The 55,206-nt window shown below is 65.6% G+C and carries 54 protein-coding genes and 1 pseudogene (1 of these 55 only partly in view); 25 read left to right on the top strand and 30 right to left on the bottom strand.

The features are described from left to right. Together UNPF46_RS21765 and UNPF46_RS21760 are read left to right on the top strand one after the other, a co-directional pair. A protein-coding gene (locus tag UNPF46_RS21765; RefSeq protein WP_283811679.1) for a thiamine pyrophosphate-requiring protein crosses the window boundary here: on the top strand, positions 1-1,032 show its 3' portion. Its footprint begins 639 nt before the window's first position; the window shows 1,032 of its 1,671 coding nt (coding positions 640-1,671); its start codon lies off the left edge, out of view; it ends in the stop codon at positions 1,030-1,032. Between the two features lie 86 nt (positions 1,033-1,118). Beyond that, positions 1,119-3,599, top strand: coding sequence for a GAF domain-containing sensor histidine kinase (locus UNPF46_RS21760; RefSeq protein WP_181770046.1), 2,481 nt, complete (start codon positions 1,119-1,121; stop codon positions 3,597-3,599). Positions 3,600-3,603: 4 nt separating this feature from the next. Here the strand turns inward: UNPF46_RS21760 and UNPF46_RS21755 are convergent, their stop codons facing one another. Further along, a complete protein-coding gene (locus UNPF46_RS21755; RefSeq protein ID WP_142251372.1) occupies positions 3,604-5,187 on the bottom strand; it encodes an MDR family MFS transporter in 1,584 nt (527 codons plus the stop codon). A gap of 165 nt (positions 5,188-5,352) precedes the next feature. After that, the gene (locus tag UNPF46_RS21750; RefSeq protein ID WP_142251371.1) at positions 5,353-5,868 is read right to left on the bottom strand and encodes a YcgN family cysteine cluster protein; all 516 of its coding nucleotides are present in this window, start codon (positions 5,866-5,868) and stop codon (positions 5,353-5,355) included. A gap of 294 nt (positions 5,869-6,162) precedes the next feature. Between UNPF46_RS21750 and UNPF46_RS21745 the strand changes: the two genes are divergently transcribed. Genes UNPF46_RS21745 through UNPF46_RS21735 form a run of 3 tightly spaced genes read left to right on the top strand, consistent with a single transcriptional unit; the run spans position 6,163 to position 9,617 of the window. Then, positions 6,163-8,448 carry a transglycosylase domain-containing protein gene (locus UNPF46_RS21745; RefSeq protein WP_100177662.1) on the top strand — a complete coding sequence of 762 codons (2,286 nt, stop codon included), beginning with the start codon at positions 6,163-6,165 and terminating at the stop codon, positions 8,446-8,448. A gap of 9 nt (positions 8,449-8,457) precedes the next feature. Continuing rightward, entirely contained in the window at positions 8,458-9,036 is a 579-nt protein-coding gene (locus UNPF46_RS21740; protein WP_100177663.1) for a DUF1214 domain-containing protein, read from the top strand. After that, a complete protein-coding gene (locus UNPF46_RS21735) occupies positions 9,033-9,617 on the top strand; it encodes a DUF1254 domain-containing protein (RefSeq protein WP_142251370.1) in 585 nt (194 codons plus the stop codon). Before UNPF46_RS21740 ends, UNPF46_RS21735 begins: the two co-directional genes overlap by 4 nt. A gap of 217 nt (positions 9,618-9,834) precedes the next feature. Here UNPF46_RS21735 and glnQ read toward each other — a convergent pair. The 5 genes and pseudogenes from glnQ to UNPF46_RS21710 all read right to left on the bottom strand — a co-directional run. Further along, positions 9,835-9,915, bottom strand: a pseudogene (gene glnQ, locus UNPF46_RS21730) (glutamine ABC transporter ATP-binding protein GlnQ); the annotation flags it as partial. A 19-nt stretch (positions 9,916-9,934) separates the two neighbouring features. Beyond that, positions 9,935-10,846 (bottom strand): phosphatase PAP2 family protein, encoded by a 912-nt coding sequence (locus UNPF46_RS21725; RefSeq protein ID WP_181770045.1) that lies wholly within the window; start codon positions 10,844-10,846, stop codon positions 9,935-9,937. Between the two features lie 274 nt (positions 10,847-11,120). Further along, entirely contained in the window at positions 11,121-11,399 is a 279-nt protein-coding gene (locus UNPF46_RS21720; RefSeq protein ID WP_181770044.1) for a hypothetical protein, read from the bottom strand. 101 nt (positions 11,400-11,500) lie between these two features. Next, the gene (locus UNPF46_RS21715; protein WP_100177667.1) at positions 11,501-11,926 is read right to left on the bottom strand and encodes a hypothetical protein; all 426 of its coding nucleotides are present in this window, start codon (positions 11,924-11,926) and stop codon (positions 11,501-11,503) included. A 242-nt stretch (positions 11,927-12,168) separates the two neighbouring features. Further along, positions 12,169-12,879, bottom strand: coding sequence for a sulfite exporter TauE/SafE family protein (locus UNPF46_RS21710; protein ID WP_142251367.1), 711 nt, complete (start codon positions 12,877-12,879; stop codon positions 12,169-12,171). A gap of 275 nt (positions 12,880-13,154) precedes the next feature. Here UNPF46_RS21710 and UNPF46_RS21705 point away from each other — a divergent pair, with 275 nt between their 5' ends. Both UNPF46_RS21705 and UNPF46_RS21700 read left to right on the top strand, forming a co-directional pair. Beyond that, the gene (locus UNPF46_RS21705; protein ID WP_142251366.1) at positions 13,155-13,538 is read left to right on the top strand and encodes a DUF2946 family protein; all 384 of its coding nucleotides are present in this window, start codon (positions 13,155-13,157) and stop codon (positions 13,536-13,538) included. 177 nt (positions 13,539-13,715) lie between these two features. Further along, the gene (locus tag UNPF46_RS21700) at positions 13,716-16,007 is read left to right on the top strand and encodes a TonB-dependent receptor (protein ID WP_142251365.1); all 2,292 of its coding nucleotides are present in this window, start codon (positions 13,716-13,718) and stop codon (positions 16,005-16,007) included. 25 nt (positions 16,008-16,032) lie between these two features. Here UNPF46_RS21700 and UNPF46_RS21695 read toward each other — a convergent pair whose 3' ends face one another. From UNPF46_RS21695 to UNPF46_RS21680, 4 genes are read right to left on the bottom strand one after another with little or no spacing between them, the layout of a single operon-like run. Next, positions 16,033-17,220, bottom strand: a complete 1,188-nt coding sequence (locus tag UNPF46_RS21695; RefSeq protein ID WP_142251364.1) for an MFS transporter — start codon at positions 17,218-17,220, stop codon at positions 16,033-16,035. 55 nt (positions 17,221-17,275) lie between these two features. Further along, positions 17,276-18,463, bottom strand: a complete 1,188-nt coding sequence (locus UNPF46_RS21690; protein ID WP_142251363.1) for an MFS transporter — start codon at positions 18,461-18,463, stop codon at positions 17,276-17,278. Then, a complete protein-coding gene (locus tag UNPF46_RS21685) occupies positions 18,463-19,821 on the bottom strand; it encodes an NAD(P)-binding domain-containing protein (RefSeq protein WP_142251362.1) in 1,359 nt (452 codons plus the stop codon). The genes UNPF46_RS21690 and UNPF46_RS21685 overlap by 1 nt, the downstream gene beginning before the upstream one ends. A gap of 49 nt (positions 19,822-19,870) precedes the next feature. Further along, positions 19,871-20,188 (bottom strand): ArsR/SmtB family transcription factor, encoded by a 318-nt coding sequence (locus UNPF46_RS21680; RefSeq protein ID WP_100177674.1) that lies wholly within the window; start codon positions 20,186-20,188, stop codon positions 19,871-19,873. A 125-nt stretch (positions 20,189-20,313) separates the two neighbouring features. Here UNPF46_RS21680 and UNPF46_RS21675 point away from each other — a divergent pair, with 125 nt between their 5' ends. The 5 genes from UNPF46_RS21675 (at position 20,314) to UNPF46_RS21655 (ending at position 23,207) form a co-directional block, all read left to right on the top strand. Then, positions 20,314-20,676, top strand: coding sequence for an ArsR/SmtB family transcription factor (locus tag UNPF46_RS21675; protein ID WP_142251361.1), 363 nt, complete (start codon positions 20,314-20,316; stop codon positions 20,674-20,676). Continuing rightward, positions 20,669-21,196: an arsenate reductase ArsC gene (locus tag UNPF46_RS21670; protein ID WP_142251360.1), complete on the top strand. Its 528-nt coding sequence runs from the start codon at positions 20,669-20,671 to the stop codon at positions 21,194-21,196. Before UNPF46_RS21675 ends, UNPF46_RS21670 begins: the two co-directional genes overlap by 8 nt. Before the next feature lie 2 nt (positions 21,197-21,198). Continuing rightward, the gene (arsB, locus tag UNPF46_RS21665; RefSeq protein ID WP_142251359.1) at positions 21,199-22,254 is read left to right on the top strand and encodes an ACR3 family arsenite efflux transporter; all 1,056 of its coding nucleotides are present in this window, start codon (positions 21,199-21,201) and stop codon (positions 22,252-22,254) included. A gap of 17 nt (positions 22,255-22,271) precedes the next feature. Then, positions 22,272-22,673, top strand: coding sequence for an arsenate reductase (glutaredoxin) (arsC, locus tag UNPF46_RS21660; RefSeq protein WP_142251358.1), 402 nt, complete (start codon positions 22,272-22,274; stop codon positions 22,671-22,673). A 126-nt stretch (positions 22,674-22,799) separates the two neighbouring features. After that, entirely contained in the window at positions 22,800-23,207 is a 408-nt protein-coding gene (locus UNPF46_RS21655) for a GFA family protein (protein ID WP_142251357.1), read from the top strand. A 121-nt stretch (positions 23,208-23,328) separates the two neighbouring features. Here the strand turns inward: UNPF46_RS21655 and UNPF46_RS21650 are convergent, their stop codons facing one another. After that, positions 23,329-25,737 (bottom strand): 3-keto-alpha-glucoside-1,2-lyase-like domain-containing protein, encoded by a 2,409-nt coding sequence (locus tag UNPF46_RS21650; RefSeq protein WP_142251356.1) that lies wholly within the window; start codon positions 25,735-25,737, stop codon positions 23,329-23,331. Between the two features lie 353 nt (positions 25,738-26,090). Here UNPF46_RS21650 and UNPF46_RS38640 point away from each other — a divergent pair, with 353 nt between their 5' ends. Beyond that, positions 26,091-26,405: a YjiS-like domain-containing protein gene (locus UNPF46_RS38640; protein WP_142251355.1), complete on the top strand. Its 315-nt coding sequence runs from the start codon at positions 26,091-26,093 to the stop codon at positions 26,403-26,405. Between the two features lie 11 nt (positions 26,406-26,416). Here UNPF46_RS38640 and UNPF46_RS21640 read toward each other — a convergent pair whose 3' ends face one another. Both UNPF46_RS21640 and UNPF46_RS21635 read right to left on the bottom strand, forming a co-directional pair. Then, positions 26,417-27,304, bottom strand: a complete 888-nt coding sequence (locus UNPF46_RS21640) for a DUF1259 domain-containing protein (RefSeq protein ID WP_142251354.1) — start codon at positions 27,302-27,304, stop codon at positions 26,417-26,419. A gap of 44 nt (positions 27,305-27,348) precedes the next feature. Beyond that, entirely contained in the window at positions 27,349-27,582 is a 234-nt protein-coding gene (locus UNPF46_RS21635; protein ID WP_142251353.1) for a hypothetical protein, read from the bottom strand. A 475-nt stretch (positions 27,583-28,057) separates the two neighbouring features. Between UNPF46_RS21635 and UNPF46_RS21630 the strand changes: the two genes are divergently transcribed. From UNPF46_RS21630 to UNPF46_RS21620, 3 genes are read left to right on the top strand one after another with little or no spacing between them, the layout of a single operon-like run. Next, on the top strand, positions 28,058-29,092 hold the full coding sequence (locus tag UNPF46_RS21630; RefSeq protein ID WP_142251352.1) for a Cj0069 family protein: 1,035 nt from the start codon (positions 28,058-28,060) through the stop codon (positions 29,090-29,092). A gap of 3 nt (positions 29,093-29,095) precedes the next feature. Next, entirely contained in the window at positions 29,096-29,692 is a 597-nt protein-coding gene (locus UNPF46_RS21625; protein ID WP_142251351.1) for an ABC transporter ATP-binding protein, read from the top strand. After that, positions 29,689-30,495: an ABC transporter permease gene (locus tag UNPF46_RS21620; RefSeq protein WP_142251350.1), complete on the top strand. Its 807-nt coding sequence runs from the start codon at positions 29,689-29,691 to the stop codon at positions 30,493-30,495. The genes UNPF46_RS21625 and UNPF46_RS21620 overlap by 4 nt, the downstream gene beginning before the upstream one ends. Positions 30,496-30,530: 35 nt before the next feature. On the opposite strand, the gene UNPF46_RS21615 is transcribed toward UNPF46_RS21620, so the two are convergent. The 7 genes from UNPF46_RS21615 to UNPF46_RS21585 form a co-directional block, all read right to left on the bottom strand. Continuing rightward, positions 30,531-33,719, bottom strand: coding sequence for an efflux RND transporter permease subunit (locus UNPF46_RS21615; protein WP_142251349.1), 3,189 nt, complete (start codon positions 33,717-33,719; stop codon positions 30,531-30,533). Beyond that, positions 33,716-35,134 (bottom strand): efflux RND transporter periplasmic adaptor subunit, encoded by a 1,419-nt coding sequence (locus UNPF46_RS21610; RefSeq protein WP_142251348.1) that lies wholly within the window; start codon positions 35,132-35,134, stop codon positions 33,716-33,718. The genes UNPF46_RS21615 and UNPF46_RS21610 overlap by 4 nt, the downstream gene beginning before the upstream one ends. 79 nt (positions 35,135-35,213) lie before the next feature. Then, positions 35,214-35,606, bottom strand: a complete 393-nt coding sequence (locus UNPF46_RS21605) for a FixH family protein (protein ID WP_142251347.1) — start codon at positions 35,604-35,606, stop codon at positions 35,214-35,216. Positions 35,607-35,708: 102 nt separating this feature from the next. Next, positions 35,709-36,074, bottom strand: coding sequence for a hypothetical protein (locus tag UNPF46_RS21600; protein ID WP_100177683.1), 366 nt, complete (start codon positions 36,072-36,074; stop codon positions 35,709-35,711). A gap of 117 nt (positions 36,075-36,191) precedes the next feature. Beyond that, positions 36,192-37,169 (bottom strand): tripartite tricarboxylate transporter substrate binding protein, encoded by a 978-nt coding sequence (locus UNPF46_RS21595; protein WP_142251346.1) that lies wholly within the window; start codon positions 37,167-37,169, stop codon positions 36,192-36,194. A 129-nt stretch (positions 37,170-37,298) separates the two neighbouring features. Beyond that, the gene (locus UNPF46_RS21590) at positions 37,299-38,204 is read right to left on the bottom strand and encodes a VOC family protein (RefSeq protein ID WP_142251345.1); all 906 of its coding nucleotides are present in this window, start codon (positions 38,202-38,204) and stop codon (positions 37,299-37,301) included. 16 nt (positions 38,205-38,220) lie between these two features. Beyond that, the gene (locus UNPF46_RS21585; protein ID WP_246668710.1) at positions 38,221-39,252 is read right to left on the bottom strand and encodes a zinc-dependent alcohol dehydrogenase family protein; all 1,032 of its coding nucleotides are present in this window, start codon (positions 39,250-39,252) and stop codon (positions 38,221-38,223) included. Between the two features lie 71 nt (positions 39,253-39,323). Here UNPF46_RS21585 and UNPF46_RS21580 point away from each other — a divergent pair, with 71 nt between their 5' ends. The 3 genes from UNPF46_RS21580 to UNPF46_RS21570 all read left to right on the top strand — a co-directional run bounded on the left by UNPF46_RS21580 (position 39,324) and on the right by UNPF46_RS21570 (position 41,568). After that, positions 39,324-40,025 carry a GntR family transcriptional regulator gene (locus UNPF46_RS21580; RefSeq protein WP_100177687.1) on the top strand — a complete coding sequence of 234 codons (702 nt, stop codon included), beginning with the start codon at positions 39,324-39,326 and terminating at the stop codon, positions 40,023-40,025. 92 nt (positions 40,026-40,117) lie between these two features. Then, positions 40,118-40,981, top strand: coding sequence for a fumarylacetoacetate hydrolase family protein (locus UNPF46_RS21575; RefSeq protein ID WP_142251344.1), 864 nt, complete (start codon positions 40,118-40,120; stop codon positions 40,979-40,981). Positions 40,982-40,989: 8 nt separating this feature from the next. Continuing rightward, a complete protein-coding gene (locus UNPF46_RS21570) occupies positions 40,990-41,568 on the top strand; it encodes an amino acid synthesis family protein (RefSeq protein ID WP_142251343.1) in 579 nt (192 codons plus the stop codon). Positions 41,569-41,578: 10 nt separating this feature from the next. On the opposite strand, the gene UNPF46_RS21565 is transcribed toward UNPF46_RS21570, so the two are convergent. Beyond that, positions 41,579-42,406: an MBL fold metallo-hydrolase gene (locus UNPF46_RS21565; RefSeq protein WP_142251342.1), complete on the bottom strand. Its 828-nt coding sequence runs from the start codon at positions 42,404-42,406 to the stop codon at positions 41,579-41,581. 94 nt (positions 42,407-42,500) lie between these two features. Here UNPF46_RS21565 and UNPF46_RS21560 point away from each other — a divergent pair, with 94 nt between their 5' ends. Further along, positions 42,501-43,373 (top strand): LysR family transcriptional regulator, encoded by an 873-nt coding sequence (locus UNPF46_RS21560; protein WP_142251341.1) that lies wholly within the window; start codon positions 42,501-42,503, stop codon positions 43,371-43,373. On the opposite strand, the gene UNPF46_RS21555 is transcribed toward UNPF46_RS21560, so the two are convergent. Together UNPF46_RS21555 and UNPF46_RS21550 are read right to left on the bottom strand one after the other, a co-directional pair. Then, positions 43,357-44,118: a hypothetical protein gene (locus UNPF46_RS21555; RefSeq protein WP_100177692.1), complete on the bottom strand. Its 762-nt coding sequence runs from the start codon at positions 44,116-44,118 to the stop codon at positions 43,357-43,359. The two genes, UNPF46_RS21560 and UNPF46_RS21555, sit on opposite strands and share 17 nt — an antisense overlap. Before the next feature lie 16 nt (positions 44,119-44,134). Continuing rightward, complete coding sequence (locus UNPF46_RS21550) at positions 44,135-44,323, bottom strand: hypothetical protein (RefSeq protein WP_100177693.1); 189 nt, start codon at positions 44,321-44,323, stop codon at positions 44,135-44,137. A gap of 253 nt (positions 44,324-44,576) precedes the next feature. Between UNPF46_RS21550 and UNPF46_RS21545 the strand changes: the two genes are divergently transcribed. Beyond that, positions 44,577-45,554 (top strand): DUF2336 domain-containing protein, encoded by a 978-nt coding sequence (locus tag UNPF46_RS21545; protein WP_142251340.1) that lies wholly within the window; start codon positions 44,577-44,579, stop codon positions 45,552-45,554. 170 nt (positions 45,555-45,724) lie between these two features. On the opposite strand, the gene UNPF46_RS21535 is transcribed toward UNPF46_RS21545, so the two are convergent. From UNPF46_RS21535 to UNPF46_RS21520, 4 genes are all read right to left on the bottom strand, one after another. Continuing rightward, entirely contained in the window at positions 45,725-46,069 is a 345-nt protein-coding gene (locus UNPF46_RS21535) for a DUF1491 family protein (protein ID WP_142251339.1), read from the bottom strand. A gap of 53 nt (positions 46,070-46,122) precedes the next feature. Beyond that, positions 46,123-46,332, bottom strand: a complete 210-nt coding sequence (locus tag UNPF46_RS21530) for a hypothetical protein (RefSeq protein ID WP_174718972.1) — start codon at positions 46,330-46,332, stop codon at positions 46,123-46,125. A 155-nt stretch (positions 46,333-46,487) separates the two neighbouring features. After that, a complete protein-coding gene (locus UNPF46_RS21525) occupies positions 46,488-47,192 on the bottom strand; it encodes a peptidoglycan-binding domain-containing protein (RefSeq protein WP_100177697.1) in 705 nt (234 codons plus the stop codon). Continuing rightward, the gene (locus UNPF46_RS21520; RefSeq protein ID WP_181770043.1) at positions 47,185-49,041 is read right to left on the bottom strand and encodes a sensor histidine kinase; all 1,857 of its coding nucleotides are present in this window, start codon (positions 49,039-49,041) and stop codon (positions 47,185-47,187) included. Before UNPF46_RS21520 ends, UNPF46_RS21525 begins: the two co-directional genes overlap by 8 nt. Positions 49,042-49,451: 410 nt before the next feature. On the opposite strand from UNPF46_RS21520, the gene UNPF46_RS21515 reads away from it, so the two are divergent. Both UNPF46_RS21515 and UNPF46_RS21510 read left to right on the top strand, forming a co-directional pair. Beyond that, a complete protein-coding gene (locus UNPF46_RS21515; RefSeq protein WP_100177699.1) occupies positions 49,452-49,886 on the top strand; it encodes a DUF5330 domain-containing protein in 435 nt (144 codons plus the stop codon). Positions 49,887-49,955: 69 nt separating this feature from the next. Then, positions 49,956-50,384 (top strand): SufE family protein, encoded by a 429-nt coding sequence (locus UNPF46_RS21510; protein ID WP_100177700.1) that lies wholly within the window; start codon positions 49,956-49,958, stop codon positions 50,382-50,384. Between the two features lie 153 nt (positions 50,385-50,537). Here UNPF46_RS21510 and UNPF46_RS21505 read toward each other — a convergent pair whose 3' ends face one another. Both UNPF46_RS21505 and UNPF46_RS21500 read right to left on the bottom strand, forming a co-directional pair. Further along, positions 50,538-50,957, bottom strand: coding sequence for a Ros/MucR family transcriptional regulator (locus UNPF46_RS21505; RefSeq protein ID WP_097662924.1), 420 nt, complete (start codon positions 50,955-50,957; stop codon positions 50,538-50,540). A 146-nt stretch (positions 50,958-51,103) separates the two neighbouring features. Beyond that, positions 51,104-51,988: a DUF308 domain-containing protein gene (locus tag UNPF46_RS21500; protein ID WP_181770048.1), complete on the bottom strand. Its 885-nt coding sequence runs from the start codon at positions 51,986-51,988 to the stop codon at positions 51,104-51,106. A 309-nt stretch (positions 51,989-52,297) separates the two neighbouring features. Here UNPF46_RS21500 and UNPF46_RS21495 point away from each other — a divergent pair, with 309 nt between their 5' ends. Both UNPF46_RS21495 and UNPF46_RS21490 read left to right on the top strand, forming a co-directional pair. Then, positions 52,298-53,947 (top strand): glycosyltransferase family 39 protein, encoded by a 1,650-nt coding sequence (locus UNPF46_RS21495; RefSeq protein WP_142251336.1) that lies wholly within the window; start codon positions 52,298-52,300, stop codon positions 53,945-53,947. Between the two features lie 178 nt (positions 53,948-54,125). Then, a complete protein-coding gene (locus UNPF46_RS21490) occupies positions 54,126-54,905 on the top strand; it encodes a class II aldolase/adducin family protein (protein ID WP_142251335.1) in 780 nt (259 codons plus the stop codon). Positions 54,906-55,206 lie beyond the last annotated feature (301 nt).

Genomic DNA, 55,206 nt, shown 5'->3' with positions numbered 1-55,206 from the left:
GGCCAGGGCGTGCATTACGCGCAGGCCTGGCCGCAGTTGAAGCGGCTCGCGGAGCGGCTGGCGATTCCCGTCACCACCAGCCTCGGCGGAAAATCCGCGTTCCCGGAAACCCATCCGCTCTCGCTCGGCTCCGGCGGCCTTGCGGTGCCGCGCGCGGTGCCGAAATTCCTTACTGATGCCGACGTCATCTTCGGCATCGGCTGCTCGTTCACGGAAACGAACTTCGGCATCGCGATGCCGAAGGGCAAGACCATCATCCATTCCACGCTCGATCCCAATCATCTCAACAAGGACGTAGAAGCCAAGATCGGCCTCGTCGGCGATGCCGGCCTGGTGCTCGATGCGCTGCTGGAGGAGATCGGCAAGACCGTCACTGCGGATCGCGATGCCTCGGCGGTCGCTGCCGAGATCGCCGCCTCGCACAAGGAATGGCTGGCGAAATGGATGCCGAAGCTCACCAGCAACGACGCGCCGCTCAGCCCCTATCGCGTGCTGTGGGACCTGCAGCACACCGTCGACATCGACAACACCATCATCACGCATGATGCCGGCAGTCCGCGCGACCAGCTTTCGCCGTTCTGGAGGTCGACACAACCCCTCACCTATCTCGGCTGGGGCAAGACCACGCAACTCGGCTACGGCCTTGGGCTCGCGATGGGCGCCAAGCTCGCAAAGCCCGACAAGCTCTGCATCAATGTCTGGGGCGATGCGGCGATCGGCTTCACCGGCATGGATTTCGAGACCGCGGTGCGCGAGCGCATCCCGATCATGTCGATCCTGCTGAACAATTTCTCGATGGCGATCGAATTGAAGGTGATGCCGATCTCGACGGAGAAATATCGTTCCACCGATATTTCCGGCGACTACGCCGCCATGGCGCGCGCCTTCGGCGGCTATGGCGAACGGGTGGAGAGACCCGAAGACATCATCCCCGCGATCAGGCGCGGCATCCAGAAGACAAGGGAAGGCATCCCGGTGCTGCTGGAGTTCATCACCAGCAAGGAGACGGAAGTGTCGCGGCCGGGCACATGAGGCAAGTCGGGCGCTGGCTCCGGCCGCAGGGGATGTGATAATCCGGCCTGGTGCTGCGTCTGTCGTGGCATCGAGCCGGATTGCGAATGACCACCCCTCCGAAGACTATCGCCGATGAGCTCGCAGCCGAGAATGCGCGGCTGCGCAGCGAGCTCGCGATTGCGCGGGACCGCCAAAGCGCCAGCGCCGAGATCCTGCGTACCATCGCGGCCTCGCCCTCCGATGCCCGGCCGGTATTCGAGGCAATTGCGTCAAGTTCCAGGCGCCTGCTCGGCGGCTTCTCCGCCACCGTGCTCCGGTTCATCGGCGATGAGCTGCATCTCGTCGCCTACACGCCGACCAGCCCCGAGGCTGACGAAGGGCTCAAGGCCTCGTTCCCGCGCAAGATCTCGGAGTTTCCGACCTTTGCCCTGGTGCGCGGCGGCGAGACGATCCAGTTTCCCGACAGCGAGGCCGCTGACGTCCCGCAGCTGAACCGCGAGCTGGCGCGGCTGCGCGGCTTCCGCAGCGTGCTGTTCATGCCGCTGATGAACCGCGGCACGCCGGTCGGCATGATCAGCGTCACGCGCGCCGAGCCGGGCGCGTTCGCGGCCGATCTCGTCGAGCTGCTGCAGACCTTTGCCGACCAGGCCGTGATCGCGATCGAGAATGCACGCCTGTTCAACGAGACGAAAGAGACGCTGGAACGCCAGACCGCAACCGCCGACATCCTCAAGGTGATGGCGGCCTCGCCCTCCGACGTGCAGCCGGTGTTCGACGCCATCGCCGCCAACGCCAACCGGCTGATCGGCGGCTTCTCCACGGCGGTGCTGCGCTATGTCGACGGCGCGGCCCACCTTGCCGCCTTCACGCCGACCGATCCGGCCGGCGATCGGGTGCTGCAGGCCTCGTTCCCGGTCCCCTTCGCGCGCTTCCCGCCCTATCCGCTCGTGGCCAAGGGGGCCGCGGCGCAATTGCCCGACACCGAGCTGGAGCCGGCCGCGCGCGACATCGCGCGCGCCCGCGGCTATCGCAGCATGCTGTTCGCGCCCCTGATGAGCGAGGGCGAGGCGATCGGCCTCATCATCGCGACGCGCCGCGCGACCGGTGCGTTCGCCGACCATCACGTGCGGCTGCTGCAGACCTTCGCCGACCAGGCGGTGATCGCGATCAAGAATGTCAGCCTGTTCAACGCGACGCGGGAGGCGCTGGAGCGCCAGACCGCGACCGCCGACATCCTCAAGGTGATCGCCGCCTCGCCCGCCGACGTCACGCCGGTGTTCCAGGCCATTTCCGACAGCGCCAAGACGCTGATCGGCGGACATTCGTCCACCGTCACCCGCCTCAAGGACGGCATGCTGCACCTGGCCGCCTTCACCACCGACAACGAAGCCGGCAATGCCGATCTGCTCAGTTCGTTCCCCGCACCGCTGGCGTCGCCGGGGATTCACAGCCGGGTCGCTCTAAGCGGAGAATATGCCTTCCGCAGCGACATGCAGAACGAGCCTGATCTGACCGAGGCCATGAAGGAGCTGGCGCGCACCCGGGGCTATCGCAGCATCCTGGTGGTGCCGATGCTGCGCGACGGCATCGCGATCGGCACCATCGCGGTGACGCGACGAGAGGCCGGCCAATTCCCGGACAAGGCGATCAACCTGCTCAAGACCTTCGCCGACCAGGCCGTGATCGCGATCGAGAACACGCGCCTGTTCAACGAGGTGCAGGATCGCACGCGCGAGCTTGCGAAATCGCTCGACGATCTGCGCGCAGCGCAGGACCGGCTGGTCCAGACCGAAAAGCTCGCTTCCCTCGGCCAGCTCACCGCCGGCATCGCGCACGAGATCAAGAACCCGCTCAACTTCGTCAACAATTTTGCCTCGCTCTCGGCCGAATTGACCGACGAGCTGAACGAGGTGCTCGCACCCGCCGCCCTTGCTGACGATATCCGCAGCGAGGTCGACGAGCTCACGGGGCTCCTGAAGGACAATCTCGAAAAGGTCGTGCAGCACGGACGGCGCGCCGATTCCATCGTCAAGAACATGCTGCTGCATTCGCGCGAGGGCGGCGGCGAGCATCGGCTGAGCGACGTCAACGCGGTGGTCGAGGAAAGCCTCAACCTCGCCTATCACGGGGCGCGGGCCGAGACGCCGCAGTTCGACGTGACGCTCGAACGCGACTTCGATCCCGCGGCAGGCTCGGCCGATGTGTTTCCGCAGGAGATCACGCGGGTGCTGCTGAACCTGATCGGAAACGGCTTCTACGCCGTCACCAGGCGCAAGGCGGACAACGCGGCGGCCGGTTACGAGCCGGTCGTGACCGCCGCGACCCGCGACCGCGGCGATCACGTCGAAATCCGCATCCGCGACAACGGCACGGGCATCCCGGACGAGGTGAAGGAGAAGATGTTCAATCCGTTCTTCACCACCAAGCCGGCCGGCGAAGGCACCGGGCTCGGACTGTCGATGAGTCACGACATCGTGGTGAAGCAGCATGGCGGCACGATCGACGTCGCGACCACGCCTGGCGAGTTCACCGAATTCACCATTCTGCTTCCGCGGAGGAGCAGCTTCCCGGATGCTGCGGGCTAGCGCCCTACTCCGCCATCTCGACGGGCTGCTTCGCCGAGGGGCCGGCCAGCGGCCGCTCCTCCATCGCGATCAGGCACAGCGCGGCGGTGGTCATCAGCGCGGTGGCGGCGCCGAACACGTAGCGGAAGGCGTGCCGCATGTCCTCGGCGGGAATGGCGACGCTACCGGCGGCGTGGTGCTCGCCGGCGAGCGGAACGTCGATGCCGAGCGCGATGAGCAGGATCGCGGCGAAGGCGGCGACCGTGAACGAGGACATCAGCGAGCGGAAGAAGTTCATCGCGCCGGTGATGGTGCCGACTTGCGGGCGCGCGACCGAGTTCTGCAGCGAGACCACGCAGACCGGGAACGTGGTGCCGAGCCCGAGCGCGAACGCCGCCATCAGTGTGAGCAATCCCCACAGCGGCAAGGTGGTGAGCGTGAGGCCGAGGCCGCACAGCGCGGCCCAGGACGTGCCGATGATGGCGACGCGCTTGTAGTGTTTTGCCCGGGCCATGGTGCGGCCGGCGACGGCCGCGCCAACGGTCGAGACCGCGGCGAGCGGGATCAGCGCAAGCCCGGCCTCGCTTGCGCTCAAATGGTAGACCGACTCGTAATAGAGCGGCAGCTGCACGGTGAGGCCGGTGATCGCCCCGAGCCCGCAGCCGCCGGCGGTCAGCGCGAACGGCGCCACCGATCCCGTCAGCAAGGGCAGCGGCAGGAACGGCTCGTCGGCCCGCCGCGCGTGCCACACGAAGCTGACCGCGAGCGCGACGGCACCACCCACCATCGCCAGCACGGTCGGCGACAGCCAGGGATAGCGCGTGCCGCCCCAGGTCAGCACCAGCATGAAGACGACGGCGGAGGCCATCAGCAATACGCCGCCGAGCCAGTCGACCTTGCGCTTGCGGTGGAACACCGGGATCTTCTTCATCTTCGGCAGCAGCATCACGATGGCCGCAGCCGCGAGCGGCAGATTGATCCAGAAGATCATCGACCAGTGCAGATGCTCGGCGAACACGCCGCCGATGACGGGGCCGAGGATACCGCCGACCATCCAGACGCTGGAGAAATAGGCCTGGTACTGGCCGCGCTCGCGCGGAGAGACGACGTCGGAGATCACGGTCTGCACGACCGGCATGATGCCGCCGCCGCCGAGCCCCTGCAGGCCGCGCGCCAGGATCAGCATCGGCATGTTCGGCGCGATCGCGCACAGCACCGAGCCCGCGACGAACAGGCTGAGCGAGATGATGATCATGGCGCGGCGACCATAGATGTCGCTCAAGGTGCCGAACACCGGCGCGACCGCGGTCGAGGCGAGCAGATAGGCGGTGATGACCCAGGAGAGATTGGAGACGTCCTGGAACTGGCGCCCGATGGTCGGCAGCGCGGTCGCCACGATGGTCTGGTCGAGCGCCGCCAGGAACATCGTCAGCATCAGGCTGATGACGATGGTGCGGACCTCGTCCTGTGACAGCGGCGCCGGCGGCGTGATGGACGGGGCGTCATCGACGCTGATGACCTCGCTCGGCAGCCGGGACAGCTCCTCGGCAAGGTCGTCGGGCAAAGTCTGGATGTCGGCAGAACTGCTCCGCCGGTCGAACTTGTTCATCTCGCTCGGATGCCGTGTGGCGGCGCAACGCCGCGTAGGATTCGTTCTATGCAGTCCAATGTAGACAGCAAAGATCTTCCCAGGCAGGCACCGCGGCGCATGGGTGCATCCCGCCCCCGGGTCATCCCGAACCCGTGATCGTCGCCAGGACCTGACGGCGGCGGCTCAGTCCTTCGGACGTCGCTTCAGGCGGGCCCGTTTCGGCAGCTGCGCCGGCCATTGCACGATGTGGTTCTCGAGCTCCTCGTCCGGAATCTCCTCCTCGCTGCCCTCGACCCGGCCGCGCACGGAGACGCCGGCGTCATGCACGGTGTTGGGATCGCCGGAGACCAGGGGATGCCACCAATAGAGGTCGCGCCCCTCGGCAACGAGCTTGTAGCCGCAGCTCGGCGGCAGCCAGTTCAGGGTGCGGACATTGGCCGGCGTCAGGCGGACGCAATCCGGAACCTTGTCGGACCGATTCGGATAGTCCTTGCAGGCGCAGCTCGTCCCATCGAGCAATTTGCAGCCGATATGGGTGAAATAGATCTTCCCTGTATCCTCGTCCTCGAGCTTGTTCAGGCAGCAGCGCCCGCAGCCGTCGCACAGGCTTTCCCATTCGGCCGCCGACATCTCTTCCAACGTCTTGGTTTTCCAGAAGAATTCTTCCTGCGGGGAAGGTCGTTTGGGAGCTGCGGTCATGCGCCTCAACAAGGTTCAAAAGAGTGACGGCGACGCCATCTAGGCCGTAGCACCGGGATGCCGCAAGCAGGCGCCTTTCGAGGCCCGTAATGAACCGGGGTCAATTAGGCCTGTTGTTCAAAATCGCGAGCGTGACCATTGGTTTATGGACCCCGCTCGGCTAGAAGGAACATGAAGTCCCCCCTCGGATGCGAACCGGGCGCCTTGGGTTTGCCGCAACATTCCCGCAAGACGTTTCGGTGCCGCCCCGGCCGGGTGCTTGAACGCTGTCGAAGCGAGCCTCAAGGGTTCTAGGTGGTCCAGAATACACCATCCAACTGGAAGAGCCGCATCCGGAATTTCTTTCTGGACCTCGACGCGCGCATCGACTCCTCGCTGTTCTCCTCGGCCAAGGGCATCCGCGAGCTCTACGAGCGCTACTCGACCTTCATGGACCGGTTCTATGTCGGACGCTGGAAGCGCTGGGTGTTCATCGAGCCGCTGTCGGAAGCCGCAACCCTCGGCCTCGGCGGCCTCATCGTGATGCTCACGCTCGCCATCCCCGCCTTCCGCGAGACCGCGGACGAGGACTGGCTGAAGAAGTCCGACCTCGCGGTGACCTTCCTCGACCGCTACGGCAATCCGATCGGCAGCCGCGGCATCAAGCACAACGACTCGATCCCGCTGGAAGATTTTCCTGACGTGCTGATCAAGGCGACGCTGGCGACCGAAGACCGCCGCTTCTACGAGCATTTCGGCATCGACATCGCCGGCACCGCGCGCGCGCTCGTCACCAACGCGCAGGCCGGCGGCGTCCGCCAGGGCGGCTCCTCGATCACCCAGCAGCTCGCCAAGAACCTGTTCCTGAGCAACGAGCGCACCATCGAGCGCAAGGTCAACGAGGCCTTCCTCGCGGTCTGGCTGGAATGGCGCCTGACCAAGAACGAGATCCTCAAGCTGTATCTGGACCGCGCTTACATGGGCGGCGGCACCTTTGGCGTGGATGGAGCTGCGCATTTCTACTTCAACAAGTCGGCGCGCGACGTGACGCTGGCGGAAGCGGCGATGCTCGCCGGCCTGTTCAAGGCGCCGACCAAATACGCCCCCCACATCAACCTGCCCGCCGCCCGCGCCCGCGCCAACGTCGTGCTCGACAATCTCGTCGATGCCGGTTTCATGACCGAGGGCCAGGTGTTCGGTGCCCGCCGCAATCCGGCCTTCGCGGTCGACCGCCGCGACGAGGCTTCGCCGAACTATTATCTCGACTACGCCTTCGACGAGATGCGCAAGCTGGTCGACACTTTCCCGAAGTCGTACACCGAGCGCGTCTTCGTGGTGCGGCTTGCCATCGACACCAACGTGCAGAAGGCGGCGGAAGACGCGGTGGAGAACCAGCTGCGCCAGTTCGGCCGCGATTATCACGCGACGCAGGCGGCGACCGTGGTGTCCGATCTCGACGGCGGCATCCGCGCCATGGTCGGCGGCCGCGACTATGGCGCCAGCCAGTTCAACCGCGCCACCGACGCCTATCGCCAGCCGGGTTCGTCGTTCAAGCCGTACGTCTACACCACGGCGCTGCTGAACGGCTTCACCCCGAACTCGATCGTGGTCGATGGCCCGGTCTGCATCGGCAATTGGTGTCCGCAGAACTATGGCCATTCCTATTCCGGTTCGGTGACGCTGACGCAGGCGATCACGCGCTCGATCAACGTGGTGCCGGTGAAGCTGTCAATCGCGATCGGCCAGAAGAACGAGCCCAAGGCCTCGAACCCGGCCAAGGTGGGCCGCGCCAAGATCGTCGAGGTCGCGCGCCGCTTCGGCCTGAAGGCGCCGCTGCCCGACACGCCGTCGATGCCGATCGGCTCGGACGAGGTCACCGTGCTCGAGCACGCCGTGGCCTACGTGACCTTCCCCAACCGCGGCAAGTCCGTGACGCCGCACTCCGTGCTCGAGGTGCGTACCGGCGCGGGCGATCTCGTCTGGCGCTGGGACCGCGACGGTCCGAAGCCGAAGCAGGCCATCCCGCCCAACATCGCCGCCGACATGGCAGGCATGATGAGCCACGTCGTCAGCGAAGGCACCGCGCGCCGCGCCGCCCTCGACGGCATCCCGACCGCGGGCAAGACCGGCACGACCAATGCGTATCGCGACGCCTGGTTCGTCGGCTACACCGGCAATTTCAGCTGCGCGGTGTGGTACGGCAACGACGACTATTCGCCGACCAACCGCATGACCGGCGGCTCGCTGCCGGCGCAGACCTGGCACGACATCATGGTCGCGGCGCATCAGGGCGTCGAGGTCCGGGAAATTCCCGGCGTCGGCATGGGCCAGAAGCTGCCGCCGCAGCACGTGACCAACGCGCAGGCCAACGCGGCGCCGAAGGTGCTGGAGACCAAGCCGGGTCCGCCGCCGGTCCTGACCAAGCGCGGCGCCGACATCCTGGTGCGCGTCGAGAAGCTGCTCGACGACGCCGCCAAGACCGCGAACAAATCGGCTGACAACGACGGCAAGCCGGCCAAGCCCTCGTCGACGAGCGCGCTCGCCTTCCCGCAGAACTATGCGGAAGAGAATGCGAACGCAGCCGCCCCGCGCAAGAACTGATCGAAACCCGTGCGGCTGATCCTGATCACATTGACGGCGCTCCTGCTTGCGACGGTCGTGGGCGTCGGCGCGACCTGGATGACGACGACGCGCGGCACCGAGATCGGCGCGCTGACCATCGGCGCCTGGACCGCCCGTCCCCGCACCGGCACCGCCGACGTCGACCCCTATTCGCGCGCCACCATCGTGCGCAACGGCGAGCTGCCGATCGGCACCGGCGACGGCGTCGCCTTCACCGCGCGCGCCGACGACAAGAAGAAGCCGCTCGACGGCCGCTGCGACGTGATCGTCTCCGGCGTGACGCCGCCGGCGCGGTTCTGGACGCTGACGCTGTACGACCGCAAGGGCCATCTCGTCGCCAATTCGCTGCAGCGCTACGGCTTCACCAGCCAGGAGATCGTGCGCCAGTCCGACGGCTCGTTCGAGATCCGCATCGCCTCGCGCTCGCGTGCCGGCAACTGGCTGCCGACCGGCGGCATCGAGCGCTACACCTTGATGCTGCGCCTCTACGACACCCCGGTCGGCGTCGCCACGCGCACCCAGCGCGATGCGCCGATGCCCTCCATCTCGACGGTGGGCTGCTCATGATCCGCCTGGCGTTCACCATCGTTGCCGGGATCGTGCTGGGCCTCGTCGTCCATCTGGTCAGCGTGCTGGCACTGCCGCGGATCGCGACGCAGGACGCCTATTCGCGCCTGACGCCGATGACGAAGGTGAACGGCGTCACCCAGCTTCCCCTCGCCGATCCCCAGACGTCGCCGATGCCGTTCATGGATCCGGCCTTTGCGCTGGCGATCTGCCGCTATGACCTCACGGGCGGACCGATCAAGCTCACGGTCCCGGTGAGCCAGGCCTACACCTCGGTGTCGTTCTATACCCGCAACGAGATCGCCTATTACGCCATCAACGACCGCTCCGCAGGCCGCAAGGTGATCGAGCTCGATTTGATGACGGAGGCGCAGCACAACGAGCTGCCCGAGGACGAAGAGGTCACCGCGGCCGACCGCCTGATCATCGACTCGCCCAGCACCACCGGCCTGATCGTGATGAAGGCGCTCGCCCCCGAGCCCGGCCTGATGCCGCAGGCGCAGGCGACGCTGGCCGCCGCGAGCTGCGGCCCGCAGACCGAGCCGCCCGCCAAGGCCGAAGCGCCGCGCGGCCGGCGCTGAGCGGATATTTAGGCGAGCTCAATACAAAAACTGAAAAACAACCCCATGCACAGTAGCGGGGGTGTTGAAATCATTGCCTCTTCGAGAGCGCCAGGAAGCTGTCGCCGCGACGACACCGCTTTGACCCGTCCGGGCAAAACAGCGGCATGCTGGCATGGTGCCGAAGATCGTCGTTCTCAATTAATGAATGATCTCGGCCAGGAAATCCCGCGCCCGCTCCGTCCCGCGCGAGGTCGACCATGATGTCGAGCACCTCCTTGACCATCCCGGGGGCGAGCGCGGAGGTCGGCTCGTCGAATGCGCGCGGCCGGGCAACTTCAAACGACTTCGGATTTCGCGGGCACGGGATAAGCCCGGCCCGACGAGACATCGTCACCTCGGACCGAGAATTTACCGAGGGCGCGCCATTCCGTGGCGTAGATGCTAAGCGCGGCCAGAGCGACGCCTGCAAATACGTCGACGAAGTAGTGTCCGCCGATCAAGGGGGTTGCGATGAGCATGCCGCCGTTGAGGATCAAGGCTGCCGGGCGCAGCCACCAGACGGCCCAAAATCCCCACAGCGCGAGGATGGCCGCGGCGGCGTGGAAGCTGGGGAACGTGACGATTCCGGAAATCTGGGAGATCTGGAGAATGCGAAGCGAGCCGTCGCGGGCGAGCGGCAGGCGTTCGAGCTGGATGAGATAGCCCATCGCCTTGAAGTCTTGGGTATCGGCCGGCAACCCGTATTGCTGATACGTGCCGATGGCAGGCACCAGTGCCGACACGAGCGCGGTGACGCACACGGTCAGGGTGCAGGCCAGGACGAAGCGCTGCAGCCGCATGTAATTGCCGGTCAATCCGAGAACGATGGGAACGGTGAGCGTCGGCGACAGAATCATCGCGTAGAAGAAGACGGCGTATTGCAGAAGCCACGGCCGGGCGACAAAGAAATTGTAATAGGCGGGCCAGTCGAGCCCGAGGAGATTATCGAGATAGGCGAGGTTTGCGTCCTGCAGGGGAAGACTGGCCGATGCTGCGATGTAGGTCAGCGGAGCCCCGAACAGTCCGACGACCGTCAGCTGCGCGATGGAGATGAGGATGAAGGCCGAACGCGCTCCCCATGCCCGCGAGATCAGGTAGCGGCTGGAGATGACGAGACAGGCCGTCACGACCAAGCTCGTCACGAGCTCGACTTCGATGGCCACCGAGAAGCGTGATATTGCGAGAGTTCCCGCGAACAGCGCGCCCATGGCCGCCAGCGGGATCCAGCTGGCTTGATGAAGCCGCCAGCTCTCGCGCCGGTCATCCGCTTCCGCCATTGCAATCCACCCGCATAGCCGCTTTCGCGAAGGTTGTTCTTACGACGTGTTTCTATCGGTTGTAACAACCCGGATGTACGCGCGCACGAGTTAAGGACGATTGAATGCGCTTGGTCGACTTGAATCCAATTGAAGGAAATCTCGGGGAAAGATCGGATGCCGCTGCGTCTCATGCGCGGCATCGTCGCCCGACCTCTCGCGGACGTCAGCGCGCGAACTTGAAGTGAGCGAACGCCGCCGAAGCGACCGTCAGCAATGCCGCAGCGATCCAGATCGGCACCAGCACGAAGATGGCGATCGCACCCTGCCCACAGTCACCGCACCCGAACCCAAACAGGATGGGAAAGAGACAGAGCAGGATGACGACGGAAAATCCGGTACCGAGCCAAACACCTCTCGCGCCCCATCGCGCGCCAAAGAGCCATGGCACGGCGGGAAAGCCGAAGGACAGACCGGCCAGGAGATTCACCAGAACGTCGAACATGATCTCGACCCGATCGCGAGCACCGCTCTTGGTCGGCAGCACGCGGCGAATGGTTCAAACTGATGCGATGGCACGCGCGCCCTCGTCATCGCCGCGCCGCCCTAACGCTCCTCGGTCGGATGCACCCATTTGTAGGGCGTGATGCTGCGCGTCGCCGTCAGCTTGATCATGTGGACGGGCGGCGCGGACCGTCCCTTTCGGCACGACCGGCACTTCAGCGAGGCCTCCAGCTTCCAGATCGGCGTATCACGCGGCCGGCGGATCGCATCGAGCGGCAGGCTCGCGCGCGTCTTGCACCTGTTGCACTCGACCTCGAGCCAGCCCATGCCGCCGTTGAGGCATTGGGCGATCGTCGGCGACGGCTGCGAGGGGCCGCCGTAACCTTCCATGCGGACCGACCAGGCTTCGGCTTCGGCGCGGTCGGCCTCGCGGACCGCCTTCTTCGCCTCCTCGCGCGCATGCTTGGCCGAAATTTCCGCACCGAGAATTCGGCCGCTCCAGATGACCTCGCGTGATTTGGTGCTCATGCCGCCATCAAAGCGAGGGCGAGCAGCGTTGGCAAATTATCGATAGCTGGTGGGCTGCATCTGCAATTCGATACTTCCGGTCGTGGGTGTGGAAAACTGACGCCGCAGTTCCCCCTGGCGAAGCCGCGCACGAACGGCCGACGTTCGAGCGCTATCCACCGCAGCCATAGCGGCGGATCGAGTCACCCCGCCATTGCAGGCGACACTGCAGCGGCCGACGATCGAAGACGTCGGCAAGCCGGTCAGGTTCGGCACCACACGGCCAAGGTCGAAGGCGACACGCCGGCGCTGACGATCCCCACTGCGATGATGGCGAGCGCGACCGTGTTTCTCAGCCATCCCGCGGTCGCACGGCGCCGCAGCAACGGAAGTCCCAACCCGGCACCGAGCAGGACCGGAAGGGTGCCGAGACCGAATCCGCTCATCGCCAACGCGCCGCCGAGCGACGAGCCGGACAGCATGGCGTAGAACAACGCCGCGTAGACCATGGAACAGGGCAGAAAGCCCCAGACCGCACCGCTGACGAACAGCCCTAGCGTCGGCGGTAGATTCGTCGCACGCGCGGCCGTGCCGATCCTGGCGCTGACGGCCGCGGCCAGCCGCGACAGCCACGCCGGGAGCGACAGCACTTCGAGCATCGAAAGTCCGATCCAGGCGAGAGCCGCGGCCGCGCCCCAACGCAGGATCGCATGGGCGAATGCGTGGTCGAACGATCCGAACACGCTCGATCCGATCGCGCCCACCGTGGCGCCTGCCAGCATGTAGGCCGAGATGCGTCCCGCGTTGATCAGAACCGTCGCCGTCAACAGACCCCGCCGCGGCCGGTTCGAGCCGAAGTCGGCGGCGAAGTGCAAGGAGGAAGCAATGCCGGCACACATGCCGAAGCAATGCAGGCTGGAGGAAAGGCCGAGCAGAAGCCCCGCGACGAACAATGGCTGGTCGAAATCGAACATTGCGGACGCAATTCATCCGAATTCGTCTCTGAAGGCATTGCGCCAGGTCAAAGTCCCCCTGCGTGCCGTCAATCGTGGACCAGCAGCTCCTTCGTTCCGATCGCCAGCGATCCGAAGGCGAAGGCCACCGGGATGAGGCTGCGAAGCCAAGCCAAGTGCCTCACGCGACCCGACGTGTTCGCGCGGCAACACCAGACACCCATCGACCGCGCCAGTCTCCTCCGGATTTGACTCGCTTTCCTCGTGTGGTAGGTGTGCCATCGGGGTACAGGTGAATGACACGGCTCGCTTTCAAGCGACGGATCGGCTGGGGCGCTGCGTTCGTTGCAGCCTATGCTCTCGTCTTCAACGTCATCCTGTCCAGCATCCTCGTTGCGAGCGTATCTCCCACGGCCGCCGCGGCGGCTCATGAGCTGTGCATCAGCGGCGACAACACGGATGCAGCACGAACCGACGCGGACAAGACCAGCGGCAAGACCGCCGTGCATTGCCCGCTCTGCGCGGCGCACCATATCTCCGGTGCCCTGCCACCGCCTCACCCCACATTGGCTGGTCGCATTCCGCTGACGGCGAGTGCGGTCTATTCCTTCCGGCAGCGCATCATCGCCTACGCATGGTCGTTCGATCATCTGTCGCGTGGACCTCCTGCCCTGATCTGAAATTGCGCCAGGACGGCGCAGACGTTCGCCCGTCCGGTTCCTGCCCGCGTCCGCCTTAGGGCGCGCGCGGGGGCGTTCGATCATTGCTCATTTCCGACATCATCGGCAGGGCCGCCAGCGCGCGCCCCGCTTCCCGTCATGCGCCGGCGTGATCGCTGGCCTCGCAAAGAAACGCTCATGTCCAACACATCAACCAGCCTGCGCCAGTCCATCCAGGCCGCGACGACGGCGCTCATCTCACCTGCCTTGCTCGGCGTGGCGTCGCTGCTGCCGCCCTTCGTCACAACGGCTTCCGCGCAATCGGCGGAGCGGCTGCCGCCGGTGACGGTCAATCCTGCGCAACAGCGCAAACGAAAGCCGCGTGCCGTCGTCACGGCCGCCCCGCCCGCCGCGACGCGAAGCGGAAGCACTGCGGCACCCGACCAGAGCGCAAGCTCGCCGCCGGCGTCGGTCACCCTGCCGCCAACGGCAGGCTTCGACCGCGGCCTGTCGTCGAGCGATTCCGCCTCGCTCGTCACCGACCTGCCCGGCGGCGCGGCGTGGGGAGCCGGCGGCGTGTCGAGCCTGCCCGCGATCAACGGATTTGGCGCAGACCGGCTGCAGGTCGCGATCAATTCGATGTTGATCAGCCCGGCCTGCCCGAACGAAATGAATCCGCCACTGTCGTTCGTCAATCCGGCGATGATCGCGAAGATGCGGGCCTATCTCGGCGTCGGGCCGGTATCGGTCGGCGGCGACTATATCGGCAGCCGCATCGACGTCACGACCGCGCCGCCGGCCTTCGTGCCGGCACAGGCCGGATGGGTGACCAGCACGCAACTGTCGAGCTTCTTCCGCAGCAACGGCAACGCCTATGGTGTCGACGCCACCGCGACCACGGCCAACCACGACACCAGCATCACCTACACCGGCGGCTGGGTCCGTGCCGGCGATTACAGGGCCGGTGATGGGACGACCGTCAAGTCGACGCTCTACGAGACGCAGAACCATGCGATCAGCGTCTCGAAGCAGACGTTCGGAAATCTCTTCACGTTCCAGGTCGGCGGACAGTTCATTCCGTACCAGGGCTATGTCAACCAGTACATGGACATGGTCTACAACCGCGGCCTCTATGCGAACGGCCGCTACGAAGGCGTGTTCGACTGGGGCAAGTTCGAGGCCAGCGCCTTCGTGCACCAGATCCGGCACACCATGGGCTTCATCGCGCCCGACAAGGTGGCCGACATGCCGATGGATACCAAGGGCCTCGACGGCGGTTACGCGCTGAAGGCGACCGTGGCGCTGTCAGGCCACGACCTGCTGCGGATCGGCAACGAATTGGCGCTGAACCGGCTCGACGATTGGTGGAGCCCGGTGGCGGGGTCGATGATGATGAGCCCGAACAGTTTCATCAACATCAACGGCGGGACGCGCGACCGCGTCGGCACCTTCGTCGAGTGGGAACGGCACTGGGACCGGCAGTGGACCTCGATCGTCGGCCTGCGCAACGACGTCGTGTGGATGAACACCGGCAATGTGCAGGGCTACAACGCCATGGACTACGGCGCCGACGCGGCCGCGTTCAACGCGGTCGATCACGCCCGCACCGACGTTCATGTCGACGGCTCCGCCCTCCTCCGTTACGAGCCGAACGACATGAGCCAGTACGAATTCGGCTTTGCCCGCAAGACCCGCTCGCCGAATCTCTATGAGCGCTACGCCTGGTCCACCAATGCGATGGCGATGCAGATGATCGGCTGGTTCGGCGACGGCAACGGCTATGTCGGCAATCTCGATCTTGCACCGGAGAAGGCTCACACGATCAGCCTCACGGCCGGATGGCACGATCCCGCGCAGCGGGTCTGGGACGTCAAGGTCACGCCCTATGCCAGCTACGTGCAGGACTATATCGACGTCGATCGCTGCGCGACCGCAAGCTGCCTCGCGAGCAATCCCGCCAACCTGACCGCCAACACCGGCTTCGTCTACCTCCGCTTCGCCAACCACGACGCGACGCTCTACGGCGTCAATGTCGAGGGGCGGCTGACCGTGTGGGACAATCCGGTTCACGGCCAGGGACAGCTTCGCGGCCTGATCGGCTATGTCCGCGGCCAGCGCACCGACGGCGTGGACCTCTACCACATGATGCCTGTCAACGCGAAGCTCGCGCTCGACCATCGCCTCGGCAGCTGGACCAACAGCGTCGAGCTGCAGCTGGTCGGATCGAAGGACCAGGTCAGCCGGGTCCACAACGAGCTGACGACACCGTCCTACGCGCTGGTCAATCTGCGCACCGGCTATCAGTGGCAGCACGTGCGGCTGGATCTCGGCATCGACAATTTGTTCAACCAGAACTACTACCTGCCGCTCGGCGGCGCCGATCTGGTCGACTACAAGGTGGTCTCGATGATGGGCTCTTCGGCCGCCTACGGCTACAACGTCAAGGGACAGGGCCGTTCGTTCAACGCGCGGCTGGGGATCAGCTTCTGAACACGCCGGACGTCACGCGGCGACGTCATCGCGTCCGCCGCGCGACGCCCTCGGCACCGGCTCGCCGCGCCCACAGCAGCGCCAACGGCCCCAGCGCGATTCCGGCCGCGAGCACCATGAACACCAGGAGCCATCCGCCCGCACTCTGCGGTCCTCCGGCGATGTCGAGCGCGACGCCGGTGCCCCACGCGCCGGCGGCCGACAGTCCAAATCCAACCGTGGAATGCAGGGCCAGCGTCGCACCGCGATGCTCGGAGACGGCCGCAGCCGACATGCCGGCAGTCAACGCGCCGGAATCAGCCGGCACCGTCAGGCCGTAGATCATCAAGAGCAGTGCCAGCACCCAGGCCGGGGCCGTTGCGTTGAGGCCGATCACCAGCGCAACGCAGGCCGAGGCGATCATCACCACCGTGATCGCACAATGCCGTCCGAATTTCAGCGCGGCCTCGTTGCCGAGGATGCTGGCGGGCATCGAGATCACCGCGAAGCAGAAGCTCATCAGCACGGGCGTCATCCAGGACGGCCCGCCCTGATGCGCGACGACGAAGGTCCAGAACCCGACCAGCCAGGTACGAATGCCGTAGAGCTCGAAGCAGTGCGCGCCGTAACCGAGGATGTAGCCGAGCGCCTCCCGATTGGCGAAGACGGGCGCGAAGTTCAACAGCCGTCCTGCCTTGGGCGCGGGCCGCTGCCCCTGCATCAGAAGACACGCGGCGACCATTGCGACGGGGCCGAAGCCGGTCACGAGAAAAGCGGCGCGCCAACCCCAGCGGTCCGCGACCAGTTGCGCTACCAGGAACGAGACACCGACACCGACCGAGAAGCTCGACGTGTACAGCGTCACCGCCCGCGAGGTGTCGCCGGCGGGAAGCCGGTCCGTCAGCGCCTTCAGGCCCGGCATGTAGGCGCCGGCAAATCCGAGCCCCGCAATGGACCAGATCGCAGTCCCCGACCAGAAGCCTTGCGCGAAGACGCCGAATGCGATGGTGGCGAGTCCGCTCAATATCGAGCCCCAGAGCAGGACGAGGCGCGCATCGATGCGGTCGGTCAAGGTCGTCAGCACGGGCACCGCGAGCATGTAGCCGAACGCATAGCCGCTCGCCATCAGCCCGCCTTCGGCCGCCGAGAGTCCCCAGGCCGGCATCAGGTGCTGCGCGAGGTTCGCGGACAGCGTCACATGCGGCAGCAGATTGCCGACCTGACCGATGCACATCACCGCAATCAGCGATCGACCACTCAGGCTTCGAATGCTCCCCTCCCGTCAGTCCCTATCTCGTCTCGTCTGCGCGTAGCAACAGAAGCGCGAAGAACGCGGAGATCGAGAATAGCGCGCTGATCCACAGCGCGCTGCTGCCAAAATGCTCCACCATCACCCCGAGCGCGAGTGGCGCGAGCGCGCCCGTGGCCCGCGAAGGCAGTGAGATCATGCCGACACGCCTGCCGAAGCCCGCCGGCCCGAACAGCGCCAGCGGAAGCGTGCCGCGGGCAATGGTAATGATGCCGTTGCCTGCGCCATACAGCACCGTGAAGGTCGATGCGAGGAAGGGGCCGCCCGCGACCAGGGCAACCACACCGATCGGATTCATCAGCATGGCAAGCCGTGCCGACAGCAGTGGATGAAACCGGCCGAGCCATCCTGCTTCCAGCAGGCGGGCACCGACCTGCGCGGGCCCGACCAGGGCACCTGCGAACAGAGCCTGCGCCGGCGTCGCGCCGAACGCAACCAGCATGGTCGGCAGAATTGCAGAGACGCCCGAGCTGACGAAGCTTGCTGCCGCGAACATGTAGGCCAGCAGCACCATCGCGAACGTCTCGCTCTGTCGTCCGGATCTTTGCCCCGCGAGCGGATCCGCTTGGGGCTGCAGGTCCAACGGAACGGCGCGCGGCAGCGACAGATTGAGCGGCAGCGCCAGACAGACATGGATCGCCGCCCACACCTGGCAGGCCACGCGCCAGTCATACGCTGAGGCCAGCCACGTCGTCAGGGGCCAGCCGAGGGTGCTTGCGAAACCCGCGAGCAGGGTGATGCCGGTGATGCTTCGTCGCGCGTTGCTGCCGTGGATGCGGGCGAGCGTCGCGAAGGCCGCTTCATAAAGGCCCATGCCCATGCCGATCCCGAGCAGCCCCCAGGCTGCAATCAGCACCACCACGCCGTGAGCCACGGACAGGAGGAGCAAGCCTGCCACGAAGACGAGGTTCGAGACGGCAAGCAAGCCGCGCCCTCCGAACGTATCGATGGCATGCCCCACGCGCGGGCCGAGCAGACCGGAGATGACGAGCGCTCCGGAGAGCGCCCCGAAGACATAAGTCGGCGCGAGACCGAGTTCACGCGCAATCGGCGCCGCCAGGATAGCAGGGAGATAGTAGCTCGACGCCCACGCAATGGTCTGCGCAGTTCCGAGCGCGAGGACAATGGCGAGCGGACCCGCCAACCGGCCCGCTGGGACCGGCGTCATCAGCAGCCGCCCCCCACACGACCCGCCTTCTTGGCCGTCTCATCGGCGGCACAGCAGGCGGATGGTTCCTCTTTCGCCGGACCGCCGCAGCATCCGATATCCGCCGCCTCGACGCCGCCGCGCGTGCAGACGCCGGTCTCGGGCAGCGCGAGCTCGACGCGGGCCGCAGCGGCCTTGTCGCCGGCGATGTCGGCGGCGATGGAGCGAACCTGCTCGTATCCGGTCATCATCAGGAAGGTCGGCGCGCGGCCATAGGACTTCATGCCGGCGAGATAGAAGCCCGGCTCGTCATGCGCGAGCTCGCGCGCGCCGTGCGGCCGGACTGTGCCGCAGCTATGTTCGTTGGGATCGATCAGCGGCGCGAGCGCGACCGGAGCCTCGATCGCCGGATCGAGCCGCAGCCGCAGCTCGGACAGGAAGGAGAGATCGGGACGGAAGCCGGTCGAGACGACCAGCTCGTCCGCCACCACGCTGCGCGAGCCTGCGGAAACGCCGAGGCGGCCCTCGGAGTCCGAGAGATGCGTCACGCCAAATCCGGTCTCGACCTTGATCTTGCCGGCGGCCACGAGCGCGGCGAAGGCGGAGCCCAGCGCGCCGCGCGCGGCCAGCTTGTCGTTGCGGCCGCCGCCGAACGCCTTGGCCGGATCGTCGCCACGCAGCAGCCAGATCGCCTGCGTGCCGGGCACCTCGCCCGCAAGCTGCGCGAGATCGATCAGGGTGCCCACCGCGGAATGGCCGGCCCCCAGCACGGCAACGGTCTTGCCGGCATAGCGGGCGCGATCGGCGCCGCGCACATCCGGCATGCCATAGGCGATGCGGCCCGCGCGCTCGCGTTCGCCGATCGCAGGCAAGCCGTTGCTGCCGGCGGGATTTGGCGTGAACCACGTGCCTGACGCGTCGACCACGGCATCCGCGCGCAACACCTCGAGCCCCTTGCCGTTCTGATAGCGGATCTCGAACGGCGCCTGCTCCCTGCCCTTGGTCTTCGCCTTGTCGAGGCCGGCGCGGCTGATCGCCGTGACCCGGCTCGACGTGCGGATCGCCTCACGCAATGCCGTGCGTGTCGCGAGCGGTGCGAGATAGCGCTCGATCAGCTCGCCGCCGGTCGGATAGGAATGAGGGTCCGGCGAATTCCATCCCGTCGGCGCGAGCAGGCGCGATGCCGCCTTGTCGACATTGTATTCCCACGGCGAGAACAGCTGGACATGCTGCCACTGACGGACCGCATGCGCGGCTTCAGGGCCGGCCTCGAGCACGATCGGAGACATGCCGCGTTCGAGCACGTGCGCAGCCGCGGCGAGGCCGACCGGCCCGGCTCCGATGATGGCGACCGTCTTGGCAACCGTCTTGGCGTTCATTCCGACTTCTCCCATACTTCCAGAACAATCGAATAATTCCGCAAAAAAATCACGCCGCCGTTTGCGCGCCCTTGCATCCGGCTTCGTCGGCACAGCATTCCGCCGCCAGAAAGGCGACCAGCCCCCGCATCGCATCGAAATTCGCGTGGCAGATCAGCGTCGTCGATTCCCGGACCTGGCTGACCAGCCCGACCGCAACCAGGGCCTTGATGTGATGCGACAGCGTGGACGCCGGGATCTTCAGCTTCTCCTGCAGGCGGCCGACAGGCATGCCGGCGTGTCCGGCCCGGACCAGGGCGCGATAGATCTGGAGCCGGGTGCGGTTACCCAGGGCCTCCAGACGTTGAGCTGCGTCGTCGATCTTCATGACGCCACGGTGCCCTGCTTGCCGCTCCCTGTCAAACCATATTTCTAGAATCTTCGAATTATGGAATGAAAGAGCCGATGAGATTCATATTGACGCCGCCGCCATAAATCCATAAATCTGGATATATGGAAACAGAAGACGCCGTCCTCGCCCTCGCCGCGTTGGCCCAGCCGACCCGCCTGGAAGCATTCCGGACGCTGGTCGGGCACGTGCCCGGCGGCCTTGCCGCCGGCGACCTCGCCCGGCTGCTCGAAGTGCCGCAAAACACCCTCTCCGCGCATCTGGCGATCCTGAGCCGGGCGCGCCTCGTCTCCTCCGAGCGGCACAGCCGCTCGGTCGTCTACCGGGCCAATCTCGACGAATTCCGCGACGTCGCGCTGTTCCTGCTGCGCGATTGCTGCGGCGGACGGCCGGAGGTCTGCAATCCCGTCGTCGAGACGCTGCAATCCTGCTGCTCGCCGAAACGCAAGGAGCGAAGCCGTGCCTGACCAGATCTACAATGTGCTGTTCCTTTGTACCGGCAATTCGGCGCGGTCGATCCTGGCCGAGTCGATCCTGTGGAAGGACGGCGCCGGCCGCTTTCGGGCGTTTTCCGCCGGCAGCACGCCGAAAGGCGCGGTGCATCCGCTGGCGCTGCGCACGCTGCAGGCGATGGATTACCCGATCGACGGCATGCGCTCGAAGAGCTGGCTGGAGTTCGCCGCGCCTGATGCGCCGGTGATGGATTTCGTCTTCACCGTCTGCGACAACGCCGCAGGCGAAGCATGCCCGATCTGGCCCGGCCAGCCGATGACGGCGCATTGGGGCATCGAGGATCCTGCCGCGGCAGAGGGATCGCAACTGGAACAGCAGGCGGCGTTCGTCACCGCGTTCCGCTATCTCAAAAATCGGATCGACACCTTCGTGAATCTGCCGCTGAGAAGCATCGACAAGCTGTCGCTCGGCACCAGGCTGCGCGAGATCGGCCGCTCCGACGGCGCAACATCCGGCAGAAACGACGTGGCGTGACCATGAGCATCTTCGAAAGATACCTCACTCTGTGGGTTGCACTGTGCATCGTCGTCGGCGTGGCACTGGGGCACGTCATGCCCGGCTTTTTCGGCATGGTCGCAGCTGCCGAGGTCGCCAAGGTCAATATGCCGGTCGCCGTGCTGATCTGGCTGATGATCGTGCCCATGTTGCTGAAGATCGACTTCGGCTCACTCGGCGAGGTGCGCCAGCATTGGCGCGGCGTCGGCGTCACCCTTTTCATCAACTGGGCCGTCAAACCGTTCTCGATGGCGCTGCTGGGCTCCTTCTTCATCGGCCACCTCTTCGCACCATGGCTGCCGGCCGGGCAGATTTCGTCCTACATCGCCGGCTTGATCCTGCTGGCGGCAGCCCCATGCACTGCGATGGTGTTCGTGTGGTCCAATTTGTGCGAGGGGGAGCCGCACTACACGCTGAGCCAGGTCGCCCTGAACGACGTGATCATGGTGTTCCTGTTCGCGCCGCTGGTGGGACTGCTGCTTGGCGTGGCTTCGATCAGTGTCCCCTGGGGCACATTGTTGCTCTCCGTTCTGCTCTACATCGTGGTTCCCGTGATCGTCGCACAGCTGTGGCGCAAGGCGCTGCTGCGAAACGGCGGCGACAGCTTCGACCGCGTCATGCGGACGCTGCAGCCCCTGTCGCTGGTTGCGCTGCTCGCGACATTGGTGCTGCTGTTCGGCTTCCAGGGCGAGCAGATCGTCCGGCAGCCGCTCGTCATCGCCATCCTCGCCGTGCCGATTCTGGTGCAGGTCTATTTCAATGCAGGTTTGGCGTACTGGCTGAGCCGACGGTTCGGCGTGGCCTGGTGCGTCGCCGCTCCGGCCGCCCTCATCGGCGCCAGCAATTTCTTCGAGCTGGCGGTCGCCGCCGCGATCAGCCTGTTCGGCCTCGACTCCGGCGCGGCGCTCGCCACCGTGGTCGGCGTGCTCGTCGAAGTCCCGGTCATGCTGTCCGTCGTCCGCATCGTCAAGGCGACACGGGGATGGTATGAGGCGGGCAGCAGTCAGGTTCCGACGGCCGTCGAGGCACGTCGGTAACGCGCGGAGACCCGGTCATGAGCGTCACGATCTATCACAACCCGGCTTGCGGCACCTCGCGCAACACGCTGGCGATGATCCGGCAGAGCGGCGTCGAGCCCGTCGTCATCGAATATCTGAAGACGCCGCCATCCCGCGAGAAACTGGTCGAGCTCGTCAAGGCGATGGGCATTTCCGTCCGCGCGCTGCTGCGCGAGAAAGGCACGCCGTTTCGCGACCTCGGCCTCGACGATCCCAAATGGAGCGATGACGAGCTGATCGATCAGATGCTCGCGCATCCCATCCTGATCAACCGCCCGATCGTGGTGACGCCGAAGGGTACGCGATTGTGCCGCCCCTCCGAAGCCGTCATCGAGCTGCTGGATAGCCCGGTCGGCCGGTTCGTCAAGGAAGACGGCGAAGTGATCGAAGCGCGCTAGGCGCGGCCGTCATGGCGGGAGCTGTCACGCGACAGTAGGACGCAATCGAAGATCGATCGCGCCATTGAAGCCGCCAGTCTCGAGAGCTATCGGTCCACCGAACCGGCCTGCAATCGGGAGGAACGCATGAGTACCATCGCCGGCGGCTGTCACTGCGGCGCCATCCGTTACGAGGTCGAGGGCGAGGCGATCGTGCACGCGCTGTGCCACTGCCGCGATTGCCGGCTCCACGCCGGCGCGCCGGTCGTCGGCTGGACGATGTATGCGGACGGCGCCGTCAAGGTGACCAAGGGCGAGCCGAAGGTGTACCACTCCTCGGAACACGCTCGGCGGCACTTTTGCGGCGACTGCGGAACCGGCCTGTTCTACGTCAATACCAGCATGATGCCCGGCGTTATCGACGTCCAGAGCGCGACCTATGATGATCCGGAGGCCGTGCCGCCGGCGATGCACATCCAGGTCGCCGAGCGTCTGCGCTGGATGGAGCACGCGCACGAGTTGCCGACGTTCGAGCGCTATCCTCCGCAGCCGTAGCGGCGGGGCATGATCACCGGCTCGGACAGACAAGGCCGGTCATATCTGCCTTTCAGCCACGACCAGCCCCACGCCGTCGCGATCGCGAACCCAGCGGCCGCCAGCGTGGGGCCTGAAGACACTAAGCGACCCTGGCGACGGGCAACTCAGTGACACCCGGCACCACCGCCTTGATGCGGATGTTGCGGAATTGCACCTTCGAACCATCGTGGTGGTTTTGCAGCGCGACGTGACCGCGCAGGGACCTCGGCCTGGGATCGGTGAAGTCGTTCACCACCACATCGTTCAGCGTCACCTTGATGCGGCTGCCGACCGCCTCGATGACGAACGTGTTCCACTGCCAGGGGCCCTTCGCAACATCGGTGCGGATCGGCGCATTGACGTTGTAGATCGCGCCGGTGCTGCGCAACGGATCGTTCTCCATGGCCGTTTCGGAATTGTACCCGCGCGGATCGATCTGGATCTCGTAGCTCTGGTCGATTGCGGCCGTCCAATCGTTTGGATTCGAGCTGTTCAAGTTCGGCACGCGGATGAACACACCGGAGTTGTCGGTGCGGTTCGCGTATTGCCATTCGAGCTCGAGCACGAAGTCGGAGAAGCTCTCGCGCGTGTACCAGAGCAAGCCGGGCCCCCCGACGGACTCGAGGATGTCGTACACCTGAAGGAAGCTTCCGGCTCCCGACATCTGCCAGTCCGCCAGGCTCCCGGCGTACAGCGATTTGGAACGCGCCGAAAGCGCCGGCGTCAATGCCGCAACCACCGCCGTGCTCGTCAGACGCGCGAGCGCAAGGCCCGTCAATGACGGGTTCGCGGAGCCGACCGTGGGGAACAAGGCAGGGCCGGCAACGTAGGCGTTCGAGATATGATGGAATTTTCCGGTGGGGTCTGTAATCGACGTGGACGGGTCGTCGCCCATCCACAGCGTGCCCGCTTCATGATGGGTGTTGCCGAGCTGGTCCTTGGTGACAGCAAACGGATCAGGTGGAGGTGCGCTCTGCCAACCGCCGTTGTACAAATATTCGACGTCTCCGGCGGTCTTGCCGAGCCGTTTGGCCAGCTCGACGGCTGCGGCGGCGAGCTTGACCCATGCCGCACGGTCATTCGACGTCGGCGTGAAATTGACCCACGCACGCGCGCTCATGCCATCGTTCTGAAGCGGGTCGGATGCATTGGTCAGATTGACGAAACTCGTGGTGCCGCCCGGGCCGGCCGTCCTGTCGCCGTTCATCTCTCCCAGGCCGCGGAAGACGATAGCCACCCAGTCGGGATCCTCGTTGGAAAGCAGGTTTCGCAAGAGGTCGATGTCGGGCACCATCGTCCACATCGTCGCTTCCGGATTCTGTCCCTTCTCGGCCGATGCCAGCACCTGGACATGATAGCGCCGTTTGCTTCCGTCCGGATTCCTGATCTCGCCGCGCACGATCGCGCCGCCCTGTTCAAGCGTTGTGGCCGCGGCAAGCCCAAGCGCGCTGCGCTTGACACGCACCGTGAGATTCGTGCGCAGATGCGCCATGAAATTGGCACCCATGCTGTAGGCGCCACGCGTCACGGGAAACGACTCGATGGCCAATCGCGTGGTCTCGATCGTTCCCGCGGCGACCACGACCTGACAATCGGGGCTGAGGTTGGACGGAGCAGAAAGCGATCGAAACTGACCATTGTAGGTCAGGTCGATCCCGGTGACCTTGCCTCCGCTATTGCGTAGCCGTATCACGTGGCACCTTGGAACGAGGAAGAAGCGCCGCCGCGAGTTATCGTTCAACGTCCAGCGCCTGGCGATATCGTCCCGGATACTTTCGAGCAGCAAGGGGCCGCTGCTGAACTTGTCGAACGAAAAGAGCCCAGGGCCCGGGGCGCTCGCCTGTACCGCGATCGGAGCTTCTTCGACGACGTCCAACGTCACGTCAGGCATGATCGCGCTCGTGCCTGACGCCACCGCCTGCAACTGCGCGTTGAGCGCCGTATTGAGCGGGCCCGACAGATAGTCCGCCTTGTCCTGCACGCCGATCTCGCGCTCCACGTCGGGGTAGGTCGCCGTCAGAAAGGCGCGCACGTCATTGGGCCACATCGCGAGGTCGGCCGGCATGAGCCGCGGCGCCCAGCCGCCCCAGAATAGAGAGCGTCCTCCGGGGCAGTAAGCGAGGCCGGTGAACGGCTCGTTGCTGTGCCAAGGAATGCCCCAGACACCGTTGCGCGCACCGCGATCCTGATCATTGCGTGTTACCAAGACGGTGTCCGGCGCATTCAGGCCGAGATGCGGCATGTTCTGCACATGCGTCGGGGCAAGATAGCCTCCCGCATCAAGCAGGAGCACCCGAAGGTTCTGGTCGGCACCCTTACGATAGATCCTGTTGGCCGCATACGCGCCGAACATCCCGGCGCCAATCACCACGACGTCGAACGGTCTCCCGCCGTTGTTCACCGCCTCGTCGATTGTGCTGCACACGTATCTGCCGAGCAGATCGCGCGTGAAATCCGTGTCCTGTATGTCGACGGGGATGGAAGGGTCGTGTTGAAGAAAGGTCAGCATGGGAAAGCTCCTTTCGAGGCGCTAATGCCGCAGCAGATCCGACGTTCGGTCAGGCCGCCTTACGTTCCACAGGGGTCGGCGGCGCCAGAGGGCATTCCCGGGGCAAACGGAGAAGCGCTAAGAATTGCACCGTGGCGCGGCCGAAACGATAGGAGCGAGCTGCGGTCGATCGTATGAGCCTGTTCACACGTCAGTGCGATATTCAGCGGAAGACATCACCAGTATCGGATCGCACGCTGCCGGGTCGCTTGTGCGCCGAGGCGGAGCATGTTAGCGATTGGTTTCGGGCCACATACAACCGCCCGATCAGCTCTCGAGCCAAGCGTTGTTTCGCTCCGTTTTGGAGGTGAAACATGTCTTGCGGCAGCACCACTGCCTCAATCGATACATCCGGCGCAACTTACGGCCCTTCTCCAGATCTCAGATGGTTCTGGAGATTGCCGCTCGCTCTCCTGAACGAAATAACACGGCACCGCCAATACAACGAGCTGCTCGAATTGGACGACCGGTTGCTCGCGGACGTCGGCTTATCGAGAACAATCGTTGCGAGAGCTCGACAGTTTCCCTCCGCCGGCTGGGCGCCGCTGGTTGATGGTTCATTTTACCTCGATCAGGTGCGCCACATCTCACCCCGCGAGGGCGGCGCGCCCGCCAAGGGTCGCAGATAGCGGCGGCCTGCTCAGCTCTTCGTGCTGGCCGTCTTGTCGAGCGCGGCACGCAGGCCATTCGCCAGCCTGATCGCGTCGTCATTGGCCCAGAAATGCATGAAGAACAGCCGCGGCTGTTCATCCAGCATGTGGCTGTGCAGCGCCGTCACTTCGATGCCGTGCGTGCGCAGCGCCACGATGACCGGATTCACCTCGTCGCCGGTCAGCACGAAATCACCGGTGATGGCAGCCCTGCCTGCCCCGGTCGGCTGGAAATTGATGGCGATCGCAACGCCCATCGCAGCGACCGGCGTCAGCGGCATGCCGTCTTCGGTGATCGGGTCCCGCCGCTTGACGTTGAACTGGTAGACGCCGCCATTGGCTTGCCCTTTGACGCCGATGATCTCTTCGAGCCTGGCCGTATCGAGATCGATCGGCGGCGCCGGGGTCGCCGGCGCCGCGACCGTCTGCGGCGTCCTGCTTTCGGCAAGCGCGTCATGGATCGCGGAGGCCAGCTTGGCGGGGTCTCCGTGTCCGGCGACGTGCATGTAGAACGTGGCCGGACTCGCCCGCAGCAGATGATTGTGCACGGCGGTGATCGCAAGACCGCTCGCGATCATCTTGGCCATGACGGGATTGATCTCGGTCTCGAGCAGCACGAGATCGCCCATGACCATCGCGCCGCCATGCGCGGGCTTGAACGCGACCCAGCCGCCGAGCGCGAGCGCAGGCTTGATCGTCACCCCGTCCAAGGTCACGGAGAGATCGGTGCGGGGAAAGCCGTAGCGATGGACATCGTCCGCGACGACAGGCTTGCGGCCCAGCGTTTCGTCGACCTGCTGCCAGTCGATGCCCTGCGCGTGAGCGCTCGCGAAATAGCACGCGCCGATCCCCATCAGCGCCAAGATTGTCTTTCGCATGGATATGCTCCCTTGAGCTCATTTTGCGAGATCGTGGCCTCGTCTCAGTGTCGCTCTTTGACCTGGCCGCTGCTGTCGACGACGAGCGTCACCGCCTTGCCGTTCTTCACCGCCTTGGCCGTGATACCCTCGGCGGTCGCCTTGATGTCGCTGACCTGCGCGTAGCCGGCCGCCTGGATCCTGGCGACGAGTTCTTCCTGCGTGAGGGCGTATGCGCTCGTCAGCCCGACTGCGAGCGCAAGCAATAGAATTGTGCTGAAGATTGTTGATGGTTGCATGATCGTTCTCCTGGTTATGTCCCTGCCCCAGGCGAAGTCGGTCTCGCGATCTTGCCTCTACATCCCGGCTTGATGCCCGGACGGACGCAGCAACGCGCACGCACCGGTGCGATCGGCGCAGGCGTCGTGCCGAGGCCGGGACAATGCGTCGGATGTATCGGGGGTATATAATGGCATGCTGCGCCCTTGGTGATCAGGACGCGATGCTTGGGCTTGTCGCCTCACGGGGAGATCGCCCGTCCCCGGTCCGCAAATAGAAACCCTAGGCCCGGAGGCTGTCAACCGGCATGTGCCCAGAGCGAGCCTGCCGATCGCCAGCCAGCATCGCAAAGGGTTCACGGCGGGAACAGAGCGCCGACCGCCGTCTTGAAACGCGCGGACGGTCGCATTATTGTTCCTCGCGTGGGGACAAAGCAGACTCCCCGTGAGGCCTCGGTCCAAGCTCTGCGCAGCACGCCATCCGTGGAGCTTGCGCATGAATACCGAACGACAGCCCTCTTCTCGACCTTCCGTGGCCATTCTCTCGCGCGGCGACGCTGCAGCGCGCCAGGACGCCAACCCGCGGAACAGCCGCTTCGTGCACCTCTTCGAAGCCCTCGCCGCACTCGGCATCGAGGCGCGCCCCGCGATCTACGATGAAAGTTTCGCTGAGGAGGTGCGGCATCAGTTGCTCGCGGCGGACGGGGTGCTGGTCTGGGTTAACCCTATTCAAGACGGTCGAAATCGCGCCGATCTCGACGCGCTGCTGCGAGACGTCGCCGCACGCGGCGTGTGGGTCAGCGCTCATCCGGACGTCATTCTCAAGATGGGCACCAAGGAGGTCCTCTATCGTACCCGCTCGATGGGGTGGGGATGCGACACGGCTCTATATCAAACCGCCGCGGCCATGCGCGCCGAGTTGCCGACACGTCTCGCCACCGGGCCGCGGGTGATCAAGCGCAACCGGGGCAACGGCGGTCAGGGCGTCTGGAAAGTCGAGAGGCTGCCGGGCTCCCCGATGATCAGGGTGCTTGACGCGACCAGGGACGGATCCGAGGAACTGGCGCTGGATGATTTTGTCCGCCGTTGCGCCGAGTATTTCGAAAGCGGCAGCGTGATCGATCAGCCGTTCCAGCCTCGCTTGAGCGAAGGTGTGATGCGCTGCTATATGGCAAGTGATCGCTGCGCCGGCTTCGGCCACCACAAAGTCAAAGCCCTGGTCGACTCGCCGGCCGCACGTTCCGAGGCCGGACCGCGGCTGTACACGTCCAACGCAGACCCGCGCTTCCAGCGGCTGCGTCGCCTGATGGAAGAGGAGTGGACACCGCAGCTGACCGCGTTGCTAGACATCGCGCGAGGTGACCTGCCGATGATCTGGGACGCCGACTTCATGCTTGGTCCGGTCCTTCCCGACGGGACAGACAGCTATGTACTCGGCGAGATCAATGTCAGCTCGGTGTATCCTTACCCGGACGAAGCGCCGGCGGAGATCGCCGCGCGGGTTGCCGATCGGCTGCAGCGCAAGCTCTGACACATGCTGACGGTCCGCGCACTCAGGCGTTTGCACATCTCTGTCTCATTCGACTTGCAGGACGGCGAATGCGTCGCCCTGCAGGGCCCTTCTGGCGTCGGGAAGACCCTGCTGCTGCGCTCCATCGCAGATCTCGATCCCAACGAGGGCACGGTCACGCTCGACGGAACGCTCAGGGAGGCAATGCCCGCCCCCGCCTGGCGAAAGCGAGTCACCTACCTCGCTGCCGAGCCGGGCTGGTGGTCAGACATCGTGCAGGATCACTTCAGCGGATGGGACGATGCGCTCCCTCTGGTCACGAGATTGGGATTGCCCAGCAGTTGCGGTCCCTGGCCGGTCCAAAGGCTTTCGACCGGAGAGAGCCAACGGTTGGCACTTGTACGGGCGCTGATGCTGCGGTCGCGGGTTCTTCTCCTGGACGAGCCGACGTCGGCACTCGATTCGGCATCGACGGCGGCCGTGGAATCCTTGATCGCCGAACGCATTGCGAATGGAACGAGTGTGGTTTGGAGCACTCACGACAGCGCCCAGGCCAGCCGTGTTGCGTCAAGGATATTCGTGATGAGCGCCGACGGTCGCATCGGGGACAACCGGCCGTGACTTACATCCAGCTGGCCTACGGTGATCTGGTCCTGCCCGCACTTCTTGTGGTGATGGACGGCACTCTCTCACTTGCTCTCCGACTCAGGCTCGAAAGACAACTGGCTATTGCGACCGTGCGGATGGTGGTTCAGCTGGTGCTCGTCGGATACGTGTTGACGTTCCTGTTTGCCGCAGTCTCGCTGCTCTGGACCGCCCTCGCTGCCTGCATCATGGTTCTGTTCGCATCACGAGAGATCATCGCGCGGCAAAAGCGGCGCCTGCCAGGTATGTGGACCTATGGCTTGGGCGCCGGATGCACGCTGCTCGCGGCCGGTACCGTCACGATTTTCTCGCTTCTGACGGAGCTTCGCCCGGATCCCTGGTATCATCCGCGCTATGCGCTGCCATTGCTGGGCATGATCCTGGGCAACACCATGACTGGAATAAGTCTGGGCCTGGATGCGCTGACCAATGGCTTGGTGCGTGAACGGGCCGCCGTGGAAGCCAGCCTTGCTCTTGGCGGGACGCGATACCAGGCGCTGCTGCCTGTCCTGCGCGATGCGATGCGGAGCGGACTGATGCCGACCATCAACGCGATGGCCGCGATCGGCCTTGTCTCTTTGCCGGGAATGATGACCGGCCAAATCCTCGCAGGCGTCGAACCGATCGACGCCGTCAAATATCAGCTCTTGATCATGTTCTTGATCGCCGGCGGGACCGGATTGGGAACTCTCGCTGCGGTGCTGGGAGGCGCTCGTCTTCTTACCGATCATCGGCACCGACTGCGCCTCGATCGTGTTCTCGCTGAAAAGTCCGCTTAGATGCCTGGGTTCGGTCTCTGCATCGGGCTTGTCGTCTACTCGGCGGCTTCTGGCGCATGCATGCCGTACCCTCGTTCGACCAAACATTCCTCGGCAAGCGCCGGCTGCTCGCCATCAGGCAGCCCCCGCCCCTTCACCAGGCCGAAGATCGCGGGGATCACGACCAGCGTCAGCAGCGTCGACGAGATCATGCCGCCGATCATCGGCAGCGCGATGCGCTGCATGATCTCCGATCCCGCACCGGTGCTCCACATGATCGGCAGCAGGCCGGCCATGATGGCGACCACGGTCATCATCTTGGGACGGACGCGCTCGACCGCGCCCACCATGATGGCGTCGTGGAGGTCGCGTCGGGTGGCGGCGCGGCCCTCGGCGCTGCGCCCTGCCTTCATCTCGGCGAGCGCGTGATCGAGATAGATCAGCATCACGACACCGGTTTCGGCGGCAACGCCAGCGAGCGCGATGAAGCCGACGGCGACCGCCACCGACAGGTTGAAGCCGAACCACCACATCATCCAGATGCCGCCGACCAGCGCGAACGGCAGCGACAGCATCACGATCAGCGTCTCGGTCAGCGCCCTGAAGTTCAGGTACAGCAGCAGGAAGATGATCGTCAGCGTCACGGGCACGACGATCTTCAGGCGGGCGGCGGCGCGCTGCAGATATTCGTACTGGCCACTCCAGACCACATAGGTGCCGGCGGGGAACTGGATGCTCTCCGTCACGGCGCGCTGCGCGTCGGCGACGTAGCTGCCGATGTCGCGATCGCGGATGTCGACATAGATGTAGGTCGCGAGCTGGCCGTTCTCGGTGCGGATCGAGGTCGGTCCGCGCGCCGGCTCGACCTTGGCGACCTCGCCGAGCGGCACGGCGCCGCCCGCCGGCATCGGCACCAGGATGTCGCCAGCGATCGCCTTGGGATTGTCGCGGAGGTCACGCGGATAGCGCATGTTCACCGTGAAGCGCTGGCGGCCTTCCACGGTGGTCGTCACCGTCTGGCCGCCGAGCGCGGCGGCGATGGTGTCCTGCACGTCCTGGATCAGGATGCCGTAGCGCGCGAGCGCCTCGCGATCCGGGACGATCTCGAGATAGTAGCCGCCGATGCCGCGCTCGGCGTAGGCCGACGACGTGCCCGGGACGGTCTTGATCACCCGCTCGACCTGCCGCGCCAGCCGGTCGATCTCCACGAGGTCGGTGCCCATGACCTTGACGCCGACAGGCGTGCGGATGCCGGTGGACAGCATGTCGATGCGGGCCTTGATCGGCATGGTCCAGGCGTTGGAGACGCCGGGAAACTGCAGCGCCTTGTCCATCTCCGCGATCAGGCTGTCGATGGTGACGCCGGGGCGCCAAGCCTCCTTCGGCTTCAGATTGACCACCGTCTCGAACATCTCGGTCGGCGCCGGATCGGTCGCCGTCGCCGCCCGTCCCGCCTTGCCGTAGACGGAGGCGACCTCGGGGAACGACTTGATGATGCGATCCTGCGTCTGCATCAATTCGGCGGCCTTGGTGACGGAGATGCCGGGCAGCGTGGTCGGCATGTAGAGCAGCGTGCCCTCGTTCAGGGTCGGCATGAACTCGGTGCCGAGCCGGCTTGCCGGCCACGTCGTGACGGCGAGCACGGCGACCGAGGCCAGGATCACCAGCGTCTTGGCGCGGAGCACGCCCTTGATGACGGGACGGTAGATCCAGATCAGGAAACGATTGATGACGTTCCGGCTCTCCGGCACGATCCGGCCGCGGACGAAGATCACCATCAGCGCCGGCACGAGCGTCACGGACAGAAGGGCCGCCGCGGCCATCGAGAACGTCTTGGTGAAGGCGAGCGGGCTGAACAGCCGCCCCTCCTGCGATTCGAGCGTGAAGATCGGCATGAACGACACGGTGATGATCAGCAGGCTGAAGAACAGCGCAGGCCCGACTTCGGAGGCGGCATCGATCAGGGTCTGCACGCGCGATTGATCGGGCCCGGCGCGTTCGAGATGCTTGTGGGCGTTCTCGATCATCACGATGGCGGCATCCACCATGGCGCCGATCGCGATCGCGATGCCCCCTAAGCTCATGATGTTCGAGCCGAGACTGAGCAGCTTCATGGCGCCGAACGCCATCAGCACGCCGACCGGCAGCATCAGGATCGCGACCAACGCGCTGCGGACATGCAGCAGGAACACGATGCAGACCAGCGCGACGACGACGCTCTCCTCGAACAGCGTATGCTTGAGCGTGTCGATGGCGGCGTAGATAAGGCTGGAGCGGTCGTAGACAGGCACGATCTCGACCGATTTCGGCAGGCTGCTCGCAATCTCCTTGAAGCGCTTCTTGACGTTCTCGATGACGTCGAGCGCGTTGACACCGAAGCGCTGCAGCACGATGCCGCTGGCGACCTCGCCCTCGCCGTTCAGCTCGGTGATGCCCCTGCGCTCGTCCGGCCCGAGCTCGACATGGGCGACGTCGCGGAGCAGCACCGGCGTGCCGTTGCTGGTCTTCAGCGCGATGTTGCCGAGATCGTTGATGCTCTTGATATAGCCCTTGCCGCGGATGACATATTCGAACTCGGCGAGCTCGACGGTGCGCCCGCCGACATCGGCGTTGCTGGCGCGGATGGCGTCTCGGATCTTCTGTAGGCTGATGCCGCGGTCGCGCATCCGCTGCGGATCGAGCACCACGTTGTACTGCTTGACGAAGCCGCCGATGCTCGCGATCTCGGCGACGCCTTCGGCCTTGGCCAGCGCGAACTTCAGATTCCAGTCCTGGATCGTCCTGGTGTCGGCGAGGTTCAGCTCCTTCGACACCACCGCGTACTGGTAGACCCAGCCGACGCCGGTCGCATCGGGCCCGATGGTCGGGCTGACGCCGGCGGGCAGCCGCGACGCCGCGCCGTTGAGGAATTCCAGGACGCGCGAGCGGGCCCAGTAGATGTCGGTGCCGTCCTCGAAGATCACGTAGACAAAGGACACGCCGAAGAAGGAGAAGCCGCGCACCACCTTCGATTTCGGCACGGTGAGCATCGCCGTGGTCAGGGGATAGGTGACCTGATCCTCGATCACCTGCGGCGCCTGGCCGGGATATTCGGTGTAGACGATGACCTGCGTGTCCGAGAGATCCGGGATCGCATCCAGCGGCAGATGGACGAGCGCATAGAGACCGGCAGCCGCCGCAAAGCCGGTGCCGAACAGCACCAGCAGCAAATTGCGCGCCGACCAGGCGATGATGCGGGCGATCATTTGTGCTCTCCCGTCGCATGGTCCGGTCCGGGAGCTGGAGGCGCGGCCTCGGCAAAGCCCTTGAGCGCGGCCTTGAGATTGCTTTCCGCATCGATCAGGAAGTTGGCGGATGTGACCACGGCCTCGCCGTCTGCGAGCCCGTCGCGCACCTCGATGTAACCGCCGCCGCGCCGGCCGAGCTTCACCTCGCGCGGCTCGAAGCGCCCTTCCCCCTTGTCGACGAGAACGGCCTGGCGCGTGCCGGTGTCGAGCACGGAGCTGTCCTGGATCACCAGCACGGGCGCGGCGTCGGCGGTGTCGATGTTGGCATCGACATACATGTCCGGCAGCAGCGCCGCATCTGGATTGGCAAGCTCGATCCGGACGCGCACCGTCCTGGTGTCGCGGTTCACCTGCGGATAGACGACGGCAATCTTGCCGCTGAAGACGCGGCCGGGAAAGCTCCGCGCGCGCACCGCCACGGACTGCCCGACCGCGACATTGCCGAGATCGCGTTCGGCAACGTCGACCAGGGCCCAGACGACCGAGGTGTCGGCGATCCGGAACAGCACGTCGCCGGGATTGGCCCTCATGCCGTCGATCGCGTTGCGCTCGAGCACGATGCCATTGCGCGGCGCCGACCAATGGATGGTGACGGGCGCGACGCGCGTCCGCTCCATCTCGGCGATCACGGATTCGGGGACGTCGAGATTGACCAGCCGTTGCCGCGAGCCGCGGCCGTAGACCTCGACGCCGCCCACCGTCTTGGAGGTGATCGTCGCGAGATATTCGGCCGCTGCGGAGGCGACGGCCGAACTGTAGATCTCCATCAGCGGCTGACCCGCCTTCACGCGCGTGCCGGTGGTGACGTCGGCGACCTTCTGCACAAAGCTTTCCGCGCGCATCGCGATCACCGACACGCGGCGCTCGTCGAGCTGGATCGTGCCGGGCGCCTTGACCGCCACGCGGATCGCGCGGCGCTCGACCGGCTCGGATTTCACGCCGGTGCGCTGGATCTTGCCCGGCGACAGCTTCACCGTGCCGTCGTCGGCGTCATCGCCTTCGTAGACGGGGACGTAGTTCATCCCCATCGGATCCTTCTTCGGCACCGGCGAGGTGTCGGGCAGGCCCATGGGATTGCGATAATAGAGGATCTTTCGCGATGATTCCACCTGCGCCGGCTTCGGAGCCGCCGCGGCCACCTGATCGTCGTCGTAGACCGGCAGATAGTCGCGGCCGCGGTCGTCCTTCCTTGGACCGGCGGACCACAGCGGCGCGCCGCTGGGATCGCGATAGTAGAGCGGAGTTCGCTCCGCCTGGGCCGCAGCCGGGGACACCTCGGCATGAACGGACCAGCGTCCGTCGTTCGAGGACCAGTAAGCGAAGGCGAGGCCACCGCCGAGAGCGAGAATCGTCAGGAGACGCAACGTCTTCATGATGTGTCTTCGCGCGGCGTGCGCGCGTCCATGTGAATGGGAAAGAGGGGTTCGGACGCCGCTTGCGGCGTCCGAACGCTCACTTGGTCGCCGTGACGATCACCTTGCCGGTGACCGTCTCCGCCTCGCCCTGCACTTTCGCCGACAGCGTCACCTGGTAGCGGCCCGCCATCGGCAGGTCCGTCCGGAAGGCGTAGACGCCCGGCTCCTGCGAGGGCAGCGGCGCCACGGCCGATTCCATCTCGGCCATCCCGTCCGGGGCCATGTCGACGCGGGTCTTGAAGATGACTGCATCGGCGACCGGCTTGCCGGTCTGCTTGTTGGTCAGCCGAACCGAGAGCGTGACGTCGTCGCCCTTCTTCATTTGCCCAGTTACGGGCTCGAAGGCGTAGTCGCCAGCGCCCGCCATCGCGGCGGAAACGGCAAGCGAAAGGGTGGCGGCGAGCGCCGCAGTGCTGAATTTGGCAAGCATTGTCCTGTCCTCATGATCTGATCTTTCGCCGTGGCGCAGGAAGCGCGCACGTCAGTCCTCGCGCGCGCGGCAGGCCGCACGCGTCTTCAGGGCTTGGCGAGATCAGGTTCGAGGAGGCCGGAAGGGAGGACTGCCGCCGCCGATGGTGACGACCTGATCCTCAGGGATGGGAAGCGTGCTGGCGGCGATGGCGAGATGGCCGAAGGCGACGGGCCTGATGTCGGCGAGCGCGATCATCCCGCCGACGCAGCAGAAACCCATCCCGCATTTATAGCCATCCGTGTTGGAGGCCGGTCCCTTCATGTCCGGGCAGCAATCGTCCATCGCCACCGCGGCGTCGGCGCTCATCTGCATGGCCGCCTGCATGTCGTCCTGCGACATGGCGAGATGGGAAGCCGACGCGCCAACGGGCAGCATCGCCAAGGACATGGCGATGACGAATGCCAGGATGGTACGGACGAACCGCATCAAGATCAGCTTACCTTCGGACCGGAAACCTCACTTTTGTACCATACTCCGGCGCCGGAGGCATTCGTTGATCCCGGTCAAGCATTCGTGAGCGAGGCCCGCCCCGTGGGCTCCGGCTCAGATCTTCGGGATCTTTGCCCGCTCCACCACGCCGGTCCATTTGGCGATTTCGGTCTCGATCAGCTTCTTCATTTCCTCCGGCGAGCTGCCGCGAACCTCGCCGCCGACGGCCGTCTCCAGACGCTGCTTGAGCTCGGGGTCTGCCAGCGCATCCAGCGTCGCGGCATTGAGTGCGGCGATGATGGCGGGCGGCGTTCCCTTCGGCGCCAGCAGGCCGGCCCAGGTGCGCACGTCGTACCCCTTGATGCCGGCTTCCTGCACGGTCGGGACGTCGGGCAGCAGCGCGGTGCGCTTCGGCGAGGTCACCGCAAGGCCGCGGATCGCGCCGCTCTGGATCTGCGGGGCGAGCAGGACGGGCGTTCCGACGATGACGGGAACGTCGCCGCCCAGCAGCGCGGTGGTGGACTGGGAATCGCCCCGATACGGCACGTGCACGATCTCGACGCCGGCGGCGGCGTTGAGCAATTCACCCGCAAGGTGATGGGTGCTGCCGAAGCCGACCGATCCGAAGCTGAGCGAACCCGGCTTCGCCTTGGCCATGGCGATGAGCTCGCTCAGCGATTTTGCCGGGTAGTCGTTGCGCACGGCGATGACGAGCGCATAGTAGACCAGCGTCGAGATCATCTCGAAGCTTTCGGCGGGCTGGTAGGCCAGGCTCTTGTAGGTCGCCGCGGAAATCGCGTGCGCGCCGGTGACGAGGCCGAGCGTGTAACCGTCAGGTGCCGCCTTGGCGACCGCGTCCGCTGCGATGTTGCCGCCGGCGCCCGGCTTGGCCTCGACGATGATCGGCTGCCCGAGCTTCTTGGAGAGCCCGTCGGCGATGATGCGCGACAGCGTGTCGGCCGCGCCGCCGGCGGCGAAGCCGTGCAGCAGGCGGATCGGGCGCGACGGATAGGCGTCGGCGAACACCGGTGTGGTCGCAAGAAAACCGCTGAGCAGAAAAATGGCCGCAGCAAGCCGCTTCATCCCTCGCATGGATGCTTCTCCCTCAATTGTTCTATCGTTGGCCGCAACGCGCGCGGCGTCTTCAAGTCGTGATCGAAGCCGTTAAAGTGTGAGCATGATCCATTCGGAAAGCCGCTTCACACTCTTCCGGATCATGCGCTAACGCGCGAACTCCGTGCATTCAGGCGACGGCGGCATGCCCCAGACGTCGCGTGGCAGCCCGACCCAGACTTTGGGCCGCTGCGGACGATCGCGGTGCCAGGGCCGCGGCTCGAAATAGCCGAGCGCCTCGTCGGTCATGCGGTCGAGATCGCAGAACAGCTCGACCAGATGACCATCGGGATTGCGGTGATAGATCGCGGTGTTGTGGCCGGGGCCGTGGCGAACCGGACCCCAGAGCACGGGCAGCTTGTGCCGCGCGAGATGATCGCAGGCCTGATGCATGTGCTCGGGGCCCCGCAGCTCGAAGGCGAAATGATGAAGACTGCGGACAGGCGCGCGGGCGAAGTTGAGCGTGTGATGCTCGAAGCCGCTGCGCATGAAGACGAAGCGGTCCTCGATCCAGTCGGAGACCCGCAGGCCCATCAGGTTCGCATAAAACTCCGAAGCGGCTTTCGGATCGGGCGTGCGCAGCGCGACATGGCCGAGCTTGGCGACGGCGAGCGCGCCGATCCGCTCCTGCGCGGGCGTCGGCGTCCAGCCCTGGATCAATTCGAAGCGCGTCCCCTCGGGGTCGCTGAAGGACAGCAGGCTGGAGACACCGGGCAGGACATCGCTGTGGATCTCGGGCCGCAGATCCGCCTGCTTCAGCGCGGCGCCCAGCGCCTCCAGCTGGACATCAGGCGATATCTCGAAAGCGATGCTCTTCAGCGCGGCATCGCCGGGCTCGATCACCAGCGAGAGCTGCTCGGAATCGTTGGCGAGGAACAGGCGTTGTCCGTCGCGGGCAACGAGGCCGAGACCGATCACGCCGCGGTAGTAATCGAGCAGCCTCTCCGGATCTGGCGAGGTGAAGGTCGCGTGCCGCAGCCGGGTGAAGCGTGCGATGGGTGCTTGTGTCGTCATCGTGCGGTCCACCCCCTCATGGAATCATGATGATCTTGCCGAGCGCGGAGCCCTGCTCCAGCAGCGTATGCGCCTTGCTGACCTCGTCGAGCCTCAAGACGGCCGAGATCGCCGGCTTGATGGCATTGCGGCCCAGCGCCTCGATCACGTTGCGCATCAGGGCGCGGCGCCCGTCGCGATCATGATCGTAAATGTGGAAGGAGAAGCAGCGTATCGCCGGACAAATGTCGAGATGATCGCGCATCGCCGCCATCAAATTCTCGTCCGGCAATCCGGCAAAGGCATTGTACGACAGCAGCGTGCCCCATTTGCCGAGCGCGCCGAGATAGGCGGTGAATTCCGGCCCGCAGACGTGATCGAGCACGAGGCCGACACCCTCGCCGTCAGTCAGCTCGCGGGTGCGTGCCACCACGTCCTCACTGCGATAGAAGATGATGTGATCGGCACCGTTCGCCTTGGCAAACGCGGCCTTCTCCTCCGTCGAGACCGTGCCGATGACGGTCATCCCGGCGAGCTTCGCCAACTGCACCAGCGCGGTGCCGACGCCGCCGGCAGCCCCAATCACCAGCACGCTTTTGGGGGCGCGCGGATGGCGGCATTCATGCAGCAACGCGTAGGCGACCTGGTAGTTCGACAGGCACACCGCGGCTTGCAGATCCACATTGTCCGGCAGCGTATGCACGGCATCCGCGGGCGCAACGACATAGTCGGCATAGCAACCGCCGCGCTGGGAGAGATCGCGCGCGCTCAGCAGCACCTTCTGTCCGATCGCAAAGCCCTCGACACCGGGCCCGAGCGCGGAAATGCGTCCCGCGACGTCATTGCCGGGATTCGCCGGCAGCGGCGGCATCCATTTGTAGACGCCGCGCCGGATCAGCGCATCGGGCTGCCCGACGCCGAACGCCTCGGCCCGAATCTGCACCTGGCCAGGTCCGGGCACGGGCACCGGAAGCTCGACCACCTCAAGTGCCTCCGGCCCACCCGGCTGACGCACCAGCACCGCCTTCATGATCTCCTCGGCCTCCCAACCCATATTTTCGAAAATCATACCGTTTACGAAAATTATTGCAAGATGGTCGTTGGCGCGGCATCTTGGGCCATCGATTCATTGGCAGAGCCATGCCCGACAGCGCCATTCGTCCCCGCAAGGAATTCGGCAAGACCATCGCCGCCGACATCACCCATCGGCTGCGCGAGGAGATCATTGCCTGCGCGCTTCCGCCGGGCGAGCCACTGCGCTTCGACGTGCTGCGCGAGCGGTTCGGCGCCAGCTTTACGACGCTGCGCGAGGCGCTGACCGCACTCGCCGCCGAAGGCCTGGTCGACGCGCAGGAGCAACGCGGCTTTCGCGTCGCGCCGGTCAGCCGCCAGGATCTGATCGAAATCACCGACGCGCGGGTGCTGGTGGAAGTGGAATTGATCCGCCGCTCGATCCAGAGGGGCGATGACGATTGGGAAATCGCCGTGATATCCACACTGCATCGGTTGAAGCGAATCGAGCAGCGCGATCCCGAACATCCCCTGCGCGATCCCGAATGGAAGATCGCGCACCGCCAATTCCACCAGGCGCTGGTCTCCGCCTGCGGCACCGCCACGCTGCTCGCCATTCGCGCCGAGCTGTTCGACCGTGCCGAGCGCTACCGGCATCTGTCGGCCAATTTCCGGCCGCGCCCGCGCGACAAGGCCGGCGAGCACCAGGCCATCATGCAGGCCGCGATCTCGCGCAATGCCGATCTCGCCGTGCAGCTGATCGAGACGCATATCCGCTCGACCGCCGACAACGTCGCGACCTACGCCGCGCATCTGCTCGACACTGAATAGGCGGGCAGCATTTTCGCGCGGTGGGCTTGCGCCGCGCCTTATTTTCGAAAATAATATGGTATATCGAAAATTAGAACCCTTGGGGCGTGACCATGAAGCTATTGTCGTTCTTGGACGGAAATCGGGAAAGCTGGGGCGCCGTTGTCGAAAACGGCGTGGTGGATCTCGGCCGCGCCCTGCCCCAGTACCCGACGCTTGCGGACTTCCTGGGCAGCGACGACTACGCCAAGCGCGAGGCGATTGTCGCCGGACGCAAGCCGACGATTGCGCTGAGCGACGTCAAATATCTTCCCGTGATCCCGCGGCCGGAAAAGATCGTCTGCGCCGTTCGCAATTATCTCGACCACCACAACGAAGCCGTGGCGTTCGGCATGAAGCGCGAGATCACCGAGTTTCCGCCGATCTTCCTGCGGGTCTGGCGCTCCCAGGTTGCGCACAACGCGCCGGTGATCCGGCCGAAGGTTTCGGACAATTTCGACTGGGAGGGCGAGCTCGCCGTCGTCATCGGCAAGGGCGGCCGTCACATACGCCAGGCCGACGCCTGGAGCCACGTGGCGGGCTACTCGATCTACAACGACGTCAGCGTGCGCGACTGGCAGCGTCATGCGCAGCAGATCGCCTCGGGCAAGAACTTCGTCGGCACCGGCCCGTTCGGCCCCTGGCTGGTCACGCCGGACGAGATCGGCGATCCCACCAAGCTCAAGCTGGAGACGCGCGTCAACGGCGCGACCGTGCAGTCCTCCGACACCTCGATGCTGATCTTCTCGATCCCGCGGCTGATCGAATATTGCTCAACGATTTTCGACCTCGTTCCCGGCGACGTCATCGCGACAGGCACGCCGGCCGGCGTCGGCTTCACCCGCAAGCCGCCGGTCTTCCTCAAGCCCGGCGATGTGGTCGAGGTCGAGATCGAGAATATCGGCGTGCTCCGCAATCCCGTCGTGGACGAGGCGTAAGGCCACTCATGTCCTACGACATTCGAAAGACCACGCTCGGCGTCGAGACCATCTGGCACGAGCGCGGACCACGGCTGGAGACGCCGCTTCTGGTCGGCACCGCCATCGCGATCATCCGCAATCCCTTCGCCGGCCGCTACGAGCCCGACCTGATGCCGTTCCAGGCGTCCTTGCGCCAGCTCGGGCGCGAGCTTGCGACACAGCTGATCGCGCAGCTCGGCGGCGCGGAACGCATCGAAGCCTATGGCAAGGGCATCATCGTCGGCGAGGACGGCGAGCTCGAGCATGGCGCCGTCTGGCACGAGGCCGGCGGCCACGGCATGCGCGAAGTGCTGGGACAGCCCAAGGCGATCGTGCCCGCGGCGAAGACGATCGGCGGCCCCGGCACGCGGCTCATGGTTCCACTCGGTCATATTCACGCCGCCTATGTCCGCAGCCATTTCGGCACCGCCGAGATGACACTGTGGGACGCGCCACGCCGCGACGAGCTCGCCTTCGGCCTCGTAATGGCCACCGGCGGCCGCCCCCACGCGCGGATCGGCGGTCTCAAGGCCTCGGAGATCTCCGTGCACGACGGGCAGCGGTGAGGCTGCCCGCTCAATGCGCGCCGCACCGGCAGCGCTCGTAGTCCGCGGGATCGTGGCTGTTGACGATGCTCACGCGGTCGCCGTGATCGCGCTTCAGCGTGCGCAGCCGTTCCTGGTTGGCGATCCGCATGTCGCGGTCCATGTCGCCGCGGCGCTGGAAGTAGCCGAGCATCAACGGCATGCGCGGCGATGCGTCGAGCTGGGCGTGATGGAAATAGCTGTCTCCGGCATGCAAGAGCCATTTGTCGCCCGAGCGCACCGCAATGCCGCAATGGCCGAGCGTGTGGCCGGCAAGCGGGATCATCAGGACGTCCGCCTCCTTGTCGCCGAGCGCGCGGACGCCCTTGAAGCCGAACCAGTCCTCGCCGGCTTCGCCATAAAATGCCCAGCGCGGTCCGTGGCTCCACTGGCCCGTGACATAGCGCCCTTCGGGCGGTGCAGGCTTGCGCAGCACCGCCATGTCGTATTCGGCGCGATGGACGTGGATCGCGGCGTGGGGAAAGTCGGGCACGCCGCCGGCGTGGTCGCGGTCGAGATGCGTCAATAGCACGTGGCGCACGTCCTTGGGTGAATAGCCGAGTGCCCTCACCTGCTCGGCCGCCGTCTCCGCGGGATCGAGTCGTGGCGCGGTCTGCCGCACCCACCGCCGCCCCAGCCGCTCGGGCGATGCGATGTCGTCGAGACCGATGCCGGTGTCGACCAGAGCGAGCCCGTCATTCGTTTCCATCAGCAGGCAGTGGCAGACGAGGCGGGCGCGCTGGAACAGGCTGCCGTTGCCGTTCACCAGGCGGCGGCCGATCGGGCACATCGTGCCGGTGTTGAGATGGTGGATCTTCATCGCGTGTCCCTGCCGGTTACGAGCAGGGCGTTCTTGCCATCGTTCATGGCATAGGTAAAATATCGAGTATTGATATTATCTCTAGGTCAATCCTATGGATATCCGCGAGCTTCGCTACTTCGCCGCCGTCTACCGCGAACGCAACCTGACCGCGGCCGCGCGGGCCTGCTTCGTGTCGCAGCCCTCGATCTCGACCGCGATCACCCAGCTCGAGGCCGAGCTCGGCACCACGCTGTTCGTCCGGCACAAGAAGGGCGTCGCGCCGACCGCCTCGGCCGAGCAGTTTCACGCCCTCGCCCGCCGTATCATCGACGAGACCGATGCCGCGCGCGCCCTGTTCAGGAAGCCGAGCACCAAGACGAATGTCACGCTCGGCCTGATGCGCACGCTCGACGTGCCCCGGACCATCGCGCTCTTGAAACCGCTGACGGCGCGCAGCGACGTTTCACTCCGGCTCGTCGGCAGCGACGAGCCCGCCGATGCACGCATCATCTCGAAGAGCATGCTGCGCAAGGAGGAGCAGTTCGTCGCGCTGTGGAGCGAGCGCTATGTCGCGGCGCTGCCGCCGTCGCATCCGCTGACGCTGAAGGACAAGCTTCGCACCGCCGATCTCGCCGGCGTGCCCCTGATTGATCGCTGCCATTGCGAGCAGAGCGCGTTCTTCGGCCGCGGTGCGCAGCGGCGGCAGACCGCGGCGATCGCGCAGTCGGAAGATTGGGCCATCGCGCTGGTCGCCGCAGGGGTCGGCATCGCCATCGTCCCCGAGGGCGTGGCGCGCGGCAATCCCGATGTCGCCGTGCGCGAGATCGAGGTCAAGGTGAAGCGCGAGGTCGGCCTCGCCTACCGCGCCTCGGCGCCGCTGGCGGATGCGCTGAAGGAATTCGTCGGGAAGCTGCAGAAGCGACGCGGGCCGGCTCGAACCGGGCGCCGCACTGGCACCCGCAAAGCCCTCAGCCCTTCGAAATGACCGCGCGCCCGTAAGGCGGCTGCGCCTGGACCGGCGGGTTGGCAGTCTGGGCGGCGAGCTCGCCGATCAGGCGGTCGGCGTCGGCGGCCATGCCGTCCGGGGCCTGGATCACCAGGCGCTCCAGCGCCCAGCGATAGGAGGAGACGCGCTGCTCCAGGCATTGCTGCACCCACTGCACGATCAGCGAGTTCTCCTGCATGCGCGCGACCGCGTCCTCCTTCTCCCTCGGCGAGAGCGCGGAGACGCGCGCCATGCTGGCGTCGCGCTTCCTGTCGAGGTCGATGACGCGGATCGCGGAGGCGAAGAACGGCTCGAAGCGGGTGATGTCGTTGCGCACGTCCTCCATCAGCTGCGCATAGCGCGAGGAATGCGAGCGGTGCGGCTCGTCGATGAGCGTGCGCCCGTACATGGTGCGGTCGAACACGATCTTCTGCCGCCAGGGCGATGGCATCGCCTTGTAGTCGCCGAACACGCTCTTCCAGGCGGGACGCGACAGCGGCGGCTCGATCATGGGATAGGCGAGGTCGCGCAGCTGGCGCTCCTCGTCGGTCAGCTGGAATTGCGAAGGCTTCAGGCCGACGCTGCCGGTGACCTCGGCGCCGAGCCAGCGATGCATGTCGTCGCTGCGCATGTCGGCGCGGGTGCGGCCGAAATCGCCACCGCTGCACGCGCCAAGGGTCGCAGCGAGCAGTGCGAGCAGGACGGCCGATAGAACGGGCCGGATCTGGCGGATGGTGTCCGGCATTGCACGAAGCCGGATGTCAGCGACGGCGACGACGGCGCCCCGGCGCTGTGCCCTGCTCCGGTCCGCGATCGCCGCTGGTTTCGTCGCTCTCGCGCTCGATGCGGATCACCGGGAGGATCAGAATCGTCCCCATGTCCGCGCGCGGTGTGACGTCCCCCGACGAGCCTACCCGGCGACCGGCCGGAAATTCGATGATGGTCCCCATGTCAGCTCTCTCAATTGCCGCGCGATCAAATACGCTCCTGCAACATGGCGATCATTAAGATCAGCTCATGGTTAACGGGGTGTAAACGTGCCTCTCGGACCGTAACCGCACGGGCCGGACCCGCCGTCCCGTTGCGGCACGAAATGGCCTCGAATTCAAGGATCCGCTTCACGCCTCGTTTTCCTTAACGAGCCTTTAAAGGAACCTGCGCTAGGCTCGCCCCGAGTATCTTTTCCGAGTTGCGTACGCCTCCATGACCAAGTCGCTGTTTCCCGGATTCGACGGGCTGATGAGCCTCTCCCGTCGCGAAGGCGTCGATGTTCGGCCGACGCTGCTGCGCGTGCTGACCGACCTCTATGTCCAGACGCGCGTCCACAGCGACGACGAACAGCGCCAGTTCATCGAGCTTGCGACGCGGCTGATCGACCAGGTCGACGATGCCACGCGCGCTTCCGTCAAGGCGAAGCTTGCGGTCTATCCGCAGACGCCCGTTCCGGTGCTGCAGAAGCTCGGGCTGGTCGCCGCCCAGGAAGGCCGCAGGGTTCCGCTTGCCCGCGAGATCCCCGCGTCCGCGCCGCCCCCCGCCCCGGTCCGCGCGCCGACCGAGGCCGAGCAGCGCATGGCCGCGAGCATGGCGATGCAGCCGAAGGACGCCGCCGAGATCCACGACATGTTCTTCCGCGCCGGTCCTTCCGAGCGCGCGCTGATCCTGCACAATCTGGCACAGACCCCGCTGAAGGCCGCGCCGCGGATTCCGACCGTGCGCGCCAAGCGCGCGATCCAGATCCTGGAGATGGCGGCGATCGCGGGCGACGTCGAGAACTTCGCGCTCGAGCTCGGCGACAGCCTGATTCTGCCTTCGCGCGTCGCAGCCCAGATCGTCGACGATGCCGGCGGCGAAGCGCTCGCCGTCGCCGCCCGCGCGCTCGACATGCCGAGCCCGAACTTCCAGCGCATTTTGCTGTTCTTCAAGCCGGCGATCGGCACCTCCGTTAACGAGGTGTACCGGCTGTCACGGCTCTACGACCGCCTCAGCGACCGCTCGGCGCTGGTGATGCTGGCGGCCTGGCGCGGCTCGACGCTCGCCGTCACCCGCGCCAAGTACCAGCCGTCGCTGCATGACAGCGAACGCCAGCGCGCACGCGCGGGCGGAAGCCAGACGCGACCGGCGGTGCAGCCGGGTTCCGCTCCCGGGGTGCGGACGGGCACCGGCGGATCGTCGGAGCGGTAAGGCGGGTTCTAAAGCAGCTTCGGGTCGTGCCCCGGACGCAGCGCTCTTCGGCGCTGCGCCGCAGAGCCGGGGCCCATCTCGCCGCGTCCATTCAAGCCGCCTTCCGGGTCCCGGCTCTGCGCGGCAACGCTGACGCGTCGCCGCTTGTCCGGGACACGGCGAGGCAGCAGCTACGTCTTCGCCAATTCCAGGAAATGCCGCCCGGCGCGGTCCTCGGTCTCCACGATCCAGGCGTCCGGGTCAAAGCGGATTTCCTTGTTCAGCCGTTCCTCGATGGTGTGCTCCGGCAAGGGCTGCGGCGACATCGGAACGAAGAAGCGATCGACGGGCCGGCCGTCGTCGTAAGAGGTCTGCGGCGCCGGCGCGTAGAGCATCGCCTGCCCGTCGAGCGTCGACACTTTCACGAAGACCGCCCCCGCCTCCTCGGCGCCGCGACGGCGAACCGCGCCGAACACGCCCTCGGTCTGGCACCGGCGCAGATAGGCGGCGACCCATATGTTGGATTTCAAACGCATGAGTCGGACGATAGGCCAGCGTGACGCGCGCCGCCAGTCTCGGCTCGTGCCCGTCAGACGTTGCGCAGGCCCTGCCCGCCGCGGATCTGGCGTGCGACGAGATATGACAGCGGCATCGCAAGCGCAAATCCCACCGCCACGGCGTAGGGGATGTTCCTGATGGCGTCGGCGGCGAAACTCGGCACCATCAGCACGACAATCAGGCTGACGCCTGCCAGCACCGTACCCAGCATGATCCAGACCAGGAGCGAGACCTTGAACATGACACCCTCTCTTCTTCGTTGAAGATGGGCGATCATGGTCACCGAGGCTGGCGGTCGTCATTGATCCCAAGCAAATCGCGCCTGCGGGACGCGGCCTGGCGTGCCTGCGCGAGAGCCTGAAGATTGATCCGCCTCAATGACAGCGGACGGCGCGGCTATTCGACGGGATGGCCGATGGCGGCGCCAAGCTCGCGCAGCAGGCGGTCGGACAGCTGGCCCGTGACCTGCATCTTGTGCTCACGCTCGAACTTCTGGATCGCGGACTGGGTCTCGCCGCTCATCGTGCCCGTGATCTTCAAATTGCCGTAGCCATATTCGGACAGCGCGCGCTGCACGCCCGCGATACGCCGTGCGGCGGGGCTCTGCGGCACGGGAATCGGAGCCGGCGGACGCATGGCGGAGGGCGGCGTCGAGGTGGTCGCCTTCACCAGATTGGTCATGGGATCGTTCGCGCGCGTCGATGCAGTCGCCTCGACCGGTTTCTCCACGGGCTTTTCGGCCGCTCTTTCAGCAGGTTTGGGCTCGGCGCGGAACTCGGTCGCGCGCGGCTCCAGCGGCGAGGTGTCGGCGCCGACGGGGCGCGGACGCGGCAAGGGATTGGGCAGCGACACGGACGACGGCGCGGGAATATTGATCACCGTGCCGAACATCGGCGCGGGATGCCGGCCGGTCTGCAGGAACAGCGCATTGGCAACGATCGCACCGATCGCGGCGACGGCGACGAGGCCGGCCAGCGTGTCCTTGGGGCTGTGCAGCAGCACACGCATCACGAGGTTGCGCTCGGTCTCGACGTCGACAACCGCGGCCTTGGCGCCACGACGGCGCGGAGCGGCTTCGTCCTTGTTAGACTTCCTAGGCACTTTTCTTCACCAAAGCGGGTTGGTCCTGAGTTTGGTCTTGAGACTCCTGGCGCAACACCGGCGTCAGGGTCGCGATCTTGCTCTCGCTCGCCTTCTCATCGGCCGGCTTGACTTGCGGCGGCGTGTAGACGAGCGGCAGCCTGACCGTGACGGCGGTGCCCTCACCCAGCTTGCTTTGTACCGTCAATTCGCCGAGATGCAACGCCACGAGGCTCTTCACGATCGAGAGTCCGAGGCCGGTGCCTTCGTGACGACGCTGATAGGTCTTGCCCGCCTGGAAGAACGGCGCGCCGATGCGCTTGAGATCGTCGGGCGCGATGCCGACGCCGGTGTCGCTGATGCGCAGCATCAGCTGCGATCCGGTCACCGCAGCGGAAACGGAAACCTGGCCGCCGCGCTCGGTGAACTTGATGGCGTTGGCGACGAGATTGAGCACGATCTGCTTGAAGGCCCTGGGATCGCCGGTCATGACAGGCAGGTCCTGCGGCGCGTCGGTGATGAGGTCGATGCCGTTCTCCCGCGCCTTCAGCGCCAGCAGATTGCAGCAATGCAAGAGCGAGGCGCGCGGCGCGAACGGCTCGGATGCGATCTCGAAATTGCCCGACTCCATCTTCGACATGTCCAGGATGCCGTTGACGACCGACAGCAGATGCTGGCCGGATGCGTTGATGAGCTCGGCATATTCCTTGCGCTGGGCCGCACCCAGCATCAAGGTCTGCTCCTGCGCGATCATCTCGGAGAAGCCGATGATGGCATTGAGCGGCGTCCGCAGCTCGTGGCTCATGGTGGCGAGGAAGCGCGTCTTGGCGGCATCGGCGGCCTCGGCGGCGCTGCGCGCCTGCTCCAGCGCCTGCTCGGACAGCTTGTGGTCGGTGACGTCGCGTATCACGGCGACGACTTCGGGCTCGCGCGGGACGTCGCGGCCCATCTCCGGATCGAGCGGGCGGCAGCGCATCTCGACCCAGAGAAAATCGATCTGACCGCGCTCGGAACCATCAGGCTCACGCCGCAGCCGGAACTCGACGCTACGCACGTCGCCGCGCGCGGCATCGGACAGCGCGGTGAGATAGGCCGGGCGATCGGCGACATGGACGCGGTCGAACAGGCCATGACCGAGCAATTGCGCCACTGATATGCCGAGCATGGCCTCCGCCGCCGGCGAGATGAACTGGACCGCACCGTTGCGCTGATGCCGCGAGACGACGTCGCTCATGTTGCGGGCCAGCAGGCGGTAACGCTCCTCCTCGCGCGACAGCAGCGCGACGCTGGTGCGCGCCAGCGATTCCGCGCCGAAGGCGAGTCCCGCGGCATAGAGCGTTGCCGAGGCGACGCCGAATGCCATCAGCACGCCGCGTTCTGCGGCGGTCGTGTCTGCGGAGGGCAGCCAGCCGAGCTGGCTGCCGAGAATCAGCAGTCCCGCGCAGGACAACGCGAGCAAGGACGCGAAGGCGGCGACGCGGCGCGAGGCCGACAGCGCGGCCTCGAGGGGAACCACGACCAGCCAGACCGCGGCGAATGAGTCGATGCCACCCGTAGAGCCCGCGACCGCCATGATCAGGCCGGCCAGCGCCAGCGACGACAGCACATGCGCGCCTTCATAGTGGCCGGTGCGCGACAGGAACCAGGACAGCAGGATCGGGGCGATCAGCCAGGCGAAAGCGGCAACCTCGACCGCGCTCGGCGCGCCACGCAGGACGAGATAGACCGGGAATGCGGCGAAGGCGGCCAGGCTGCCCAGCAGCCGCGGCGCCATGAAGGCACGATGCCGCGCTCGCATCAGCGCATCGTAACGCGCGGAGGGATGCAGCAGTGCATCGAGACAATCGCGGATGATACTCAAAACTGTCACGGGTCTCGCGCTTCGGCTCAATCGTCTGAGAAGACGCGCCGGAACGCCTCCTTGTCGTTGAGCCACCGTGTCAGAGCGACCTTAAACGAGTGCTAAGGCGGCACGGCACGCGGCCGGACGCCGGGACATCGCGGGGCTTTTTAGACGATTTGACGACGTCTTCGGCGAGGATGGTGAACACAGGGTTTCACGCTCACCGGCATGGTTTCGAATTGGTGGATGCAGGCGAGCCAGCGGAAATACGGGCGCGGGCGTCAATCGAAAATTTACGACAGCGTCGATCGCGAAGAATTTTGCGTAAATTTTCCGCGAATTAAGCTCAAGGCAATCACTTGCGATTTATCGAGAGTTGCTAGGTCCGACTTCCGCGGAGATCGCCGCGGAAGGGATCGAACGTACAGGTCGACAAGATGCGCTTTCTGCTCCGCATCACATTCTGGCTCGGGCTGGTGCTGGTGCTCCTGCCCAGGGACAAGACACCCGAATCGGAGAAGCTGCCGCAGATCGGCGCCGCCGACGCGGTGCAGGCTGCGACTGCGGCCGTCTCCGACATGACCCAGTTCTGCAAGCGCCAGCCGGCAGCCTGCGAGGTCGGCGGGCAGGCCGCGACCATCATCGGCCAGCGCGCCCAGGACGGCGCGCGCAAGATCTACCAGATCATCAACGACAAGAAAGAGCAGATCAGCAACGACAAGAACGACAAGCCCGACAAGAAGGCGCCCGACCATACCGGCTCGATCGCGATGGTCGGCGAAGGCGACGCCATTTCGAGCGAAGCGCCGCGCGACACGCTGAGCCAGGATGACCTCGCGCTGGAATGGCGCGGCCCGCAGCCGGCGAATTAGCGCCCAAACCCTATCGATTTCGGCTTCCTCCATCCCTATATTGGCGTGAAGCGGGAACCTTGGGTCAGCATGGCGACGATCGACGAAATCAGAGACAATTTCGAGCTTCTGGACGAGTGGGACGACCGTTACCGGTACGTCATCGAGCTCGGTCGTACCCTGGAACCGATGCCCGAGGCCGAGCACTCCGCCGAGAACAAGGTGAACGGCTGCGTCAGCCAGGTCTGGCTGCAGAAGCTGGTCGACCGCAGCAAGGGCGCACCGATTCTGAGATATCGCGGCGACAGCGACGCACATATCGTGCGCGGGCTGGTGGCCATCGTTCTCTCGCTCTATTCGGGCCGCACGCCGCAGGAGATTCTCGATACCGACGCGATCGCCGTGTTCAACGAGTTCGGCTTTCGCGATCACCTGACACCGCAGCGCTCCAACGGCCTGCGCTCGATGGTCGAGCGCATCAAGACCGACGCGAAAGAGGCGCTCGCGGAAGCATCGTAGATCCGCGTGACGAGGAGTACGTCCCGAACCACGCAGCAAACTTCCGTAGGATGGGCAGAGCGAAGCGTGCCCACGATTTGCGTGTGATTGGTGAGGATTCGTGGGCACGGCGCTTCGCGCCTTTGCTCACCCTACGAGATCCAGCGCGCGGCTCTACTTCCCCTTCTTCCGCTGCTGCTGTCCGAGGCCCATCTGCTTGGCCAGTTGCGAGCGCGCCACCGCATAGTTCGGCGCGACCATGGGATAGTCGGCCGGCAGGCCCCATTTCTCGCGGTATTGCTCCGGCGTCATGTTGTACTGCGTGCGCAGATGGCGCTTCAGCGACTTGAAGCGCTTGCCGTCTTCGAGGCAGACCAGATAATCGGGCGCGATCGACTTCTTCAGCGACACCGCCGGCTTCGCCGGTTCGAGCGGGGCCGTCTCGGTGCGGCCTGACGACACCCGCACCAGAGCGCCGTGCACCTGGCTGATCAGGTTCGGAATCTCCGCGGCCGGCGTCGGATTGTTGCTGAGATAGGCCGACACGATGCCCGCCGTCAGCTCGATGAAATTCTTAGCCCCCGCATCCGACATGGGCCCGCCCCTCGCACTTTGCGCCTCTCGGGAAAGACGACGCTCGACTATTCCGTGTCAACAATACGTTCGGCTGAAATAAGACGGCCAGCAATACGATAGTTGACCAAGCAACACAGCGGCCGCGCTTTGCTCGCGCGCGAAGATCAGCCCCGCTGATCGAGATGGGTGCGCAGCTCGTCGATCGAGGCAAAGCGCATCATGCCCTCCGGCATCTGCGCTTCGATCGAACCGTCCGAATAGAGCGAATAGGCCATGCCGTCGACGACTCCTGATTTGAGCACGGTCACGGGCGGCTGCTCGGCCGGTGCCGGCGGTGGTGGCGGCGGCTCGGGAGCAGGCGGCGGGGCAGCCTCCGCAAAGGTCGACGGCGAGCGCGGCGGCGGCATCGGCCGGCGCGCGCCGGCCGGTGGCTCCGGCGGACGGCTGCGATCCGGCTTCGGCCAAGCATCGTCAAAGCTTGCAGGCGGAATGTCCGGCGCTTCACTCGGCTCCGGTTGCGGCGACGGCGTCTCGGTGGCCTTCGCCTCCGCGCGTTCGCGCTCCTTGCGCGAGGTCGAAGCGAACATCAGATTGCGCCGGCGCGGCGCTTCAGGAGCTACCGGCGGCGGAGCCTCCGGCTCCGGCGGCACCTCGACACGCGGACGCTCGCGCGCGGCAGCTTCACCCTGCCACGGCGGCGGGCCTGCGGCCGGTGGTGGCGGCGGCGGCGCCGGCTCCATCCTGGTCTCGGTCCTTGCCGCTGCGGCAGACATCGGATCAGGCGCGGCAGCGCCTGATCCAGCAAGCCCCGGCAACACAGGCCTGACCCGCACTTCGGACGGCGCGCCGGCCAGCCGGCGCGCAATGGCTTTCAGCTCCAGGACCACGACATGGAGGCCGATCAGTAACATCCCGGAGCAGACGCCGATGGTGCCGGAGACTATGAGGGGGCTGCCGAGGCTGAACTCCCTGACGGAGAAGCCAAACAGGATCGAAAGGAGGCCCGCCATGACGGCGAAAATCCCTGCGATCAACAGTGCCAAGGTCATCGAACTCACCCCCGGCCGCACATCCACACGCGACCCGTCGCGCCACGATACCGTCATACGGTGTTCCACGCCAACGGCCAATTGCAGGCAGCGTTCCTAAAGGGAAGGAAATCAGGGACTTATTCACATTCCCTTCAGCTACGGCCCGCTACTGCTGGTCCGTGCTCGAAATCCGGAATTGCTGCGTCGCATCAGGAATTTAGCCATAATGCCCAATTACTTGGTAATGGAACTGCGCTATAGGGAGTCCGGGGACCAGGCCGGCACGCACCAGCAGGCCCAAGAGGGGATTCCGGGGCACCGATAGCCATGACATCCATCACGACTTCGGCGATCGACACGCCTCAGCGGCGCTCGATCGAACGGACTTGCGACGATCTCGCCATGCTGGTGCTGGCTGCGGTCGCCGTCGTTGCAGGCTTGACCTTCCGCGACTACGGCCTCGGCTGGGACGACTACACCCACGCCGAATATGCCGATCTGCTGCTGCGCATGTTCGGTTCCGGCTTCAAGGACACCGCGGCGCTCTCCTTCGCCAATCTCTACATGTACGGCGGCGGGTTCGACATGGTCGCGGCCCTCCTGCACAAGATCATTCCGCTCGAATTATTCGAGACGCGACGTCTGGTCGGCGCCATCGTCGGCGTGATCGGACTTGCGGTGACCTGGCGCCTCGCCCGCCGCATCGGCGGGCCGCTGGCCGGTCTTGCCGCACTCCTGCTGCTCGCGCTGTGCCCGATCTTCTACGGCCACATGTTCATGAACCCGAAGGATGCGCCCTTCGCGGTCGCTATGATCATCCTGATGCTCGGCCTTGTCAGGCTCGCCGAGGAGTATCCGCAGCCGTCGCCGCGCACGATCCTGATCGTCGGCCTGGGCGCCGGCCTTTCGCTCGGCTGCCGCGTTCTCGGCGGGCTCGCGCTGGTCTACGCCATGCTCGGCTTCATCCCCCTGTTCCTGGAGGAGCTGCGCACCGAGGGTCTGCGCGAATCGGTCCGCCGCTTCGCTCATGTCGTCTATGTGCTGCTGCCCGGCCTCGCCTTCGGCTACCTCGTGATGGGCCTGATCTGGCCCTGGTCGATCATGGAGCCCGGCAATCCCTTCGAGGCGCTGACCTACTTCTCGCATTTCTTCGAGAAGCCGTGGAAGGAGATGTTCGACGGCGCGATCGTGTCCGTGCCCGACATGCCTTGGTCCTATCTGCCGACGCTGTTCGCGCTCCAGCTCCCCGAGGTGCTGCTGGTGCTGATGGGCGGCGCCGTGTTCAGCACCTTCGCCATGCTGCCGCGGAGCGAGGTTCCCGCGCGCCGCAAGACCATCATGCTGATGCTGACGCTGGCTGCGACCCTGCCGCTGGCGATCGCGATGGTGAAGCGGCCGGCGCTGTACAACGGCATCCGCCATTTCGTCTTCGTGATCCCGCCGATGGCGGTGCTCGGCGGCGTCGCTTTCGCCTGGGTCATGGAGCGCCTGCGCGCCAACCACCGCACCTGGCAGCCGGTCGTGCTCGCGACCTTCTGCTTCGGCCTTGCGCTGTCGCTCGCCGAGATGATCCGGCTGCATCCCTATCAGTACACGCATTTCAACCACATCGCCGGCACCGTGCGCGGCGCCGACGACCGCTTCATGCTGGACTATTGGGGCCTTGCGCTGAAGCAGGCCTCCGACGAACTGCGCGAGCAGTTGGTCGAGCGCCAGGAAGTGCCGCCTGCCGGCCGTAAATGGAAGGTCGCGGTGTGCGGCCCGCAGCGCCCCGCGCAGGTCGCGCTCGGGCCCGACTTCACCATCGGCTGGGATTCCAACGCGGCCGATTTCGCGATGACGCTGGGCGAGTTCTACTGCAAGGGCCTCACCGCGCCCGTCATGGTCGAGATCAAGCGCGACGACGTGGTGTTCGCCCGCGTCTACGACATCCGCGGCCGGAGCATTTCCAGCCTGCTGTCGATCCCGGCGCCGTAATAATTTTCTCCGAAACCGTGTAGCCCGGATGGGCGCAAGCGACATCCGGGCTCTCTCTCAGAGCGGCCCCGCATCATGCGGGCTACGCTTGACTGCCGCGCTTCTGACGCGCCTTGCTGCTGGCAGAGAGCGGTACTAGGCTCCGTCCCCGCAACAACGATGTTCGGAGAGACCAGCCATGTCGCCAGCGGAAGCGCGCCTGAAGGAAGTGCCGTCTGATATGACGGAGGCGGAGTGGCAGCAACGGGTCAATCTCGCCGCCTGCTATCGCCTGGTCGCGCTGTATGGCTGGGACGATCTGGTCGACACCCACATCTCCGCGCGCGTGCCCGGCCCCGAGCATCACTTCCTCATCAACCCCTACGGACTGATGTTCGACGAGATCACCGCCTCCAGCCTCGTCAAGGTCGACCTGCACGGCAACCAGCTTTCCGAGAGCGAGTACAGCATCAACCCGGCCGGCTTCACCATCCATTCGGCGATCCACGAGGTGCGCGAGGACGCGATCTGCGTGCTGCATCTCCACACGCTCGACGGCACCGCGGTGTCGAGCTCAGCCGAGGGCCTGTTGCCGCTGAACCAGACCGCCCAGCTCGTCACCCACGACCTCGCCTATCACGATTATGAAGGTATCGCGCTCGACCACGACGAGCGGCCGCGGCTGCAGAAGGATCTCGGCGACCACAACCACATGCTGCTGCGCAATCACGGCACGCTGACGGTCGGCCGCTCGGTCGCCTCCGCCTTCGAGCGCATGTATCATCTGGAGCGCGCCTGCTCGATGCAGGTGCGCACGCGCGCGCTCGGCACGCCGGTCTATCCGGTGGAGGCGACTGCGATCGACAAGAACACCGAGCTGCTCGCCAACCGCGACCGCGCCGAGCTGCGCGCCACCAACCTCGTCTGGCCGCCCCTGCTGCGCAAGCTCGACCGCGAGCTGCCCGGCTACCGGTCTTGAGATTTTCGTCCGTTTGAAGTAGTCTCATCGTCGAACTACCTCTGCACGTCATGGAATGAAACGCCGCCCAATTCCGGGCGGCGTTTTTATTTGGGACGGCTGTCATTGCGGACACTGGTCTCGCAGGGTGGATTAGCGAAGCGTAATCCACCACGCTTCCGAGGCTGCGGGACCAAGTTGGTGGACTACGCCTGCGGCTAGAGCGTTTTCGAGCCAAGTGGACACCGGTTCGCGTGAAGAAAACGCGTCAAAACAAGAATCTAGAGCTTCGGTTCTGATTCAATCAGAACCGAAAATGCTC

The sequence above is a fragment of the Bradyrhizobium sp. UNPF46 genome (assembly GCF_006658625.1).
Lineage (GTDB): Bacteria > Pseudomonadota > Alphaproteobacteria > Rhizobiales > Xanthobacteraceae > Bradyrhizobium > Bradyrhizobium nitroreducens.
Note: the sequence above shows the minus strand (reverse complement) of the source record. Positions and strands in the feature narration are given on the sequence as shown.

What these genes read in the sequence shown, in the direction of transcription:
- UNPF46_RS21625 (WP_142251351.1), top strand. Translation starts at nt 29,096, where the DNA reads ATGCTGACGGTCCGCGCACTCAGGCGTTTGCACATCTCTGTCTCATTC.
- UNPF46_RS21565 (WP_142251342.1), bottom strand. Translation starts at nt 42,406, where the DNA reads ATGAAGATCCACCATCTCAACACCGGCACGATGTGCCCGATCGGCCGC.
- arsC (WP_142251358.1), top strand. Translation starts at nt 22,272, where the DNA reads ATGAGCGTCACGATCTATCACAACCCGGCTTGCGGCACCTCGCGCAAC.
- UNPF46_RS21650 (WP_142251356.1), bottom strand. Translation starts at nt 25,737, where the DNA reads ATGCTGACCTTTCTTCAACACGACCCTTCCATCCCCGTCGACATACAG.
- UNPF46_RS21560 (WP_142251341.1), top strand. Translation starts at nt 42,501, where the DNA reads ATGGATATCCGCGAGCTTCGCTACTTCGCCGCCGTCTACCGCGAACGC.
- UNPF46_RS21685 (WP_142251362.1), bottom strand. Translation starts at nt 19,821, where the DNA reads ATGAACGCCAAGACGGTTGCCAAGACGGTCGCCATCATCGGAGCCGGG.
- UNPF46_RS21750 (WP_142251371.1), bottom strand. Translation starts at nt 5,868, where the DNA reads ATGACCGCAGCTCCCAAACGACCTTCCCCGCAGGAAGAATTCTTCTGG.
- UNPF46_RS21700 (WP_142251365.1), top strand. Translation starts at nt 13,716, where the DNA reads ATGTCCAACACATCAACCAGCCTGCGCCAGTCCATCCAGGCCGCGACG.
- UNPF46_RS21545 (WP_142251340.1), top strand. Translation starts at nt 44,577, where the DNA reads ATGACCAAGTCGCTGTTTCCCGGATTCGACGGGCTGATGAGCCTCTCC.
- UNPF46_RS21630 (WP_142251352.1), top strand. Translation starts at nt 28,058, where the DNA reads ATGAATACCGAACGACAGCCCTCTTCTCGACCTTCCGTGGCCATTCTC.
- UNPF46_RS21725 (WP_181770045.1), bottom strand. Translation starts at nt 10,846, where the DNA reads ATGGGCGCGCTGTTCGCGGGAACTCTCGCAATATCACGCTTCTCGGTG.
- UNPF46_RS21640 (WP_142251354.1), bottom strand. Translation starts at nt 27,304, where the DNA reads ATGCGAAAGACAATCTTGGCGCTGATGGGGATCGGCGCGTGCTATTTC.
- UNPF46_RS21515 (WP_100177699.1), top strand. Translation starts at nt 49,452, where the DNA reads ATGCGCTTTCTGCTCCGCATCACATTCTGGCTCGGGCTGGTGCTGGTG.
- UNPF46_RS21710 (WP_142251367.1), bottom strand. Translation starts at nt 12,879, where the DNA reads ATGTTCGATTTCGACCAGCCATTGTTCGTCGCGGGGCTTCTGCTCGGC.
- UNPF46_RS21655 (WP_142251357.1), top strand. Translation starts at nt 22,800, where the DNA reads ATGAGTACCATCGCCGGCGGCTGTCACTGCGGCGCCATCCGTTACGAG.
- UNPF46_RS21605 (WP_142251347.1), bottom strand. Translation starts at nt 35,606, where the DNA reads ATGCTTGCCAAATTCAGCACTGCGGCGCTCGCCGCCACCCTTTCGCTT.
- UNPF46_RS21675 (WP_142251361.1), top strand. Translation starts at nt 20,314, where the DNA reads ATGGAAACAGAAGACGCCGTCCTCGCCCTCGCCGCGTTGGCCCAGCCG.
- UNPF46_RS21570 (WP_142251343.1), top strand. Translation starts at nt 40,990, where the DNA reads ATGTCCTACGACATTCGAAAGACCACGCTCGGCGTCGAGACCATCTGG.
- UNPF46_RS21505 (WP_097662924.1), bottom strand. Translation starts at nt 50,957, where the DNA reads ATGTCGGATGCGGGGGCTAAGAATTTCATCGAGCTGACGGCGGGCATC.
- UNPF46_RS21720 (WP_181770044.1), bottom strand. Translation starts at nt 11,399, where the DNA reads ATGTTCGACGTTCTGGTGAATCTCCTGGCCGGTCTGTCCTTCGGCTTT.
- UNPF46_RS21530 (WP_174718972.1), bottom strand. Translation starts at nt 46,332, where the DNA reads ATGTTCAAGGTCTCGCTCCTGGTCTGGATCATGCTGGGTACGGTGCTG.
- UNPF46_RS21495 (WP_142251336.1), top strand. Translation starts at nt 52,298, where the DNA reads ATGACATCCATCACGACTTCGGCGATCGACACGCCTCAGCGGCGCTCG.
- UNPF46_RS21490 (WP_142251335.1), top strand. Translation starts at nt 54,126, where the DNA reads ATGTCGCCAGCGGAAGCGCGCCTGAAGGAAGTGCCGTCTGATATGACG.
- UNPF46_RS21760 (WP_181770046.1), top strand. Translation starts at nt 1,119, where the DNA reads ATGACCACCCCTCCGAAGACTATCGCCGATGAGCTCGCAGCCGAGAAT.
- UNPF46_RS21695 (WP_142251364.1), bottom strand. Translation starts at nt 17,220, where the DNA reads ATGTGCATCGGTCAGGTCGGCAATCTGCTGCCGCATGTGACGCTGTCC.
- UNPF46_RS21500 (WP_181770048.1), bottom strand. Translation starts at nt 51,988, where the DNA reads ATGACCTTGGCACTGTTGATCGCAGGGATTTTCGCCGTCATGGCGGGC.
- UNPF46_RS21610 (WP_142251348.1), bottom strand. Translation starts at nt 35,134, where the DNA reads ATGAAGACGTTGCGTCTCCTGACGATTCTCGCTCTCGGCGGTGGCCTC.
- UNPF46_RS21585 (WP_246668710.1), bottom strand. Translation starts at nt 39,252, where the DNA reads ATGATTTTCGAAAATATGGGTTGGGAGGCCGAGGAGATCATGAAGGCG.
- UNPF46_RS21690 (WP_142251363.1), bottom strand. Translation starts at nt 18,463, where the DNA reads ATGACGCCGGTCCCAGCGGGCCGGTTGGCGGGTCCGCTCGCCATTGTC.
- arsB (WP_142251359.1), top strand. Translation starts at nt 21,199, where the DNA reads ATGAGCATCTTCGAAAGATACCTCACTCTGTGGGTTGCACTGTGCATC.
- UNPF46_RS21615 (WP_142251349.1), bottom strand. Translation starts at nt 33,719, where the DNA reads ATGATCGCCCGCATCATCGCCTGGTCGGCGCGCAATTTGCTGCTGGTG.
- UNPF46_RS21680 (WP_100177674.1), bottom strand. Translation starts at nt 20,188, where the DNA reads ATGAAGATCGACGACGCAGCTCAACGTCTGGAGGCCCTGGGTAACCGC.
- UNPF46_RS21635 (WP_142251353.1), bottom strand. Translation starts at nt 27,582, where the DNA reads ATGCAACCATCAACAATCTTCAGCACAATTCTATTGCTTGCGCTCGCA.
- UNPF46_RS21715 (WP_100177667.1), bottom strand. Translation starts at nt 11,926, where the DNA reads ATGAGCACCAAATCACGCGAGGTCATCTGGAGCGGCCGAATTCTCGGT.
- UNPF46_RS21510 (WP_100177700.1), top strand. Translation starts at nt 49,956, where the DNA reads ATGGCGACGATCGACGAAATCAGAGACAATTTCGAGCTTCTGGACGAG.
- UNPF46_RS21590 (WP_142251345.1), bottom strand. Translation starts at nt 38,204, where the DNA reads ATGACGACACAAGCACCCATCGCACGCTTCACCCGGCTGCGGCACGCG.
- UNPF46_RS21600 (WP_100177683.1), bottom strand. Translation starts at nt 36,074, where the DNA reads ATGCGGTTCGTCCGTACCATCCTGGCATTCGTCATCGCCATGTCCTTG.
- UNPF46_RS21580 (WP_100177687.1), top strand. Translation starts at nt 39,324, where the DNA reads ATGCCCGACAGCGCCATTCGTCCCCGCAAGGAATTCGGCAAGACCATC.
- UNPF46_RS21535 (WP_142251339.1), bottom strand. Translation starts at nt 46,069, where the DNA reads ATGCGTTTGAAATCCAACATATGGGTCGCCGCCTATCTGCGCCGGTGC.
- UNPF46_RS21575 (WP_142251344.1), top strand. Translation starts at nt 40,118, where the DNA reads ATGAAGCTATTGTCGTTCTTGGACGGAAATCGGGAAAGCTGGGGCGCC.
- UNPF46_RS21735 (WP_142251370.1), top strand. Translation starts at nt 9,033, where the DNA reads ATGATCCGCCTGGCGTTCACCATCGTTGCCGGGATCGTGCTGGGCCTC.
- UNPF46_RS21705 (WP_142251366.1), top strand. Translation starts at nt 13,155, where the DNA reads ATGACACGGCTCGCTTTCAAGCGACGGATCGGCTGGGGCGCTGCGTTC.
- UNPF46_RS38640 (WP_142251355.1), top strand. Translation starts at nt 26,091, where the DNA reads ATGTCTTGCGGCAGCACCACTGCCTCAATCGATACATCCGGCGCAACT.
- UNPF46_RS21755 (WP_142251372.1), bottom strand. Translation starts at nt 5,187, where the DNA reads ATGAACAAGTTCGACCGGCGGAGCAGTTCTGCCGACATCCAGACTTTG.
- UNPF46_RS21555 (WP_100177692.1), bottom strand. Translation starts at nt 44,118, where the DNA reads ATGCCGGACACCATCCGCCAGATCCGGCCCGTTCTATCGGCCGTCCTG.
- UNPF46_RS21595 (WP_142251346.1), bottom strand. Translation starts at nt 37,169, where the DNA reads ATGCGAGGGATGAAGCGGCTTGCTGCGGCCATTTTTCTGCTCAGCGGT.
- UNPF46_RS21550 (WP_100177693.1), bottom strand. Translation starts at nt 44,323, where the DNA reads ATGGGGACCATCATCGAATTTCCGGCCGGTCGCCGGGTAGGCTCGTCG.